This is a genomic window from Asticcacaulis currens (genome assembly GCF_028550395.1).
Taxonomy (GTDB): domain Bacteria; phylum Pseudomonadota; class Alphaproteobacteria; order Caulobacterales; family Caulobacteraceae; genus Asticcacaulis; species Asticcacaulis currens.
Window position 1 is genome coordinate 1 of the sequence record NZ_JAQQKW010000015.1, and the last position, 56789, is coordinate 56789.

The 56789-nt window shown below is 60.3% G+C and carries 52 protein-coding genes (1 of these 52 running past the window's edge); 30 read left to right on the forward strand and 22 right to left on the reverse strand.

The window, feature by feature from the left end; translation table 11 throughout:
- Positions 1–301: 301 nt before the first annotated feature.
- On the reverse strand, positions 302–475 hold the full coding sequence (locus PQU94_RS17295; protein ID WP_272742673.1) for a hypothetical protein: 174 nt from the start codon (positions 473–475) through the stop codon (positions 302–304).
- A gap of 391 nt (positions 476–866) precedes the next feature.
- Between PQU94_RS17295 and PQU94_RS17300 the strand changes: the two genes are divergently transcribed.
- The 8 genes from PQU94_RS17300 to PQU94_RS17335 all read left to right on the forward strand — a co-directional run bounded on the left by PQU94_RS17300 (position 867) and on the right by PQU94_RS17335 (position 7541).
- Complete coding sequence (locus tag PQU94_RS17300) at positions 867–1169, forward strand: hypothetical protein (RefSeq protein ID WP_272742674.1); 303 nt, start codon at positions 867–869, stop codon at positions 1167–1169.
- Between the two features lie 84 nt (positions 1170–1253).
- On the forward strand, positions 1254–1706 hold the full coding sequence (locus PQU94_RS17305) for a hypothetical protein (protein ID WP_272742675.1): 453 nt from the start codon (positions 1254–1256) through the stop codon (positions 1704–1706).
- A gap of 154 nt (positions 1707–1860) precedes the next feature.
- Positions 1861–2016 carry an entericidin A/B family lipoprotein gene (locus tag PQU94_RS17310; protein WP_272742676.1) on the forward strand — a complete coding sequence of 52 codons (156 nt, stop codon included), beginning with the start codon at positions 1861–1863 and terminating at the stop codon, positions 2014–2016.
- Between the two features lie 117 nt (positions 2017–2133).
- Entirely contained in the window at positions 2134–3999 is a 1866-nt protein-coding gene (locus PQU94_RS17315) for a sensor histidine kinase (protein WP_272742677.1), read from the forward strand.
- 3 nt (positions 4000–4002) lie between these two features.
- On the forward strand, positions 4003–4467 hold the full coding sequence (locus tag PQU94_RS17320) for a response regulator (protein ID WP_272742678.1): 465 nt from the start codon (positions 4003–4005) through the stop codon (positions 4465–4467).
- Positions 4468–4477: 10 nt separating this feature from the next.
- Positions 4478–6055, forward strand: coding sequence for a hybrid sensor histidine kinase/response regulator (locus tag PQU94_RS17325; RefSeq protein WP_272742679.1), 1578 nt, complete (start codon positions 4478–4480; stop codon positions 6053–6055).
- Positions 6056–6148: 93 nt separating this feature from the next.
- The gene (locus tag PQU94_RS17330; RefSeq protein ID WP_272742680.1) at positions 6149–6661 is read left to right on the forward strand and encodes a hypothetical protein; all 513 of its coding nucleotides are present in this window, start codon (positions 6149–6151) and stop codon (positions 6659–6661) included.
- Between the two features lie 73 nt (positions 6662–6734).
- Positions 6735–7541 (forward strand): sensor histidine kinase, encoded by an 807-nt coding sequence (locus tag PQU94_RS17335; RefSeq protein ID WP_272742681.1) that lies wholly within the window; start codon positions 6735–6737, stop codon positions 7539–7541.
- Here the strand turns inward: PQU94_RS17335 and PQU94_RS17340 are convergent.
- Positions 7538–8014: a MarR family winged helix-turn-helix transcriptional regulator gene (locus PQU94_RS17340; RefSeq protein ID WP_272742682.1), complete on the reverse strand. Its 477-nt coding sequence runs from the start codon at positions 8012–8014 to the stop codon at positions 7538–7540. The genes PQU94_RS17335 and PQU94_RS17340 overlap by 4 nt on opposite strands.
- 70 nt (positions 8015–8084) lie before the next feature.
- Between PQU94_RS17340 and PQU94_RS17345 the strand changes: the two genes are divergently transcribed.
- Positions 8085–8924: an alpha/beta hydrolase gene (locus PQU94_RS17345; protein WP_272742683.1), complete on the forward strand. Its 840-nt coding sequence runs from the start codon at positions 8085–8087 to the stop codon at positions 8922–8924.
- Between the two features lie 49 nt (positions 8925–8973).
- On the opposite strand, the gene PQU94_RS17350 is transcribed toward PQU94_RS17345, so the two are convergent.
- The 7 genes from PQU94_RS17350 to PQU94_RS17380 form a co-directional block, all read right to left on the reverse strand.
- Entirely contained in the window at positions 8974–11940 is a 2967-nt protein-coding gene (locus tag PQU94_RS17350) for a TonB-dependent receptor domain-containing protein (RefSeq protein ID WP_272742684.1), read from the reverse strand.
- A gap of 179 nt (positions 11941–12119) precedes the next feature.
- Positions 12120–12302 (reverse strand): DUF1328 domain-containing protein, encoded by a 183-nt coding sequence (locus tag PQU94_RS17355; RefSeq protein ID WP_013479482.1) that lies wholly within the window; start codon positions 12300–12302, stop codon positions 12120–12122.
- 225 nt (positions 12303–12527) lie between these two features.
- Positions 12528–13235, reverse strand: coding sequence for a response regulator (locus PQU94_RS17360; protein ID WP_013479481.1), 708 nt, complete (start codon positions 13233–13235; stop codon positions 12528–12530).
- Positions 13236–13358: 123 nt separating this feature from the next.
- Entirely contained in the window at positions 13359–14858 is a 1500-nt protein-coding gene (locus tag PQU94_RS17365; protein ID WP_272742685.1) for a tryptophan halogenase family protein, read from the reverse strand.
- 127 nt (positions 14859–14985) lie between these two features.
- The gene (locus tag PQU94_RS17370) at positions 14986–17841 is read right to left on the reverse strand and encodes a TonB-dependent receptor (protein WP_272742686.1); all 2856 of its coding nucleotides are present in this window, start codon (positions 17839–17841) and stop codon (positions 14986–14988) included.
- Between the two features lie 557 nt (positions 17842–18398).
- Complete coding sequence (locus PQU94_RS17375; protein ID WP_272742687.1) at positions 18399–19412, reverse strand: LacI family DNA-binding transcriptional regulator; 1014 nt, start codon at positions 19410–19412, stop codon at positions 18399–18401.
- 185 nt (positions 19413–19597) lie between these two features.
- Positions 19598–21685, reverse strand: a complete 2088-nt coding sequence (locus PQU94_RS17380; RefSeq protein ID WP_272742688.1) for a glycoside hydrolase family 2 protein — start codon at positions 21683–21685, stop codon at positions 19598–19600.
- Positions 21686–21940: 255 nt separating this feature from the next.
- Between PQU94_RS17380 and PQU94_RS17385 the strand changes: the two genes are divergently transcribed.
- The 5 genes from PQU94_RS17385 (at position 21941) to PQU94_RS17405 (ending at position 25078) form a co-directional block, all read left to right on the forward strand.
- The gene (locus PQU94_RS17385; RefSeq protein ID WP_272742689.1) at positions 21941–22669 is read left to right on the forward strand and encodes a polysaccharide deacetylase family protein; all 729 of its coding nucleotides are present in this window, start codon (positions 21941–21943) and stop codon (positions 22667–22669) included.
- Positions 22670–22809: 140 nt separating this feature from the next.
- Positions 22810–23202: a MerC domain-containing protein gene (locus tag PQU94_RS17390; RefSeq protein ID WP_272742691.1), complete on the forward strand. Its 393-nt coding sequence runs from the start codon at positions 22810–22812 to the stop codon at positions 23200–23202.
- A 96-nt stretch (positions 23203–23298) separates the two neighbouring features.
- Positions 23299–23607 carry a Dabb family protein gene (locus PQU94_RS17395; protein ID WP_272742693.1) on the forward strand — a complete coding sequence of 103 codons (309 nt, stop codon included), beginning with the start codon at positions 23299–23301 and terminating at the stop codon, positions 23605–23607.
- Positions 23608–23672: 65 nt separating this feature from the next.
- Entirely contained in the window at positions 23673–24548 is an 876-nt protein-coding gene (locus PQU94_RS17400) for an alpha/beta hydrolase (protein WP_272742694.1), read from the forward strand.
- A 50-nt stretch (positions 24549–24598) separates the two neighbouring features.
- Positions 24599–25078 carry a hypothetical protein gene (locus tag PQU94_RS17405; protein WP_272742696.1) on the forward strand — a complete coding sequence of 160 codons (480 nt, stop codon included), beginning with the start codon at positions 24599–24601 and terminating at the stop codon, positions 25076–25078.
- On the opposite strand, the gene PQU94_RS17410 is transcribed toward PQU94_RS17405, so the two are convergent.
- Positions 25059–26453 carry an L-serine ammonia-lyase gene (locus PQU94_RS17410; RefSeq protein ID WP_272742697.1) on the reverse strand — a complete coding sequence of 465 codons (1395 nt, stop codon included), beginning with the start codon at positions 26451–26453 and terminating at the stop codon, positions 25059–25061. The two genes, PQU94_RS17405 and PQU94_RS17410, sit on opposite strands and share 20 nt — an antisense overlap.
- Before the next feature lie 164 nt (positions 26454–26617).
- On the opposite strand from PQU94_RS17410, the gene PQU94_RS17415 reads away from it, so the two are divergent.
- The 7 genes from PQU94_RS17415 to PQU94_RS17445 all read left to right on the forward strand — a co-directional run bounded on the left by PQU94_RS17415 (position 26618) and on the right by PQU94_RS17445 (position 34484).
- Entirely contained in the window at positions 26618–28594 is a 1977-nt protein-coding gene (locus PQU94_RS17415; RefSeq protein WP_272742698.1) for an ArnT family glycosyltransferase, read from the forward strand.
- Positions 28595–28642: 48 nt separating this feature from the next.
- On the forward strand, positions 28643–29662 hold the full coding sequence (locus PQU94_RS17420) for a LacI family DNA-binding transcriptional regulator (protein WP_272742699.1): 1020 nt from the start codon (positions 28643–28645) through the stop codon (positions 29660–29662).
- A gap of 373 nt (positions 29663–30035) precedes the next feature.
- Positions 30036–32096, forward strand: coding sequence for a glycoside hydrolase family 97 protein (locus PQU94_RS17425; RefSeq protein ID WP_272742701.1), 2061 nt, complete (start codon positions 30036–30038; stop codon positions 32094–32096).
- Between the two features lie 2 nt (positions 32097–32098).
- Positions 32099–33043, forward strand: a complete 945-nt coding sequence (locus PQU94_RS17430) for an alpha/beta hydrolase (RefSeq protein WP_272742702.1) — start codon at positions 32099–32101, stop codon at positions 33041–33043.
- A gap of 101 nt (positions 33044–33144) precedes the next feature.
- Positions 33145–33459 carry a type II toxin-antitoxin system RelE/ParE family toxin gene (locus PQU94_RS17435; protein ID WP_272742703.1) on the forward strand — a complete coding sequence of 105 codons (315 nt, stop codon included), beginning with the start codon at positions 33145–33147 and terminating at the stop codon, positions 33457–33459.
- On the forward strand, positions 33437–33715 hold the full coding sequence (locus tag PQU94_RS17440; RefSeq protein WP_272742704.1) for an addiction module antidote protein: 279 nt from the start codon (positions 33437–33439) through the stop codon (positions 33713–33715). The genes PQU94_RS17435 and PQU94_RS17440 overlap by 23 nt, the downstream gene beginning before the upstream one ends.
- Before the next feature lie 73 nt (positions 33716–33788).
- A complete protein-coding gene (locus PQU94_RS17445; RefSeq protein ID WP_272742705.1) occupies positions 33789–34484 on the forward strand; it encodes a DsbA family oxidoreductase in 696 nt (231 codons plus the stop codon).
- A 303-nt stretch (positions 34485–34787) separates the two neighbouring features.
- Here the strand turns inward: PQU94_RS17445 and PQU94_RS17450 are convergent, their stop codons facing one another.
- On the reverse strand, positions 34788–35585 hold the full coding sequence (locus PQU94_RS17450; RefSeq protein ID WP_272742706.1) for an SGNH/GDSL hydrolase family protein: 798 nt from the start codon (positions 35583–35585) through the stop codon (positions 34788–34790).
- 174 nt (positions 35586–35759) lie between these two features.
- Here PQU94_RS17450 and PQU94_RS17455 point away from each other — a divergent pair, with 174 nt between their 5' ends.
- Entirely contained in the window at positions 35760–37625 is a 1866-nt protein-coding gene (locus tag PQU94_RS17455) for an ABCB family ABC transporter ATP-binding protein/permease (RefSeq protein WP_272742707.1), read from the forward strand.
- Positions 37626–37645: 20 nt separating this feature from the next.
- Here PQU94_RS17455 and pseI read toward each other — a convergent pair whose 3' ends face one another.
- From pseI to PQU94_RS17485, 6 genes are all read right to left on the reverse strand, one after another.
- The gene (pseI, locus tag PQU94_RS17460; protein ID WP_272742709.1) at positions 37646–38707 is read right to left on the reverse strand and encodes a pseudaminic acid synthase; all 1062 of its coding nucleotides are present in this window, start codon (positions 38705–38707) and stop codon (positions 37646–37648) included.
- Positions 38708–38939: 232 nt separating this feature from the next.
- Positions 38940–40139, reverse strand: a complete 1200-nt coding sequence (gene pseC / locus PQU94_RS17465) for a UDP-4-amino-4,6-dideoxy-N-acetyl-beta-L-altrosamine transaminase (protein WP_272742710.1) — start codon at positions 40137–40139, stop codon at positions 38940–38942.
- Positions 40136–41182, reverse strand: coding sequence for a UDP-N-acetylglucosamine 4,6-dehydratase (inverting) (gene pseB, locus PQU94_RS17470; protein WP_272742711.1), 1047 nt, complete (start codon positions 41180–41182; stop codon positions 40136–40138). Before pseB ends, pseC begins: the two co-directional genes overlap by 4 nt.
- Positions 41183–41211: 29 nt before the next feature.
- Positions 41212–42024 carry a WecB/TagA/CpsF family glycosyltransferase gene (locus tag PQU94_RS17475; protein ID WP_497006779.1) on the reverse strand — a complete coding sequence of 271 codons (813 nt, stop codon included), beginning with the start codon at positions 42022–42024 and terminating at the stop codon, positions 41212–41214.
- Between the two features lie 58 nt (positions 42025–42082).
- The gene (locus PQU94_RS17480) at positions 42083–42751 is read right to left on the reverse strand and encodes a YiaD family glycine zipper/OmpA-like lipoprotein (RefSeq protein WP_272742713.1); all 669 of its coding nucleotides are present in this window, start codon (positions 42749–42751) and stop codon (positions 42083–42085) included.
- Positions 42752–42920: 169 nt separating this feature from the next.
- Complete coding sequence (locus PQU94_RS17485; RefSeq protein WP_272742715.1) at positions 42921–44690, reverse strand: S1C family serine protease; 1770 nt, start codon at positions 44688–44690, stop codon at positions 42921–42923.
- A gap of 420 nt (positions 44691–45110) precedes the next feature.
- Here PQU94_RS17485 and PQU94_RS17490 point away from each other — a divergent pair, with 420 nt between their 5' ends.
- The gene (locus tag PQU94_RS17490; RefSeq protein WP_272742716.1) at positions 45111–46112 is read left to right on the forward strand and encodes an isopenicillin N synthase family dioxygenase; all 1002 of its coding nucleotides are present in this window, start codon (positions 45111–45113) and stop codon (positions 46110–46112) included.
- A 118-nt stretch (positions 46113–46230) separates the two neighbouring features.
- On the opposite strand, the gene PQU94_RS17495 is transcribed toward PQU94_RS17490, so the two are convergent.
- The 5 genes from PQU94_RS17495 to PQU94_RS17515 all read right to left on the reverse strand — a co-directional run bounded on the left by PQU94_RS17495 (position 46231) and on the right by PQU94_RS17515 (position 52034).
- Complete coding sequence (locus PQU94_RS17495) at positions 46231–48126, reverse strand: M2 family metallopeptidase (RefSeq protein WP_272742727.1); 1896 nt, start codon at positions 48124–48126, stop codon at positions 46231–46233.
- A 102-nt stretch (positions 48127–48228) separates the two neighbouring features.
- Complete coding sequence (locus PQU94_RS17500) at positions 48229–48687, reverse strand: YaiI/YqxD family protein (protein WP_272742717.1); 459 nt, start codon at positions 48685–48687, stop codon at positions 48229–48231.
- A 184-nt stretch (positions 48688–48871) separates the two neighbouring features.
- Positions 48872–49567, reverse strand: a complete 696-nt coding sequence (gene mtgA, locus PQU94_RS17505) for a monofunctional biosynthetic peptidoglycan transglycosylase (protein WP_438263750.1) — start codon at positions 49565–49567, stop codon at positions 48872–48874.
- A gap of 124 nt (positions 49568–49691) precedes the next feature.
- Positions 49692–50678 (reverse strand): WD40 repeat domain-containing protein, encoded by a 987-nt coding sequence (locus PQU94_RS17510; protein ID WP_272742718.1) that lies wholly within the window; start codon positions 50676–50678, stop codon positions 49692–49694.
- Positions 50679–50867: 189 nt separating this feature from the next.
- Positions 50868–52034, reverse strand: coding sequence for a CobW family GTP-binding protein (locus tag PQU94_RS17515; RefSeq protein ID WP_272742719.1), 1167 nt, complete (start codon positions 52032–52034; stop codon positions 50868–50870).
- 345 nt (positions 52035–52379) lie between these two features.
- On the opposite strand from PQU94_RS17515, the gene rplU reads away from it, so the two are divergent.
- The 7 genes from rplU to rlmH all read left to right on the forward strand — a co-directional run.
- On the forward strand, positions 52380–52889 hold the full coding sequence (rplU, locus tag PQU94_RS17520) for a 50S ribosomal protein L21 (protein ID WP_272742720.1): 510 nt from the start codon (positions 52380–52382) through the stop codon (positions 52887–52889).
- A gap of 26 nt (positions 52890–52915) precedes the next feature.
- On the forward strand, positions 52916–53185 hold the full coding sequence (rpmA, locus tag PQU94_RS17525) for a 50S ribosomal protein L27 (RefSeq protein ID WP_126421658.1): 270 nt from the start codon (positions 52916–52918) through the stop codon (positions 53183–53185).
- A gap of 342 nt (positions 53186–53527) precedes the next feature.
- Positions 53528–54160 (forward strand): GNAT family N-acetyltransferase, encoded by a 633-nt coding sequence (locus tag PQU94_RS17530; protein ID WP_272742721.1) that lies wholly within the window; start codon positions 53528–53530, stop codon positions 54158–54160.
- Positions 54161–54301: 141 nt separating this feature from the next.
- Positions 54302–55354 (forward strand): GTPase ObgE, encoded by a 1053-nt coding sequence (obgE, locus tag PQU94_RS17535; protein WP_272742722.1) that lies wholly within the window; start codon positions 54302–54304, stop codon positions 55352–55354.
- 116 nt (positions 55355–55470) lie between these two features.
- The gene (locus PQU94_RS17540) at positions 55471–56145 is read left to right on the forward strand and encodes a nicotinate-nucleotide adenylyltransferase (protein WP_272742723.1); all 675 of its coding nucleotides are present in this window, start codon (positions 55471–55473) and stop codon (positions 56143–56145) included.
- 66 nt (positions 56146–56211) lie between these two features.
- Positions 56212–56658, forward strand: coding sequence for a ribosome silencing factor (gene rsfS / locus PQU94_RS17545; RefSeq protein WP_438263751.1), 447 nt, complete (start codon positions 56212–56214; stop codon positions 56656–56658).
- Between the two features lie 89 nt (positions 56659–56747).
- Positions 56748–56789, forward strand: the 5' portion of a protein-coding gene (gene rlmH, locus PQU94_RS17550; RefSeq protein WP_272742724.1) for a 23S rRNA (pseudouridine(1915)-N(3))-methyltransferase RlmH. The gene runs 450 nt beyond the window's last position; only the first 42 of its 492 coding nucleotides appear in the window; it begins with the start codon at positions 56748–56750; the stop codon falls past the right edge of the window.

Here is a 56789-nt window from a genome sequence, read left to right on the forward strand (position 1 = left end):
GATGTGCATGTGCACTGCTTCGGGACGGCGACGGCGAGCTTTGCTGATGGCGTGAAGACGCAAGCCGGCGACGTGTTCGAAATCGACGCCCGCCCCTTCGTCCACCCGCTCAGAAACCCACTCAAAACCACCGAACCTCTCTCCCACACCGCAAAGGTCGTGCGCCTGTAACGGTTGTCTCCTCCTTACGCCGTAGGCATGGAGAGGAAAAACAGGCGATATAGAGCATAAAAAGCCGCCCTGATCTTTTCCGATCAGGGCGGCTTTTTGTTGCTAGTGGTCTGACGTCAGAACCCGAAGATTAAGGCTTTTCGGAGCCGACCGGATTTAATTTGGGCATCTTGCCCTGTTCGATACGGCCTTCATTACGCAGCTTGCGACCGTCTTCGGCCATCTTGTCGTTGTGGAGGGCTTCACCCAGTTCCTCTTCGACGCCGCCGGCAGTTTCCTTGATCGAGCCTTTTACATCGCCCATGTCTGATCTCCTCTTTAACGCGGGGTGGGAAGGTCGCGACGCCGATTTCGGCGCAACAACCTTATCCGCACACTGCGCCCGCGCCGCGTCAGTTTTCGCCGGGTTTGAAAGGCGTTGTGCGTAAGTAAAAAATCAGGAAATGGCCCTTTATCCGCCCCTTATTTTTGTTTTTGGCCATAGGCATCGCATCCTTAAAGCGGCGCCGGTAGGTTTCAATCATCACATCCACACGGACCAATGACACGGATTAAAAAACGAGATACCCCCCCCATCCTCGTTTGTGCCCGTTCCGACGGTCTTCCGTGTCAGACATCCCCCCCTCCCCGCCCCGCGGTTCGTGTGGATGTGACCCCCATTCCCCCCATGCCGCACGCCATCAAAGGAGAGATTGATGCTGTCCCCCGCCACCAAAGCCGCCGCTGGAGTCACCAAGATTCTGGCCGAGAACGACGTCCGTTCGGAAGCCGATCGCACCGTTGATAACGTGGAAAAGTCGGCGCGCCATATGGCTGACGACCTCACTTCGCGCGCCAACGAAGCCGGCGCGAAGCTCCGTCACATCTTCGACGACGCTCACGGTCATCTGAACAAGGCCAGTGGCCGCCTCAACAAGGAAGTTCACGATAATCCCGTGCGTACCGGCCTTCTGGCCCTTGGGGCCGGCGTTCTGATCGGCATGCTGATCAAGCGCTGAAATATCTGACACGCATCGGTTTTGGAGGGCGGAGTCCAGCAGGGCTTCGCCCTTTTTTCATCGGGTTTTTAAGAGGAATTGGATATGTCCGTACTGGTTCGCCTGGCTCAGCTCGTTCTTGTGCGTCAGCGGTTTCATCACGTGCAGCCACAGGCCATCGCCTTTCTGAGTGCGCTGGGCGTTCTGGTCGCCCTTATGGTGTTCACGTTGGTAGCACTGGCGCTGGGACTTTCGGTGGTGTTGCTTCTGGCCTTTCACGCCTTGCAGGCGCTCACGCTCACACCCGGGGTGGCCGGTGCCATTGTCGCGGCTATGGTCATCCTCCTGGGACTTACGCTCCTGGTGGCCATCGGGCGTGCGCGACGGGCGGTTCAGGCCGCGCTTGAGCGCCTGATCAGGGAAACCGCCGCCCTGCCCGGCGAGCGTGAGGTCGAAGGTGTCGTCACGCGCACCAGCGCAAGCGCCTTGTCAGTGTGGCGAGCCTTTCGCAACGGACTGAAGGGCGAAAAATCAGGTCACCGTAAAACAGCTCGCTGATTTTTCTTATGATGTCTTTATGAAGCCCTCCGCCGTTGGCATGGACCCATTACCGCAGGCAGCGCAATCATGCGACGAAGATGGGGGACTTTTGTTTCAACGCGGCGTTCGGAAGCCCTGTCGTTTCCGCCAATCGCCCAGATAGGATGAAGACATGACCACGAAGATCGCCAGGATAATCATGATTGCCGGCGTTGCGCTCGCCGCCGTTCCGGCCCTGTCGGCCTGCAACACTATTGAAGGTGCGGGCAAGGACGTGCAAGCGGGCGGCGAAGCCGTTTCGGATGCCGCCAAGGACGCCAAGAACTAAGCCCCACAGGTTTAGCGGGAGACTGGACATTTCCGGTTTTCGCAGGCTCTGATGCCGTCAGGCTTCGGGGCCTGCATTTTTGTTTTCAGGCGATTTCGGCGGGATGGGGCAAGAGGCATGATGTGGCAAAAGCTGCTGCGGCAGCGCCATTACTATCTGGTGATGTTTGTGCTGTTGTCCGTGGCGACCGTGGCCTTTTCATTCATCGTCTATGCCCATTACGACCGTATTCAGGATCAGAACCGGCGATCGCTGTTCGAGTACGAAGCCATCCGTCAGAGCCGGGTGGTGCTTGTCGATCTCCTGGATATGCAAACGGGCGTCCACGCCTACCTGATTTCCGGCGAAGAGAAGACCCTGACGGCCTACCGTACGGCCCGGACTATGCTGGACCGCGATCTGTCGGCCTATCGTACCCTGGTTTTGCGTTACGATCCTGAGGCGGCACGCGACATCTATCTGTGGCTCGACAATATCCGCTCCCTTCGCAAAACCTTTGACGATCAGGTCGAGAATCGCAGACTTGGGCGCGGGGCGGCGCTAACGCGCGAGGCCTTTTTGCGTCAGGTTCAGGACATGGCCCATGTGCGGCGGGCGCTGGAAACCACCAATATCAAACGCATCGTTGATGTCCGGCTTCAGGCCGCCGAGGTGGCGCGGGCGCGCTCCGATTTCTTTTATACCCTGATCATCGGCAGCGTGCTTCTGATCGGCGTTATGTTGCTGGGCACGGTGACCATCCTCAATCTCGAGGCCGATTTCCGCAGTCGTCTTGCCGAGCAGGAAGGCGTGATGCAGCGATATCGCGAAGTCACCGAAGGGATCAACGACGGCCTGTTCGAAGTGAATTTTGTCAGCGGCGACTTTTATTGTTCGGCGGCCTATAAGGCGATGCTGGGCTATGGCCCGGACGAGGTGGAGAACCGCTGGGACGTGTTTCGCAACATGATCCACCCCGATGACCGCGAGGTGGCTGACGCTGATCTGCGGCGCTATATGGAGGGGACGGATGGCGCCTATCGCAGCACTTTTCGCATGCGACATAAGGACGGTGGCTATCGCTGGATATTGTCGCGCGGCGTTGGCACGGGGGCCGATTTCAGCGGCATTAAGAGCATGATCGGTACCCACGCTGATATTACCGAACAGAAGCAGCGCGAAGAAGAACTGCGGCAGCTTTATGCAGATCTGGAAACCTTTACCTACATCACCTCACATGACCTGCGCGCGCCTCTGGTCAATCTGAAAGGTTTCTCTAAAGAACTGGAAATATCCATGAAGGACGTCTCTGCCGCGATTGCCCCCTATCAGGCGGGCTTTGCGGCGGCGGATCAGAAAACGCTCGATCTCGCTCTGAATGAGGACGTGCCAGAAGCTCTGGGCTTCATTGCCAAGGGTGTCGAGCGCATGGATAGCCTCACGCGCGCTATCCTCGATTTGTCGCGCATCGGCAAGCGGGTCTATACGGTTGAACCCGTTAACACGCAGACGATATTCGATAAATGCGTCGGTGCCCTGGGATATGATATCACTCAGAAGGGGATTGAGATCGCGTGTGCCCCCTTACCGGTGGTAATGAGCGATGCCATTGCGCTGGAACAGATTTTCGGCAATCTGCTCGATAATGCGGTCAAATATCTGCGGACAGATGTTACCGGTAAAATAGAAATGTCCGTGCGTGAAACGTCGCACGACTATATCTTCACCCTGTCCGACAACGGGCGCGGCATTGCCGACATCGACAAACCCAAGGTGTTTGAAATCTTCCGCCGCGCGCGCAACACCACTGAGGTCGGAGGGCTGGGACTTGGCATGGCCTATGTCAAGGCGACCCTTCGAAGACTGTCGGGAGAAATCTGGTTCGACTCGAAAATTGATGAAGGGACGCGCTTTCATGTGCGCCTTCCAAAACGCCCTAATCTGAGCGACGGCTTCGGGCCAGTTTCGCGCACCTCCACTCAACCCCCTCTGACGGAAACCTGACCTATGATGGTGCCTGCTTTTGACGATCAGTTCACCCTCGTCATGATCGAAGACGATGCCGGTCACGCGCGCCTGATCCGCAAGAACCTGGAGCGCGCCGGTATCGGTAACCCGGTACGGCATTTTGAAGACGGGGCCTCGGCCATCGACTACTTCTTTGGCGATCACCTGAGCGCCGAACAGGTTGCCGAACGCCACGAGCGCACACTGGTGCTGCTCGACCTCAACATTCCGCATATCGACGGCTATGAGATTCTGCGCCGCCTGAAGGGGGATCCGTCCACGCGCGCTATACCGGTGATTGTTCTGACGACGACAGATAACCCTCGCGAAATAGATCGCTGCTACGAACTGGGGTGCAATGTCTACATCACCAAGCCGGTCGAGTATGACAATTTCTCCGACGCCATCCGCAAGCTGGGACTGATGCTTGCGGTGGTGAAGGTTCCCAACACCGTGGTGAAATAACAATATGCCCATGTCCGCCCCCGCCCTGACCCGAATTTTGTACATCGAAGATGATGAGGCGTTAGGCCGCCTGTTGCAGAAGCGTTTTCGCCGGCACAGTCTGGAGGTCGATCTGGCCATCACCGCCGAGGCGGGGCTTGAGGCTCTGTCGCAGCAGAGGTTCGATCTTGTCCTGCTCGACTATAATCTTCCCGGCATGAACGGGCTTGAAATGCTCAAAGTTCTAAAGGCGCGTGAGGATGCGACGCCGGTCATTATCCTGACCGCCGGCGGCGACGAAGCCATTGCGCTTGAGGCGATGGAACTGGGTGCGGCCGACTATGCGGTAAAGGACATAAATCAGGCCTATCTCGATCTGTTGCCGGCCGTCATGCAGGCGGCCTTCACCAAGGAGCGTCTCCTGCGTGAGAATGAGCGTCAGCGGCAGGAGCTACAGGCCGCCAAGGAGCGCGCTGAGGCCGCCTCCCAGGCAAAGACCGATTTTCTGGCGACCATGAGCCACGAGATTCGCACACCGCTCAATGTGGTCACCGGTCTGTCGGATATTTTAATCAAGTCGCCGCTAAATGACGATCAGTACCGTATTGTCGAAACCCTGCGCACCAATGCCCAGCTTCTTTTGCGCCTGATCAACGATCTTCTCGATATTTCCAGAATTGAAGATAATAAAATCGAGCTCGAGTCCACAGCCTTTCGCCCCGCCGATTTGCTCGAAGACCTGAAGATGATGTTTGCGCAGGATATTGAGCGCAAGGGGCTGGACTTTGCCCTGAGCGATCATACGCAGGGCGTGACGGTGCGCGGCGACCGCACGCGCTTGCAGCAGATTGTCATGAACCTGATTTCCAACGCGCTGAAGTTCACATCGCGCGGCGAAATCGAACTGATCGGTGAGGCGAAGACGCAGGGCGACAGGGTCGATCTGACGCTTTGTGTGCGCGATACCGGCATAGGTATTCCGGCCGCCAAGCGCGATCAGATTTTTGACAAGTTCACCCAGGCCGATGCTTCGATCACGCGGCGCTTCGGCGGGTCGGGACTGGGCCTGTCGATCGCCCGGGCTCTGGTCGATGTGATGGGCGGTGAGATCTCGGTCGAAAGCGAGGAGGGGCGAGGATCTTTGTTCAGCGTCCGCCTGAGCCTGCCGGTGGCGGTGCTGGTGCCGGTAGATGATGAACGTCCGCCCGTGCCGCCACCCGCACCAGGTGAGCGCCCGCGCGTGCTGATCGTTGAGGATTATGCGCCCAACGTGCTGGTGGCGACGCTTATGCTGGAAGAGATGGGCTATGAGGCCGAGGCCGCTGAGTCCGGTATCGAGGCACTTGAACGGCTGACGCACAGCGACACCCACTACCACGCCATCCTGATGGATGTGCAGATGCACGAAATGGACGGCTTTGAAACCACGCGGCGCATCCGAGACCTGGAGCCCGTCAAAGGGTTCCGCTACCGCATTATTGGCGTGACAGCCCATGCGCTGGCCGGGGACCGGGAGCGCTGCATCGAGGCGGGGATGGACGACTATTTATCCAAGCCCATTCAGCCGGGACTTCTGGCCCAAAAGCTACGCGATCTGGCCAGGGTCTAGGTGGCGCTTACCGCCCCTTTATGCGGGCGTCTGCGCTCCGCACTGCACCCTTGCGAGCGGGGCATTAGTCTTTGACGGACAAGGAGATATCCCATGTCCGAGACTGTCGAACGCGATACGACCCTAAGCGGTAGCCAGGCAGGTGACCCCTCGTCTGAAGCCGCGGCCTATGAGGCCCCAAATCCGTCCCCGGATGAAAGCGTTGGCGCTGTTTCAAAGACAGAGGCTGTTCCGGTGGATTTCTCGCTCGATATCGAAGACGCGCGCCATTTAAGAAGTGACCTTGAGGATCTTCTGACCGGCGTGGAGACAGTGCACCTCAAAAGCGATGTGAAGGCGCAGATTTCGCGGCTTAATGCCTGGGCGACGCGCTATGCCGAAGGACTTGAGGCTGCGCGGCAACTGGGCGAAACCGGCCTTTCCATGCTGGAAGACGCGCGGGTGCATCTGGCGGCGCAGCTCGATGATTATCTGCGCCTGGAAGGCGAGGGCGGTCAGGTGGCGACACCCGATCAGTCACGCCTGATCGACGAACTGAACCGCGCCCTGCGCCGCGTCACCCGTCTGCAAGGGGCGCTGCGCGGGCAGTTCATGCAAACCCCCTGAGCGGCCGCCGCTGGACGGTTGTTTTTAATAACCGTCCGGGGCTTTTGCTTGGCCTTGTTCACCGGAATGATATATGTCTCTGCCAGTGTTTGCCCATTTGGGGTTAATTATGGGTTCAGAGGTCAGGGTGGCGAAGGTGGAATCGGATCTGGGGAGTGATCCGTCTGAAGAGACCCAACTCAAGGAAGCGCTGTACCGTCAGATGTTGTCCGCTGTATCCCACGATCTGAAAACACCGCTGGCGACCATTATCGGGTCGCTGGAGGTCTATACGCTGCTCGAAGCGAAGCTCTCGGAAGAGAAGCGGCGTTCACTGATCAACTCCGCCCTGTCCGAAGCCTATCGCCTTGACAAGTTCATCACCAATATTCTCGACATGGCCAAGCTGGAAAGCCGCGCGGTGCAACCGCGTGAGGAACCGGCCAATCTGACGCCCCTGATCCGCGATTCGATTACGCGCTTAGGTCCCCTTAAAGACAAGGGCGAAATCCGCCTGCACGATCTGGGGGGCGCAGAAGCCTTCCGAACCGATACGGTGCTGTTGTCGCGCGTCGTCGGTCTGATTATCGAAAACGCGCTGAAGCATACGGGCAAAGCCCCGGTGGTCGATATAGACTATGGGGCGTCGGGCGAAGAGGCCTTTGTCCATGTGCGCGACCACGGGCCTGGCATTCCGCCGGATAAGATGCGCGCGATTTTCAGCAAATATACGCGCTTGCAAAAGCAGGATCAGCAGAATGCCGGCACCGGGCTGGGCCTGTCGATTGCCGAGCTGATCATGACTATACTCGGCGGACGTATCGAGGTGCGCAACCACCCGGAAACCGGGGCGGTGTTCAGCGTCTATGTCCCCGTGCAGATGGCTGAGGCCCGGGCTTAAGACTGATCGGTATCCCACTGCGCCAAACCGGCGCTGATGCGGCGCATATAGTCGCCCAGCGCCTGACATTCCTCATCGCTGAGAATGGTCATCATGTCGGTGACGACGCCTGCCTGAACCGCCAGTGTGCGCTCAGTCAGTTCGCCTCCGGCCTTAGTCAGCCACAGGCGCCGTACCCGCTTATCCGCCGCGTCGCTTCGCCGCTCAATTAGCCCGCGTTTTTCCAGTTCAGGCAGTAACATCGAGAGATTGGAGCGACCGACCAGCAGCCGTTGCGCCAGCTCATTCTGCGTCAGGCCTGCAAAGCGGTAGATATTGGCCAGAATATCGTGATGGGCCAGCCGCACGCCGAAGGGGGCCAGGCGTGTCGTCAGGGCCTTTTCGACCATTTGGTGCGCGCGGGCGACCGCGATCCAGTTGCGAAAGCGCGGCAAGTCCCAGGGGAGAGAGCCGGTGGGGGCAGGGTCCGTCATTTCCGTCCTTGTTATTTGTTCAACTTTGAACTAATTATCGTTCAATCTTGAACAGAATAGGCGCGGACCCATGACGGTGCAACCGGACTCCCTGACCGAAACGCCCAAGGCACAGGCCGACCGCCTGTTCGAGGTCTTCTGCACGCCGGAACCCTTGACGGAAGCGGCACAAAAAGGAATGGCGCGGGTCGCCTCGCGACTGAGCGCTGCTCTGGCGTTGCGCATTCCGTTTCAGGATGGTGAGCTTCAGGCCTATCGCTTTGTCGGGAACGGACGCGGAAGCGTCGTTCTGCTGCACGGCTGGACCGGTCAGGCGGCGGTAATGACCGCCTTTGTGGAGCCCTTGCTGGCCGCAGGCTTCGATGTCCTGGCGCTCGATTTTCCGGCGCATGGGCGCTCCGATGGTGAGCGCCTGCATGTGGCGTTGGGGGTAGCGGCCCTGCACGCGCTTCACGCCGTTACCGGTCCCTGGCATGGCGTGATTGCCCACTCGTTTGGCGGGGCAGTGGCCTTTGCGGCCCTGTCGGGTCTGGTCGGTGACCTGCCACCGCTGAGCTATGGGCGGCTGGTTTTGATCGCTGCCCCCTGTTCCATGCCGCGCGTCTTCGAGACCTTCGCCCGACGCCACGACCTGTCACCGGAGGCCACGCAGTCTCTCAAAGACCACGTCAAGCGCCTGACCGGCAATCCGGTCGAAGCCTTTATGGGCGACGCCATTCTGCGCCAACACCCGGTGCCGACACTGGTCCTGCACGCGCCGGAGGATCAGGAGGTGCTGTTCCTCAGCGCGGAAAGCTTCGTCTCAGCCGGGCCGCATGTGAGCTTACATCCCTTGCCTGGACTGGGCCATCGCCGCATCCTCTATGCGAAGGAAACCGTGCAGGCCGCGACGGCCTTTATGGAGACCTAAAAAAACCCCGCGGTTAAGGGCGGGGTTTTTCTGTTCATCCGTAGGCGGACTACCTCTTAAATTTGATGCTGACGAAGCCCGTGCGACCGATGACGTCAAAGACGCCCGATTGCCAGCCTTCGTCGCCGAAATAGGCCCCACCCGCTTCAGCCCCGGGATAACGTGGCGGTGCGGTGTCGAAGACATTGCTCAGGCCCACGCCCACGGCCACATTCTTCTTCAGATCATACCAGGCGTTGAAGTCGTGATACATGATCGACTTGGTACGGTAGGGGAAGTAGTTTTCGGGATTGATGGTGGTGTTCATCCGCATCGGCGAGAAGTAGCGGGCGCTCCAGCTCATCCACAGCGGCCCTCTCTGATAGGAGAGGCGCGTCACGCCCTTCCATTTCGGGAAACCGAAAATGCCAAGCGTGCTGGTGACGCTTTGCGGGTTGTCCGGGTCCGGCGTGATCTTGTTTTCCTTAAGGCGCGTAAAGACCATGTTGAGCGACACACGCCCGCTGTCGCTGCCCCAGCCCCACGAAGACAGGTCTGTGAAATAGTCTACCTCGACATCGACGCCCCGGTTGGTGCGCTTGGCCAGGTTGATATTCTGCTTGACGACGCGCAACAGGTTGTTGGTGCCGGCTTCGCGCACGACGAGGTTGCAGTAGGGATTGTTCTGCATCGGGGCATCGACGCATTTGTTGATGATGGTCTGCGGCTCGACCGCGGCAATCACATTGCTGAGGTCAATATCGTAATAGTCCACCGACATCGTGAAGTTCTTCATGAAGCGCGGTTGGGCGACCAGTCCGACGGTCAGGGTCTTGGCCGTTTCGACCTCAAGATCCGGATTGCCCTTCTTTTCGACCTCGGTCCAAAGCCAGTACGAATTCTTGTTGGCCGGGTGCAAAGCCGCGCAGTTGGCGAGCGTGTCCTTGGTCGTTTCCGTGCGATAGGTCATGTAGTAGTTACACGGATCATAAAGCCACTGTCCGCTGATCGACGAGGCGGTGAAGACCTCGCTGATGTTCGGGGCGCGCACCGCCTTGCCGTAGGTGGCCCGCAGTCGCAGGTCACGCACCGGAGCGTATTGCAGGCCGTATTTCCAGGACGTCGTCTTGCCCGCCGTCGAATAGTCCGAGGCGCGAACGGCGGCATCTACCGAAAGCTTATAGGCAAAGGGCAGATCCGCCAGGATCGGCACACTCAGTTCGCCGAAGATTTCCTTCACATCATACTCACCGCGCAGCGGGTTCTGTACGACGCCATAGTCGGGCACATAGGCCGGGTCTTCGGGATTATACTCGGCAACAGCCCCGATGAAGTTCTTTTCCTTACGGTATTCACCGCCGATCACCGCCTGCACCTCACCAGCGGGCAGGGTGAAAAGCCCGCCCGTGGCGTAGGCAGAGACCACCTGCTGTTCCAGCGTGGAAACCGACTCTGAAGGGTTAAAAGTCAGGTATCTGATAACGTCCTGCGTCAGCGGTTTGAACGGATTTAGCGGCACGCAATTGGGGTCATTATTGGTGGGGTCGGCGTCGGCATTGACGCCGCACACCGGCTTGCCCCCCGGACCTGAGACGGCATCCAGCGCGCGCATATAGCGTTCGTTGGAGACGGCATTGCGGTCTTGGGTGCGTTCTTCGGTCTTGCCGTAGGAGTAGTAGGCCGACCAGTTCCAGTCGTGGCCTGCGAACAATGCGGGCAGGTTGCCGTCAAAGCCCGTGACGATTTGCGACAGATCCCGCTGATAATAGGAGCTCGACTTACCGATTTCGGGGAAGTTCCGCGCGAAGGCGACATAGGGCAGACTGCCCCCATTCGCCGCAATCATCTCCTGGGTGATGAAGGGGTTGCCTTCATAGAGCCAGTTGGACGCCCCTTCCCACCACATGCCATATTCGCCGTGCGATTTGTTCGTGGCGTAGTCCATTTCGAGGAAGTAGCGCAGGTTTGAGGTCAGCTCATAGTTGAGAGTGCCGTGCGCGATGAAGCGGTCATTCGGTACAGACAATAGCCAGTTATCATAGCGACCACCGTATTCGCCGCCATCCGTTTCCAGATTGGCCACGCTTTCGGGGCGGCTGAGGTCGTAGGTGTTCTTAAGAATGCCGCTTGGCCCCAGAATGGGGGCGCGCATGGTGCCGTCGTCATTGAAGGTATAGACCTTGCGTCCCAGTAGCACCTGAGCGCGCGGCGAATAGCCAAGATTGCGGCGGCCGTCGATGATATAGTTGACCGCCGTAGGCCCCGAACCGAGGCGGCCCCACCACGGATTGCCCGTCGCCGTCCAGGGACGGTCCTGCCCGCCGACCGTGCCGTCGGATTTGCCGTAATAGCCGAACAGGGTGAAGTTGCCTTTGCCTTCGGCGAAATTCTTCCCCCACAAAAGATCCACATCGTAGCTCGGCATATCGTTACGTGCCGAATTGCCGTAGCGGATATTGCTGTCGATCCCCTCAAAATTCTTGCGCAGGATAAAGTTGGCGACGCCAGCCACCGCGTCGGCCCCATATAGCGCTGAGGCCCCGCCGGTGATCACTTCGACGCGCTCCACGAGGCTTGACGGGATGGTGGAAATATCGACCGCCGATGACCCCGGCGCGCCGGGCACATGGCGGCGGCCATTGACGAGGACAAGGGTCCGCTTGGTGCCAAGACCCCGCAGGTCGAGCGCGTTCAGACCCGGATGGCTCTGGTCCATCGAATCCTTGTCACGGTTGGTATTGCTCGTCTGATCGCTCTGGCTGATGACGAGCGCAGGCAACTGATTGACGAGGTCGGCGATCTGGCGCGGGGAATTTTTCTGGATGGTGTCAGAGGTGATGACCGAGGTCGGCGTGGCGCTCTGTGCGCCGCGTAAGCGAATGCGGGTGCCTGTAACGACGACCTCTTCGACGGCCTCTTCGGCCTTGTCCGTCTTGGTCTTCTTGTCGCTCTGGGCGTGGGCTGCGGGCGTGACCGTGAGGATCAGCCCGATCGCTGAGCCATGCAGCAGATATCTGAGAAATGAGGATGTATTCATGATTGCGCTCCACCGGAAGTGGGGGAACGCTAACGACGTATTTGTATATTGGCTACTGTATACGATGTAATGTTTTTCATTTGTAATATTTGTGTGTCTGGCTTGCAACACGCGTGCGACAGGGCCTGTAAAAAACCCCGCCGGTAAAGACGGGGTTTTTCATCAGCGTATCAATAGCTTCACATCGGTGGGCTTGAGCGACGCCCTGTCAGCGCACTGTAGACCAGACCCGCGATAAACAGCACCACAAAAACGACGGCGATGAACTTGGCGATATCGGCAAACGTGCCCGCGAGGCCCGTAAAGCCGAACAGGGCGGCCACGACCGCCAGAATGAAGAAGGTGATGACCCATCTCAGCATTGGAAGATCTCCATAAGAACATTAGTGGCTGAGTTCATCATCGCGCCCTGCCTGTAAGGATACAAAACGGGGTAAAGTCTGCGTCCGTAAGCGCCGGGTAAGGCGCAGGCAAAGGCTCAAAAAAACAAACGGCGGCCCCTGGGGAAGGGGGCCGCCGTTTCTTCGCAGGGAGGCAGCCAAAGGGCGATGGGGGCGCCGCCCTTATGGGACCTGATCCGGGGATGATCAGGCCGCGGTTTCGGCAACGATCTCCATGCGGTAACCGATACCGGATTCCGAGACGATGGACTTCGACAACCCCGGCTTGGTCTCCAGCTTTTCGCGCACCTGACCGATATAGACGCGCAGATACTGGGTATCGTCCACGTGGGCCGGGCCCCAGACTTCCTTGAGGATCTGTTTGTGCGTGAGCATACGGCCACGATTGACGAGGAAGAAGCGCAACAGGTCATATTCCTTCGGCGTGAAGGGCACCTTCTTTTCGTCGATGAACACTTCGTGGCGCACCAGATCCATTCGGATCGGGCCGTTGACCACATCAGGTTCACCCACTTCGCGTACGACCGATTTGCGCAGATTGGCGTTAATGCGCGCCAGCAGGACTTCGGCCGAAAACGGTTTGGTCACATAGTCGTCCGCACCCAGGTTGAGGGCCGGCGCCGCGTCCATGTCTTCTGAGCGCGCGGTGAGTACGATGATCGGCACATTCGACCACTGACGGATGGTCTGAATGACCTCCTTGCCGTCGATATCCGGCAGGCCCAGATCGAGCAGGATCAGGTCAGGTTTGACCGAAGCTGACAAGCGAATGGCCTGCTTTCCGTTCTCGCTCTCGACGACCTTGAAATCGGCGACATCGAGAAAGATGTTCAGCATCTTGCGGATTTCGTCTTCGTCATCGACCACAAGTATGGTGTTCTTCTTTTCGATCATAAGGCGTCTCTTCGCAGGCAAAGGGGTGTTAAAACCCGTATTTACTATGAGCTTATGGGTAGCGTCCCAAAAATAAAAATTAAATGTGTGCGTCCGGACAGGGTTTTAAAGACCAGATAGAGTTCATAGAGCACGGCAATGCTTGGCGATATAATCGGCATGATCAGGCAGGCCTTCCGCCGCCCGCCCTATGATGGTACGCAGATTAGCGAGATAGTCCTTGCGCGCCGCTTCGGGCACAGCGCCCACAAACGGGTGCGCGGCGGTGGGTCGAATATTCTGGCCCACCATGACCTGAAGCCACGCGGGAAGCTGGAACAGGTCGTTGGGATTGGGCTGAATCACTCCGGAGGCGCGAAACAAGGCTATCTTCTGCGCCAGACTCTCCGGAATGGACATGTGACGCATCTGATCCCAGAAGGGTTCGCCATGCCGCTCATTGGCATGGTAGTGCAAGACGATAAAATCGCGGATCAGCTCGAATTCCAGCGCGCTCTGACGGTTATACTCGGCCACCACAGACGGGTCGAAACCGGCGTTTGGGAAGAGCGTAATCAGGCGCGCAATACCCGACTGGATAAGGTGGATGGAGGTCGATTCCAATGGCTCGATAAAGCCCGAAGACAGACCGAGCGCGATAACATTGCCATTCCACTGCAGGCGCCGCCGCCCGGTTTCAAAACGAATGAGACGCGGATCGGCCAGCGCCTTGCCATCCAGCCGCGACAACAGACGGGTCGCGGCCTCGTCCTCTGAAACATGGTCGCTGCAAAAAACGTAACCATTGCCGGTACGGTGCTGTAGCGGGATGCGCCACTGCCAGCCGGCCTCGCGGGCAATAGACCGTGTGTAGGGGGTGAGCGGGGAAACGCTTTCGCAAGGCACGGCAAAGGCGCGGTCGCACGGCAGAAGGTCCTTATAGCTTTCGAAGCCGGTCTTAAGCGCGCCTTCGATCAAAAGGCCGCGAAAGCCGGAACAGTCGATAAACAGATCCCCCTCAAGCGTTTGCCCATCCTCAAGACTAAGGCGCGTCACATGGCCGGTCTCGGGGTTGAGCGCGATATCGCGAATGCGTCCTTCGATTCGTCTGGCCCCTTTGCCTTCGGCCAGCCGGCGCAGATAAAGGGCATAGAGCGAGGCATCGAAATGATAGGCGTAGGGTATGCCAGGCAACGGCGTGTTGGGAATCTGGTTGAGGGGGGCGAAGCGGTTGGCGAAGGCGGCGCGTTCATTCAGCGAATAAGCCCAAAGGTCTTCGTCTTGACCGTCAAGATGCGCCTGAAGCCAGTAGTGATGAAACGGTACAGAGCCCAGATCACGGCCCAGCGTGCCAAAGGCGTGCATGTAGCTGTGGCCCTCGTGCCGCCAGCCGTCAAAGGCGATGCCGAGCTTTATGGTACCCTTTGTTTCACGCAGGAACTCGTTTTCGTCGAGGCGCAAAAGGGCATTGAAATGCGCAATCATCGGAATCGTTGCCTCGCCGACGCCGACCGAGCCAATCTCTTCCGATTCAATAAGCGTAATGCAGAGCCTTTCCCCCATAATCTGCGACAGGGCGGCGGCGGTCATCCATCCGGCTGTGCCGCCGCCGGCAATAACGATGCGTTTGATTATATCGACCATGCCTGTCCTCAGGGAAATCCATGCCATGCGAGGGGTGCGGAAATGAAAACACCCGCCGAAGCGGGTGTCCAGTCTCCGGTCAGTGACGCGTTTAGCGCCTGACTGACCGGAGGGATGTTCTGAACGATCAGAACTTATAGTTGATGCCGATGATGTAGCTCGAACCGTAGTCTTCGTACTTACGCACTTCGGCAGGGGTCGAGTAGTAGGTCATGAACGGCTCGTTGGTCAGGTTGTTGCCTTGCAGCAGGATGCTGAGATCCTTCAACGGCCCGCTCTGGAAGGTGTAGGAGAGCTGGGCGTCAACGATCGATTCGCCCTTCACCATGACCAGTTCGGCATTGTTCTGATAGTCGGGTACTTCGCCCAGGAAGTCATCGCGCTTGCGCTGCGAGACGCGGGCTGAGAAGCCGTACTTTTCGTAATAGACGGTGGTGTTTTCCACCTTCTCCGACAGGCCAGGGATGGGGATGGCCGTCGTGCCGTTCGGCTTGATCTCCGATTCGTTCTTGGTGAAGCTGTAGATCACCCCGAAGCCGTCCAGCCACGGCGTGATCAGCTCACCCGGAATGGAGGCCGAGAATTCGAGGCCGCGGATATAGCCACCATCGCCGTTCAGCTTGGTCGAATAGATACCCACGCGGTTGGTCTGGGCCGGGTGCGCCGGCAGGCCGGCCCCCAGCTGGTTCGGATTGACCGCAAACTTCGTCGTGTCGCTGAAGTCATAGGTGGTGCGCGCATCAAAGACGTAGGAGGTCAGGTCCTTCTTGAACAGGGCCAGAGCCACGTACCCCTTGCGACCGAAGTACTTTTCGATCGACAGGTCGTAGGAGGTCGCCCGCCACGGCTCAAGACCCGGATTGCCGCCGTTGGCCGTCCAGTAGTAGTTGGTCGTGCCGCCCGAGCCCGTAACGGTGGCGCAGGGGTTGCGGCAGGTGTCGTAGCTGAAGCCGGCCGACATATCTTCCATCTTCGGACGCGACAGCGTCTTGGCTGCAGCAAAGCGCAGTTGCGTGTTGTCGAAGATTTCCCAGCTCAGGTTCAGGCTCGGCAGGACGTCATTATAGTCCGTGCCACCGCTGATGACCTGGCCGTTGTCAGGCGAAACCGTGCCGCCGGTATAGATAGAGGTCGCTGTCTGTTCGGCGTGCTGCTGCTGGACACCGATGTTGCCCAGAAGGGGCTTACCCAGGAGTTCGGTGCTGATGTCGGCCATCAGGTACAAGGTCGTGACGGTTTCGTCCACGGCCCAGGTGTTCTTGATGGCATTGGCAGCGACGTTGCGGCGGAAGGTATAGACGCCGCCATTATACATGCCGAGCGCATCGTAGGAGATCATCCCCTTGATGCCGATGAAATCGAGCGCCGTCGTGCCGCGACGATACTGATCCGGCACCGCCATGGACATAGGCACAGGCGTCGCCGCCTTCGACAGGGTGAGCGTGCCCTCATTGCCAACCTTCGACTTCGAGCGCTCCGTGCGGTTGATGCCGAACGAGAGTTTAGAGAAGATCGGATTGTTGTCGAAGGTACGCGTAGCCGCCAGACGGATGATGTCCAGTTCGTCGACGATCGTCGGGTTCTTCAGGTAACCGGCCTGCGTGCCGCCGCCCCAGCCGCGCGGGTCGGTCAGGAAGATCGTGCCGTAGTTGGTGTAGTCGAGCGCAGACGTGATTGTGGCGCCCTGCTGACCCGACTGCGTAATGGTCACCGTGTCGAGCGCGCCCGAACCGTCAAGGCCGGTACCGGCGGTCGTTTCCAAAATCAGGTCCGTGCGATCGACCTTGGCGTGCGACAGGTCGGCTTCAAGCAGCCAGTTGTCGCTCAGGCGATAGCGGGTGTTCCACCCAATATTGTCGAGCGTCGCTTCACGTTGGGTGACGTAGTTGCCGAGGACCGTCTTGATGCCCGAGAAGGTGGCACTGTTCACCTGACCATTGGAGGCCGTGTAGGACACAAGGCGCGTCTGGCCATCCCAGCCCGGCGGCACAGCGGCCCCGGCGCAGCCCGTCGGGCAGGCGCTCGAGCCCGAATTATTGGCCGGGTTGAACAGCGGGAACTCGATGCGCGAACGCAGTTGCGTTTCGTTGAACTTCGAATGGTAGGCATCGACGGTCATGTGCAGACGGTCGTTGGGCTTCCATTCCAGAACCGCCATCAGGCCGTCGCGATCGAGGTTGGACGACGCGACTTCGGGCTTGGCGCCGTCGATGATGGTGTTGTTCGTGCCGTAGAAGTTACGGGTATAGCCCCAGGCTTCCCACTTTTGCAGTTGCGACGGCGAGGAGGTCGAGGCGTAGCCGATCGCCACACCCAGGGTCTTGTTGAAGAACTGGTCGATATAGGTGACGGCGTAGCGGTCACCGGTATTGGTCGAGCCGCCGATGAAGGCGTCGTTTGAATTCTGTTCACGACGATAGTTCAGCGCAACGACCTGCTTGCCGAACGAGAGCGGACGTACCGTGCGCAAATCAGCCGTGCCGGCAATGCCTTGCGTCGGCATAGAGGCGTTTGGTGTCTTATAGACCAGAACCTGCGAGATCAGCTCCGACGGATACTGGTCGAATTCCACCCCACGCCCATCATTGGTCGAAACCTGTTCGCGGCCATTGAGGGTGGTGACCGTAAAGTCGGGCCCCAGGCCGCGCACGCTGAGCGACTGGGCACGGCCGTTCGTCCGCTGCGCCGCGATGCCGGGCAGGCGGGCGATAGATTCGGCGATCGACTGATCCGGCAGCTTGCCAATGTCTTCGGCCGAAACGGCTTCAACGATGGAGGTGGAGTTACGCTTAGCGGAAATAGCGTCCTGGATACCGCGGCGGATACCTGTGACGACCACCTCGGTGACGCCGTCGTCTGCCTTATTCGCGGCGGTGTCCTGCGCCATGACGGGCGCCGACAGGGCCAGCGAGGTAACGAGCGCGATGCCCGCTCCGCTGCAGAGCAAGGTGGCGCGGCGGAAAGTGCCGTGTCCGGTTTTCATGATGTAGAGCCTTCCTGACTGTCTCTTATTGATCGCAAACTCTTCTGGTTCGCGTGGCAACACTCTGGTCCCTGTAGCTTCTCAAACCGGCCTCTGTCGGGCCGTGCGGGCTTCTATGACATGGAGTTAAGGTTTTTGCAACCGAATGAAAAATGCCCCCTATCAAAGCCACTCACTTTCAGGCTGTTTGTGGCTATGATGTTACGTTTTGCGCGCATTTGTGCGACAATAAAACAGATTCATCCCGGTTTTTCGCATTTGCGAGCGATTTGAAGGTGTGTTGCCTGAAAGATTTCAGTGATATATTTTTTGCAATTTAATGCAAAAAATTACAAAATAATGCAAATTTTACGATAGCGCTAACATCTTCCCCAGGGTAAAGATGGCGCAGTTCCGGCGCGTCTGCGACCAAGGCGGCAGACGAGACAGCGCGGGTCTGCAGTTTAATAGCGAAGAGAGCGAACCGCGCTTCACGAAGCCGGGGGCGCAAACACAGCCCCCGGCGAAGGGCTAAACCAAAGCCGGATCAGTATGCGTCTATCAGACCTCGCAATGATCTACCCGCCGCAGGATTCGCGCACCACCAGCTCGGTCGAAAGTCGCTCAGACAGCATTTCGCCTTCGTTGAGCGCCCCCAGAAGCTTTGACACCATCAGACGACCGGCGCGGGCCAGCTCCTGCGATATGGTGGTCAGCATGGGGTGGGCATAGGCGGCCAGCTGGATATTGTCATAACCGACGACCGAAACGTCCTGCGGCACCTTGAGCCCGGCACGCGTCAGCCCCTTGATCGCCCCAAGCGCAATGATGTCTGAGGCCGCAAAGATGCCGTCACAACGAACGCCCTTATGAAGAAGGTGTGTAACGGCCGCTTGCGCTGACTCCATCTCGAAGTGGCAAGGCACGACCAGCTGCGGATCGAAGTCAAGCCCGGCCTGGCTGAGGGCATTAAGATAGCCCTGGTAACGCTGCTTCATTTCCGGAGCTTCGCCGACATCGCCCAGGTAGGCGATCTGACGCCGCCCCAGCCGCGCCAGATGCGCCGTCGCCCGCGCGCCGCCGTGCAGATTGTCCGAACCGACACTGCAATAGGTCTGCCCGGCGATTTCAGCCCCCCAGACGATGAAATTGCGGTGCGACTTCATCAGGTGATTGAAGCGTTCGTGCAGATAGGATTGGCCGAGGAAGATAACACCGTCGGCACGGATATTATGCATCAAGGCCGACAGATCGTGCTGATTCTTGGGCGTCAGGTGCGACAAGAGCAGGTCGCAGCCCATATCGCGCGCCGCTTCGCCGACGTCGGAGATCATTTCAAGGTAGAAAGGGTCGGAAAAGCGCCCTTCACGGCCATGCGGCGGCGGGATGACAATGGCGATGGTGGCATTGGCTCCCGACATCGGCACCGGCGCGTCGGCATCGGCAAAGTAATTGTGCTCACGCGCGATCGACCAGATGCGGCGCTTGGTGACCCGATTAACCGATGGCGAATCGGACAGGGCGCGCGAGACGGTGGCCACCGACATGCCGGCGATGCGGGCAATATCCTGAAGACGGGGGCGGGGCGGCACGGCGGCGGAATCCTCTTTGCAATCTATCGAAAAAGCAGGTGCCCCTTTTGGCCGTGCCGAAGGGTCTTTCGGCAAAGCATGAGGCTTTACAAACAACTCAGGCCCTTAATGCGGCTCAGACCGTTCGGCCAGGGCTCTGATTATGCCGTCTACTTAGTCCCCGTTTTTGCAAATGGAAAGCGTATTCAACGTTCGGATGCAGAGATTAGCGATTCGACGGGCAGATTAAACGCCCAGCGCACGCGGTCGTAATAGGCGCCGTTTTCGGCCTGAATCGTATTAACGCCGGGATTGAGCGGCACAGACTTAAAGATTACCACGCCATTGATAGCGGTCTGCGTCGTAAGCTTCGCGCCATTAACTGTCAGGGTGATCTGTGGCTGATTGGTATAGATTTTAACGTCTGCGCGCGGTTCGTGGCGTTGGTTGAAGCGACGCGACGTGATGTAAACGACCGGCGCCTTCGACCACTGCGCCTTGTAGAACCAGAAAGCGTCCTTACGCGTCTGACGGTCGTAGGTGACGAGACCCTTGTCGTTGAGGCCTGACTTTTCGCCTTCGTTGCGCCCGTCGGAGGCGGCATCAAACATCTGCCAGACGAACCGGCCCCAGATGTAGGGACGCGCTTTCAGCATGGCCCAGTTGGTTTCGTGGTAGAGGGCCTGATATTGTTCCGGGTGCCAGCCGGAGGCCGGGACGACCAGGCCTGGCGTATCATCCTGATGCGAAATGCTTGCGCCCGCGCCGTATTCAGTAACGGCGAAGGGCTTTGTGGGGAAGCGTTTGTGGTAAGTATCGGCCCATTCGCCCAGCGTCCCCTTCTGTTCCGGATACCAGCCGAAATAGCGGTTAAAGCCAAGCTGATCGGTGACAAGAGCGCGGGCATCGTCGTCGGCCACGCAGCAATGGGCATAAATCGTCGCCCGCGACGCATCCTCGCTTTTCGCCACCGCATTCAGTTCGCGCAACAGTCCGGCTATGGCGGCGGTTTCGCCATGCACCTCATTGCCCAGACCCCAGGCGATGACCGAGGGATGGTTGAGGTTCTGACGAATAAGTTCACGCAATTGCTCTGCCGCATTGTCGCGCAGGGTTTGCGTCACCACAGGCACATGCCCGACCAGCGGAATTTCAGTAAGGACCAGAAGGCCGCGCCGGTCTGCCTCATCATAGGCCATCTGGGCGTGGGGGTAATGGACAAGACGCACGGCTGTCGCCCCCATCTCGTCGATAAGGTCGAAGTCTTCGGCAATATCGGCACGTGTGATGGCCCCGCCCTTGCCCGCGCGGCTGGCGTGCAGATTGACGCCATTGACCTCATAGGGCTGCCCGTTGAGCAGCAGACCCTTTTGCGCATCAAAACGCACGGTGCGGATGCCGAAGGCTATTGAACTGCGGTCAAGTGTAGCGCGATCATCACTGACCTCGGTCACGGCCGAATAAAGGTAAGGATCTTTGCGCCCGTTCCACAGACGCGGGGTCTTTACCTCGCCCTTCAGGTCGGCCTGCGCCGTGGCGCCTGCAGCCACATTGATGGCCTTCGACAGGCTTAAGACCGGTTTGCCGGCGGCATCGAAGATACGCGTCTGTACGATCAGGCGAGCCGCCTGAGTGCGGGTGTTGCGCAAAGGCACGCGGATATTCAGTTCCGCGCCCTGCGCTGACACCTTCGGCGTGGTGACGGCCACGGCGGGCGAACCCTTATCGAGCCAGTCGAAACCGGCTTCGCGGGCTTCGATCAGCGAGACGTTGCGATAAAGCCCACCATAGACGGTAAAATCGCCCCCTGGTGGCGCGATGTGCGGCCAGAGCGCATTAGAGACGCGCACGGCAATTACATTGCGCCCGGCCGTGACAAAGCGGGAAATATCGAAGCGGAAGATGGCGTAGCCGCCTTCGTGACGCCCGACGAAGCTGCCATTGACGAAAACGTCCGTGACGAGAGCCGCGCCGTCAAATTGCAGATAAAGGCGCTTGCTGGCGGGCAGGGCTTTCAACTCAAGCGCCTTTCGGTACCACATCGTGCCGCGATAATAGTCGCTATTGCCTGCGGTGGGGCCATCCTCGCCGTCCCCGGCATTGGCCGTATGGGGTAAGGTGGCGACGCGCCACTGGCTGTCATCAAAGGCGGGCGCTTCGGCCCCCTTCGCATCGGCCTTCAGAAAACGCCAGCCCGTATCGAGCGGGGATGTGGCATGGGTCTGCGCCAAAGCGGGCAGGGCAAGGCCAAGACAGGCCACCAGGGTGAAGATCAGGACGCGGGGGAGGCTCATCCGTGGTGTATCCTCTTTTTAGATCTGATACCGGGCGTCATTGGAAATGACGACGGGTATGCGTTTCTCGAATGTCGCGTGCCCATACTGCACAAGGGACATTCGGGAGATGTCAACGAACGGATGCGTTCAGCATCTTCGGTCGTTGCTTTCATCACCGTAACGGCTTTCCAGCAGGCAATTATGCAGGCAATATGGCTGCAAATAAGACCGTGCGGGTTTATCCGTCCGGATCATCTTTGGGGAGTGTGTCGCATGATTCGTTCTGTTGTGGTCGCAGCCTGTCTGGGCCTGTCCGTTGTGCCCATGACGGCTCTGGCCTGTGCGCCGGATGCGCTCGGAACCTCGCGGACGCTGGTTTTAAAGCGCGAAGGCGCCGCCTACGGCACCGCGCAGCACGCGGCCTTACCCTTGCAGCCGGGCGAGGTGGTGCTGACCTTTGACGACGGCCCGCGCGCCGAATCGACGCCCCCGGTGCTCAAGGCGCTTGCCGATCAGTGCGTGAAGGCAACCTTTTTCATGGTCGGCGACAATATCGCCAAACATCCCGATCTCGCCCGTCAGGTGGAAGCGGCCGGCCATTCGACGGCCATGCACAGCCTGACGCATCTCAACATGACGCAACTCAGCCCCGAGGCGCAACTGGGCGATCTGAAAACGACACAGGATATCTACACAGCGACCTTTGGCCACGCCGCCCCGGCCTATCGTTTCCCCTTTCTGGCCGAAAGCCCGACCCTGATGGAGGCGCTAAAGGCAAAGACGATCACGGTGATGTCGGTCGATCTGGGCATTGACGACTGGCTGGCGGATCAGACCCCAGACATACTCACAGGGCGTCTTCTGGAGCGCCTTAAGGCCAAAGGGGGTGGCATCATTCTGATGCATGACGGCCAGGACGTCACTGCGGCGGCCCTGCCGCAGATGCTAAAAGCGCTGAAAGCCAATGGCTATAAGGTGGTGCATATCGAGTGGGAAAAATAGTCGGTGAGACGGCTTGTTAATGGTGTTATAAGGTAACACATATATCGGGCTATCTTTTATCCAGCCCCTTGCAAAGAGTTACGGTATAACATATGTCTGAGGCCCGACCTTGCTCTGACACTGCAAAGCCACCGCTCCCGATGACCACCTTGCCAGACCCCAAGCCGAATTCGTGGATGGACGCCACCGCCATTGGCCTGTCGGGTCTGTGTCTGGCGCACTGTCTGCTGCTGCCGTTTGCCGTGGCGGCCCTGCCGGTACTTGGTCAGGTGGCGGGCGACCATCTGGTGCATCAGGTGCTGATCCTGATGGCGGCACCGCTGAGTGTGTGGGCACTGCATCGCACGGGCGGCTGGAAAAAGCCGCGGGTGGCGGCATTGGCGGTGGCGGGTCTTGGACTTCTGGCGTCGGCGGCTTTTGTACCGGTGGCGGCCGCGCATGAAACCCTGATCAGCATAATCGGCGCGGTATGTGTCGCCGGGGCGCATTATCTCAATTCGCGCCTGCATCAACGGGTCCATAAGCACGCCTGAGCCGCTTTAAGCCCGGCATTTTCCCTCATGACGGTTGACTGAGCCGCCTGACGCTTTAAGAGGGGCGGCGGTTACATTTTGTACGGATTGCCCCTGATGCTGCGTCACATCGTCATGTTCAGTTGCAAGGATAGCGCCGATCGCGACCGCATCCGTCAGGGCCTGTCGCTGCTGACGCAGATCCCGCACGCCCAGAAGCTGGAAGTCGCGTTCAACGAGAAGGTCGATCAGCTCGGCAACGATATCGAAGTCGTGGTTTACGGCGAATTTGCTGATGTGGAGGCCTTGCGCGCCTATAAGGACCATCCGCTCTATCAGCAGTCGATTGATATTGTGCGCCCCTTACGTGATCTGCGCGTAGCGGCGGATTACACGGTCGAAGCGGCCGCGACGACGGCGCTTTAAAAAAACGCGTTTCCCCTTTTCGCCGAGCTGCTTTACTCTCCTGCCAAAACAAAAGGGAGATAAACATGCGCGCCTTTATTGTCGCCTGTGTGTGTGCGGTGCTGAGCCTGTCACCCGCGCTGGCGCAGACCGTCACCCCGAGCACAGGCGTCGTTATCCCCCTGTGGGACAAGGGCGCACCGGGCTTTGAGGACCTTCGCGATGTGCCTGAAAAAACCGGCGACTGGTGGGTGCGGGGCGTAAATAACCCCTCTTTGAGCGTGTTTCGCCCCGACCCCGCCCACAACAGCGGCACCGCCATCATCGTCCTGCCCGGTGGCGGGCATGAAAACCTCGTCTTCAATTCTGAAGGCCTGAAGCCCTCGCGCTTTCTTCAGGCGCAGGGTGTTACGGCCTTCGCGCTGAAATACCGGCTGGGCCGTGAAACCGATAATCCAAAAGCCGACTACGACATAAAGGTTCATGGTGCCGCGGACTTAAGACGCGCCGTGCGCTTCGTGCGGGCTCACGCCGCCGAATACGGCATCAAACGCATCGGCGTGATGGCCTTTTCCGCCGGGGGCGAGCTCGTTCATATGACGGCCTTTGCGGACTTTGAGGGGGATGCGGTGGCGGCCGATCCGGTGGACCGCGTGAGTGCGCGTCCGGACTTTATTATCGAGGTCTATCCGGGGCCGCTCGGCGTGCCGCAACGGCTTGAGGTGGCGCCGCCGCCGGCCTTTTTTCTAACGGCACATGACGATCACGGGCCGGTGGCGGTGCTGGAGCGTCTGTCCCGGCTCTATGCCGAGTGGCCGGATGTGCCGGTTGAGACGCACATACTAGCGTCGGGTGGCCATGCCTTCAATATGGGAGAGCGCTCGACCCTGCGATCGGTTAAGGATTGGCCGTCACGCCTGTCGGACTGGTTGATCGACAGAGGCTATGTGAGCGTGCCATAATTGGGCCGCGTAAAACCCTTAAATCCGCAACCATGTCTTTAAGGAGTCTCATGAGCCTTGTGCGTCGCGTGACCGGGATAGGACTTGGCCTCAGCGGGTTACTGGTGGGGATGTCTTTTGCGCAAACCGCGTCCGTACCCCCGCTGGCCGACACCAGGGCCGCTGACGCGAGGGTGGCTGAAGCCAGGCCGCTGAGCGGCGCTGAGGCCAGCGAATGCCGGGCCATTGCTGAGGTGCTGCGCGATCGTCAATACGACATTATGGACAGCCTGATCGTACGCATCGAACGCTCGCCTAACCTCTCTACCGAGGGGCTCGAAGCCGCCAAAAAGTCGCTTAGCGAAACGGATGCGGCCATAAAAGCCGCCGAAGGCCACACCGAACGCTTTGTTTTTGCAGCCGTTGCCACACCTGCCATCAAATCCGCGATTGGCAAGATGGACAGCGAAACCCTGACGCCGCGCCTTTTGGACTGCCTCAAACGAATGCCCGTTGCAGGGCCTCAGAAACCTAGCACTCCACCACGTTGACCGCGAGGCCGCCTTGAGAGGTTTCCTTGTACTTCGACGACATGTCGAGGCCGGTCTGGCGCATGGTTTCTATTACCTGATCCAGCGTCACCTTGTGCGGACCTTCGTCACGCAAGGATAGGCGCGCGGCATTAGCGGCCTTCACCGCGCCGATGGCGTTGCGCTCTATGCAGGGAATCTGCACCAGCCCGCCGACCGGATCGCAGGTCAGACCCAGATTATGCTCCATGCCGATCTCTGCAGCGTGCTCGATCTGAGGTGCGCTTGCACCCCAGACAGCGCTCAGGCCTGCCGCCCCCATCGAACAAGCGACACCGACCTCGCCCTGGCAGCCCATCTCCGCCCCGGATAGCGAGGCGCGCTGCTTATAAATCATGCCAATGCCGGCGGCGGTAATCAGAAAGCGCCCGATCCTGCCGTCGGAACGCGTATCGGCTTCGCTCCATCCGTCGAACGCGCAGTAATAGCGGATCAGGGCCGGGATAATGCCTGCCGCCCCATTGGTGGGCGCCGTCACCACGCGCCCGCCCGCGGCATTTTCCTCATTGATGGCCATGGCAAAGACGTTCAGCCAGTCGAACAGGCGCTCGGATTCCTGATTGTGGGCTTCGGTTTTTAACGTCTCAAACAGGCGCGGGGCCCGGCGTTGCACGCTGAGGCCACCCGGCAGGACGCCACTCGTTTTCAGACCCCGATTGATGCCTGAATCCATCACCTCCCAGATGCGCTTCAGCCCGGCGTCGGTCTCGGCACGCGGGCGGCGGGCGTCTTCATTGGCCAGCACAACGTCATAGATGTTGAGATTATGCTGCGCACAAATATGCAGCAATTGGGTGCCCGAGGTGAAGGGCAGGGCGGCCCTCTGGCCCACGCTGATGCGGTCGTTTTGCGCCGGCGCCGACAACTGCGCCGCCGAGGCGATAAAGCCGCCGCCGGTCGAATAGAGGGTGCGCTCAAACACTTCCACACCCGCGGCATCGTAAAGACGCACGCTCATGCCATTGGGATGCAGGCGCGGCGTGATATCGCCCCGAAAGTCGATGTCGCGGCGATAATCAAATCCAATGGTGGGGCCGTCGAACAGGGAAATCTCTGTGGCTGTTTTCAACCTCTCATAGGTGGCGTCCGCCCAGTCGGGATCGACCTGATCGGGCTCTGCCCCCAAAAGTCCCAGCACCGCCGCCTTGTCCGAGCCGTGGCCTATGCCGGTCAGGGCCAAAGACCCCTGAAGTTCCACCCGTACCCGCGCAGCCTGATTAAGGATACCCGCTGCCCTGGCCTCGATAAGGGCACGCCGCGTAATGCGCATCGGCCCCACCGTATGCGAGGAGGAGGGGCCAATGCCGATCTTGAACATATCGAGGACGGAAAGCATGACAATCTCGATGCAGCTGTAACTTTGCTGCGGACTTAACACGCTTTGGTGCAGGCGGGTACTGCAAAGCCGCTCTGCGTCTTCACCTTTCAAGGCCGGACGGGCCGGCTTTACCCGATTGCCTCCGTGGCAAACCCCGCTATAGAGAAGGGGGAGGTCGCCCGATGATGGAATTATACGAAATTGGTCAGACGCCACAGGCGCTCGGACCGCAAAAGCCTCTGTTTGGAGACAACCGGACGCTGATCCGCGTCGGGCTTATCATCGGCGCCGTCATCTGCCTGTGGAAGCTCTACATCGCTGTGACGGCCAATATCATCTGGGAAGAGGGGCATTTTGCGGTGTCGGGCCTCTACCCGGCGCTCGGCTATCCCGACATTCCCGCCGGTTTCCCCCTTCTGTCGCGTCTGGTGACGCTGATCTTCGGCATGCAGGCCCTGCCTCTGCGCATTGTGTCGCTCATGATTGCCAGTGCCATCCCGATAGCCATCTGGTTTATGGCGAGGCCCGTGGTGTCGGAGCGCGAAGCCATCTGGGCGGCCATCCTGTCGCTCCTGATCCCGCCGCTGTCGATGTCAGGAACCATCTTCTATCCGGAGGGGCTACTGCAACTGCTGCTGGCATTGATGCTCGGCTGCCTTTTGCGCGCCTTTAAGACCGATGAGTGGAGGTGGTGGCTTCTGACCGGCCTTTGTGGTGCCCTGGGCCTTTTTGTGCACTTCCGCTTTCTCTTTCCTGGCGCGGGCATCGTCCTCTTTGCCCTTTTGACCCCGGCCGGTCGCAAGCTGTGGACGCGGCCGAAATTCTGGGCGACGGGGGGCGTGGCCGCACTGGGGCTTTTGCCGTCCTTGCTCTATAACGCCTTCAACGACTGGCCCGCCATTGCCTTCCACGTGACCAACCGCCCGGTCTGGCGGCCCGAACTTAAGCTCATGACGGCCTTCCTTAATCAGCAGATCGGGCTGGTCACGCCGGTCTTCTTCTTTGGTCTCGCCTATGTCGCCTATAAGATGGCGTGGACAAAAAGGCGCAGCCCGCTGGCCCTTCTGGGCATAGTGGGCGTGTTTATCTTCGGCTTCTATTTCGTCCAGTCGCCCGCCAACGCACAGATCATGCCGCACTGGCCGTTTCTGGCCTACGTGCCGCTGGTGGTGGGGCTGCCCGGCGTTTTGATCGCCTATGCCGATGCGGCCAGGAGCCGCTTCAATCGCACGCTGAGGCAAGGCGTGCTGGCGTTGGGGCCTCTTCTGGCGCTCGTCGTCGGCATCGGTATCACGGTCTATGAATACGCCTGGGCGCATACCGAAAAGCTCCCGTGGCAGTGGAAGCAGATCAACTTCATGCGCAACGAAAACTGGACCGTGCTGCACCCCACCTTAACCGCCGCCGAGGCGGTCGCACGTCAGCGCTTCGGGCCCGAGGTGTTCGTAGCCGTATCGGGCCATGTTCCGGCTGTGCGGCTCGAATTCCCCAACCGACCCATCCGCGCCTTCTACACGCTCGGTGAACCCTACGACCGCTTTTCACGCTTTGGCACGGCGCGTCAGGCCTGGGGGCTGGGTTACGACGCGCTGATAAAGGCGCAGGCCGGCAAAGGCGTGGTGCTGGTCCTGCCCGACCCCAGCTATCTCTACCATCAGCCGGAGGAGCTGAGCTTCCGGCGTGAGCTGTGTCAGCGCTTTGACGACATCATCCTTTATAGGCGCGTCGAGCTGCCGCCGGGGCGCAATGTGGTGGCGTTTTATACCGCGCGCCTGCGCAAGGACGCCGCGAAGCCTGGGCTTGCGCCCTGTGCCCTGTTGCCGGAGTTGTATATCGCGCAACCGCCGCGCGGGCAGTTCCTTGAGGCCCATGCGCAGACCAACTATTTCGGTATCGCCGCCGATAGTCAGGGCGTCACGCGCGTCGATATACTAATCAATGGCAAGCCGGTGACGCAGGCCAGGTATGGCCTTGATCCCGAAGGCTTCAAGACGCCCGACGCCCTGCGCTACGACCCTAACTGGCCGAAGCTGCAATTCGATTTCCGGCTGGATAAGGCCGGGCTGACACCGGGGCCGCACACCCTGTCGCTGCGCGCCACGCGCACCGACGGCAGCACGGTCGAAGGCGCGGAGAAAACCCTCTACATCAAAGAGTAGTCGCCGCTCCCGAAGCGGGCTATGCTGCGCAAAAAAGGGAGGCTCCGCGTGGGGGTTAAACGGCCAACATCCTTCGACATAGCGGCGCTGGCCGGCGTTTCGCAGGCCACTGTGTCGCGCGCGCTCAGCCAGTCACCGGCGGTCTCAGAAGAGGTGCGCAAGCGCGTCTTTGAGGCGGCGCAGCAGCTAAACTACACGGTCGATGTCAATGCGCGTAAGCTGCGCTCAAAGAAGATCAACACCATCGCGGTGCTGATTTCCGAAGACCTCGATCAGGACAATCCGATCAACCCCTTCTTCGTGCCGCTGCTGGGGGCCATCCTCAAATATGCCGGTCAGAAGGGGTATGACGTTTTGACCTCGCTGCAACAACAGAGCGAAAGCTGGAGCAGTGATTATGGCTTTGCGCGCCGTGCCGACGGCCTGATCCTGCTGGGCTACAAGGACTATGACGACTATGTGCGCAAGGCTGAGGGCTTAAGCGACATTGGCGAACCCTGGGTCGTCTGGGGGCTGGTGCAGCCGGGCGCCGGGCACAGTGTGGGCTCAGATAATGCGCAAGGAGCCTATGAGGCCGTGTCGCATCTGATCCGGCTCGGACGGCGGCGCATCGCCTTCCTAGGCGAGGCCTCGTCCAGCCATCCGGAATTTCGTGACCGTTATGACGGCTACGTGCGGGCGCTGCGTGAAAATGGCCTGAGCATCGACGCTGGCCTCTTGGCCGACTGCTTTATCTCGCGCGAAGACGGAGCAGCGGCGGTGGAGCGGCTTCTGGGCTGCGGCGCGGTGTTTGACGCGGTTTTTGCCACCGCTGATCTGCCGGCCATCGGAGCCATGCAAGCCTTGCAGAAACAGGGACGTCGCGTGCCGCAGGACGTATCGGTGATCGGCTTTGACGACCTGTGGGCCGCAGCCTGCACCACACCGGCGCTTTCGACCGTGCGTCAGGACACGACCGCAGCGGCACGCGCGCTGGTCGATGCGCTGGATCGCATGATCGCCAATGAGCCGGTGGAGCCGGTGCGCGTCCCGACCCGCCTGATCATTCGCGAAAGCTGTGGCGGCTAGCCAAAAAATAACCCCGTGCGACGGGAGGTGCGCAACGGGGTCATAAAGTCAGGTTGAGAAGAAAACCATTCCAGGGCTGAAATGGCGGTTCCGCCGCGTTGCCACGGGCAGAAGGGGTGTCAGGGGGGATCGTTCTGCTTGTTTTCCCTGCAAATTCGTTAGTCTGGAAACTAGGTTGCGCCGGATAAGGCGGCAATCTGAATACGTATTCAACGACGGCGGGTCGGTTCTGAATACGTATGCACGCACCCTTAGCGGGGTGGTGTGCTAACCACATGACCTATCATAACAGCGACAAAACACAGGGAGACAGACGATGACAGTTCGCGCAAAGCGATTTAGCCTCAGCACGCCAGTTTTGATGGGGCTTGCCATGACGCTCACCGCTACGACCGCAACAATCGGCTGGGCCCCGCCCGCCATGGCCGCCGCTGAAACGCTTGATCCAGCCTACAGTCAGGCTACAGGCCTGGCGGTCATCGCCACCGCTCAGTCACCCAATAAGGTCATATCGGTCAAAGTCTTGCTCGATAATGACGGACGCCTGTCCTATGCCGTGTCGCGCAAGGGTCATGAGATCTTCGCCCCGTCGCGGCTGGGCTTCATCCTCGCCGATCAGCCCAAGCTCGACCGCAATTTCACGGTCGAAAAGACCGCCACCTCGGCCTTTGACGAGACGTGGGATCAGCCGTGGGGTGAATGGAAGACCATCCGCGACACGCACACTGAGCTGCGCGTTGACGTGGTGCAACAGAAGTACGACGCTCGCCGAATGACGGTGGTGTTCCGCCTGTTCGATGACGGCTTTGGCTTCCGCTACGAATTCCCCGATCAGCCGCAACTGAAGACACTGAAGATCACCGACGAACTGACCGAATTTGCCGTCAGCGACAAGGCGACCGCCTACTGGAACGTCGCCGGCGAATGGAATCGCGAAGAATATATCATCCAGAAGACGCCGCTGGCCGAAGTGTCCGAGGCTCAGACGCCGATGACGCTGAAGACCGACACAGGCCTCTACATGACCTTCCATGAGGCGGCCCTGATCGACTATGCGGCCATCTGGATGCGTCGCGTCGATGGGCAGCGTCTGAAGACGCGGCTGGCTCCGTCGTCCATCGGCCCCAGTGTGGTGCGCGAGGCGCCGTTCCCGACGCCCTGGCGGATGGTCATCGTTACCGATAACGCGCCGGACCTTTATCAGTCGCACATCCTGCTCAACCTCAATGAGCCAAACAAGCTTGGCGATGTGAGCTGGGTGAAGCCATTCAAATATGTCGGTATCTGGTGGGACATGCACCTCGGCACCAAAACCTGGGAAGCTGGACCAAAGCACGGGGCGACGACCGAATACACCAAAAAATACATCGACTTTGCGGCCAAGCATGGTTTCCGTGGCGTACTGGTTGAAGGGTGGAACAAGGGCTGGGAAGACTGGTTCGCCACCGGCGACCTGTTCAGCTTTACCGAGGCCTATCCGGATTTCGACCTGCCCGCCCTGTCGGCCTATGCCAAGAAGAAGGGCGTGCATATTGTGGGCCACCACGAAACGGGCGGCAATGCGGCCCATTACGAACCGCAGATGGACGCGGGCTTTGCCCTCTATCAGCAGAACGGCGTCGATGCAGTGAAGACCGGCTATGTCGCCGACGCGGGCGGCGCCAAGGTGATGGGGGCGGACGGCAAGCCCTACTACACCTGGAACGACTCGCAGGACATGGTGCGCCACTTCCAGAAGGTGACCGAGACGGCGGCGAAGTACCACATCGCCATCAATACGCATGAGCCGATCAAGGATACGGGCCTGCGCCGTACCTACCCCAACTGGGTGTCGCGCGAAGGTCAGCGCGGCATGGAATATAACGCCTGGGGCAATCCGCCCAACCCGCCGGAGCACGAGGCCAATCTGGTCTTCACGCGCATGTTGTCCGGCCCCATGGACTTCACGCCCGGTGTCCTCAGCCTTCAGGGCAATGGCAAGCCGATCTATTCGACCAAGGCCAAGCAACTGGCGCTTTATGTGGTGCTCTATTCGCCGATCCACATGGCCGCTGACCTGATCGAAAACTATGAAAAGGAGATGCCGGCGTTTCAGTTCATCAAGGACGTGCCGACCGACTGGGCCGATACAAAGATGCTGAACGGCGAGCCGGGCGACTATGCCACGCTGGTGCGTCTCGATAAGAACAGCCGCGACTGGTATCTGGGGGCGGTAACCGACGAACAGGCGCGCAGCCTTGACATCGCGCTCGATTTCCTGACGCCGGGCAAGACCTATGAGGCGCAAATCTACCGCGATGGCGACGATGCCGACTATCGCACAGACACCCGCCATTCGATGCAGATCGAAAAGCGCAAGGTGACATCCAAGGACCGCCTGACGCTGAAACTGGCGCCCGGCGGCGGTCAGGCCATCCGTTTCAAGGCGCTGTGACCATGCGCGCTTTTGCTGCGATCCTTGCCACCCTGCTCCTCGCTGTACCGGTGGGGGCAGGGGCCGCCGATCCTGTGCCGACGCACAGCGTCAGCGCCACCGCCGATGTGCCGCACGGCCGGCTCGACAAGTACGAGGCTTTCCCGTCGCGTTTTGTCAGCGCGCGCCATGTCTCGGTGTGGGTGCCGGAAGGCTATGACCCCAAGGGGCCGCGCCTGCCGGTCATCTATATGCACGACGGGCAGAACCTGTTTGAGACCGCCACCGCCTATGGCGGCAAGGAGTGGGGCATAGACGAGGCCCTCAGTGGCATGGGCCAGAAGGCCATCGTCGTGGGGGTGTGGAATTCGCCCACGCGCTATGCCGACTATTTCCCGCAAAAGCTGGCGGCCTATCTGCCCGCCGATATGCAGGCGCAGGTGATGTCTATGGCCAAAGGGCAGTTAAAGGCCGACGACTATCTGCGTTTTCTGGTCGAAGAGGTGAAGCCCTTTATCGACCGCACCTATCGCACGCGCTCCGATGCCGCCCACACCGGCATTATGGGCTCCAGCATGGGCGGGCTGATCTCGCTCTATGCGCTGGGCGAATACCCGCAGGTGTTCGGGCGCGCGGCCTGCGTCTCGATCCACTGGCCGCTGATGGCCCCGCCCGCCACGCCGGAAGCGCGTGAAGCCGCCGCAGACGCCACGGCGCAAGCGTGGGAGGCGTGGTTCCGCGCGGCGCACTTCGACCCGAAGCGTCAGCGGCTCTATATGGACCACGGCACGCGCGACCTCGATGCCAACTACCGGCCCTATAGCCTGAAGATGGAGGCGGTTCTGCCGCGCTATGGCTGGGTCGAAGGGCGCAACTGGCGCAGTTCGGTGTTCGAAGGCACCACGCACAACGAAGCCGACTGGCGCGCGCGGGTGGATATTCCGTTGGGTTTCCTGCTGGCGCAGTGAAGTGATAACTATAGTTGACAAATTGGAAGATTGGTTATAGTTATTGTAACCGACCGAGGGGCGTAATCCGCCCCTCCCATTCGGTGAATGGGGTCGTTAACATGTTCACGCTCCATCGAACTGAACGCTTCAAAAAATGGCTGAAGGGTCTGAAGGACCACGCGGCCAAAGCGCGCATTGTCTTGCGGCTGGAACGTGTGGAAGGCGGCAATTTAGGCGATACCAAGTCGGTCGGTGGCGGTGTTTATGAATTACGCATCCATACCGGCCCCGGCTATCGCGTCTATTATGCCCGCAGTGGAGAGGAGATAATCCTTCTCTTTTGTGGCGGCGACAAAAGCAGTCAGGATGCCGATATTCTGGCGGCCAGGGCTTTGTGGGAGGATATTCAGAATGGAAAAAATCACCCCTTTTGATCCGGCTGAATTTCTGGATGATCCGGAAACCGCGCTGGCCTATCTGGCGGCGGTATTCGAAGACGGTGATGCCGAAGAAATCCGCAAAGGTCTGAACAATGTGGCCCGCGCGCATGGCATAACCGACCTGTCGCGCGAAACCGGCCTGTCGCGTGAGGCGCTGTACAAGGCGCTGGGCCCATCGGGGAATCCGACGCTGACGACCCTGCTGGCAGTGACCAAGGCGCTCGGTATCCGACTGTCGGTCGCGGCCTGAGGCGGTTACCTTTTCCTCCCTGCTTGCGCGGGGGCGCGGAAAGACCGATATGCGGGGAGGAAAGCGAGGTCCTATGTCCGTGTCCCCAAGCCCGATTACCGTCGATATCTGGTCCGATCTGATCTGCCCCTTCTGCTGGATCGGCAAGCGTCATTTTGAACAGGCGCTGGAAGGCTTTGCTGGCAAGGATCAGGTGACGGTGCGCCATCACGCCTTTCGTCTGGGGCCGGACGCGCCGGTCGCGCCCGTGGGGCAGATGCTGCAACAGAAATACGGCCTGACGGCGGCTCAGGCCGAGCAGAATCAGGCGCGGGTCGAGCAGATGGCGGCGGCGGCCGGGCTCCCTATGACGCTCGCAGGCACGTTTTACGGCGATACGCTGAAGGCACACCGGCTGGTGAAATTCGCGCAGGACAAGGGGCTGGGCGCACAGGCGGTTGAGCGACTGTACCGCGCCTATTTCGCCGAAACGCAGTCCCTTTTTGATGAGGCGACACTTGTGGCGCTGGCCGTTGAGATCGGTCTGGATGCGGCGGAAGCCGAGGCCTTCCTGAAAACCGATCGCTATGCCGACACGGTGCAGGAGGAGCAGGAATTTATCACAATGCGCGGCGTGCAGGGGGTGCCGTTTTTTGTCATCAACGACCGCTATGCCGTGTCCGGCGCGCAGCCGGTAGCTGGCTTCACGCAGGTGCTGAACCGCGCCTGGGACGACCTGCCGCCCGAGGTCAGGAGCGGTCCGACGTGCGACGATGGGGTGTGTCGCTGAGCCAGCCCCGTCGCACGCGAAGAGAAGGATTGGCCACGAAAAGCTTATAGCTGGTTTGTCTGCCCCCCTGCCTTGTGCGGAAGGTCTTAAGGTTTCCACAGATGGCCACAGATGCGGCCCGAAGGGCGAGCCTCACACAGATTGTAGAGGCTCACGGCTTCAGCTCTTGCACGGACCATCTGTGTGACCGCCTTTGGCGGTCATCTGTGTCATCTGTGGTAAAATAAAACCATACAAAGGCGCGGATGGCGGGGCCGTAAAGACGTCGCACTCTTGCCCTCAACCGCAGCCGGTGAAAGGGATTTACTTCACCAGTGCCTTCACCTTGGGGTCGGCCTTAACCCACAGATCAACCACCATCTGGCCGAAATAGTCAGAGCCCTTGGGGCCGAGGTGCGTATAGTCGAAAGCCTGGGCTGAGCCCTGCCCCTGAGAGGCGTCGGTGAATTTGGCAGGCACCGTGGTGCCGGTCGGGGCGGCCTCCAACACATTCTGCGGCACCGGCTGCCCGGCAAGGCTAAGCGATTCGACCGCCCCCATAGCCTGCACCTTCGCCTGCCCCTCGGCATAAAGGTCGATCAGGGTCGTGTTAGTGGTGCGCGCGATCAGGCGCGTCACCTGCGCCCACGGCAGCAGATCGCTTTGCAACTTGCCATTCCTGAAATGGCGCTGCGTCAGGGGCGTGACCAGCACCGGCACCGCACCCGCCTTTTTCACGTCCAGCACATAGCCGCGCATGTTCGGGCCGAACTCGGTTTCAATATTGGTGTGGCGTTCCGGCTTGGATGAGCCGTCATTATGCCCGAACTGGATCAGCACATAGGTTTTCGACGCCGTGCCGTCGTTCAGTTGCGCGAGGTTCTTGTCCCACAGGCCTTCGACGCGATAGCTCTTGGACGAACGCCCGCCGCGCGCCGCGTTGACGCAGACCACTTCGGGTTTGAACTGCGCGCAGAAGCCTTTGCCGTAGCCCGACTTGTCCGTCATGGTCGAGTCGCCGACCAGAATGACCCGAACCGGGCGGGTATCGGCGGGTTTTTCTGCCGCCAGAACCGGCGTTGACAACAGTAAGGCAGCAGCGATCAGTGTGCGACGTAGCATCGGGCGTCCTCTTATCTTCTCCCCCCACGAAAAAGGGGACGTGTTGATTGTCTGTGAGCATATACGATCAGTTTTGATTGTAAAATAAATCTGGTCATTAGTTGGATTTTGTACCGGTCCGGACCTATATATGCGCAATCCTTTGCCGCACCGAAAATCGAGTCCCTTAGCCTGATGAACGCGCCCGCCCCCATGCCCAAGCCGAAAGGCAAGGCCTCCGATACGCTCGCCTTCCTCAAACCCTATCTGTGGCCGGAGGGCCGGGCGGACCTTAAGGTGCAGGTGCTGTGGGCGCTGGCGGCCATGCTTGTGGGCAAGCTTCTGACCATCGCCACGCCCTTTGCCTATAAGTGGGCCACCAACGCCTTCACGCCGGGCGAGACGGGCGGCAAGACCGATCTTTTGACCCTGGTGCTGATCTCACCGGTGATCATGGTGCTGGCTTACGGCGTGGCGCGGATGATGTCACAGGTGTTCAACAATATCCGTGACGCCATGTTTGCCGGTGTGGGGCAGCACGCGGTGCGCGGCCTGTCCAATCGCGCCTTTAATCACCTGCACAATCTGTCGCTGCGCTTCCACCTGCAACGCCGCACGGGCGGCCTGTCGCGGGTGATCGAGCGCGGCAAGATGGGCATTGAAACCATCATCCGCTTGACCATGATGGTCGGCATCCCGACGGTGGTGGAGTTTGTCCTGACCGCAGGCGCGCTGGGGTGGCAGTTTGACCTCATCTACGTGGCGGTCGTCGCCGTGACCGTCGTGGTCTATGTGTGGTTCTCCATCGTCGCCTCGAACATGCGTATCGCCATCCGCAAGGAGATGAACGAGGCGGACTCCGACTCGATGTCGAAGGCGGTGGATTCGCTGCTCAACTTTGAAACCGTCAAATATTTCGGCAACGAACAGCTTGAGCGCAGCCGCTATGACCGCGCCACCGCAGCCTATGAGAAGGCGGCGATCAAGACCTATACCTCTCTGGCCTGGCTCAATATCGGGCAGGCGGTGATCTTCTCGATCGGCATGACGATTGTGATGCTGATGTCGGCCTATGAGGTGATGAACGGCACCAAGTCGCTGGGCCACTTCGTGCTGGTCAACGCCTTCATGATGCAACTGGCCATTCCGCTGAACTTCATCGGCACGCTGTACCGCGAAATCTCCACCGGCCTGATCGACATGGAAGCCATGTTCAAGCTGCTCGATGAACCGCAGGAGGTTGTCGATACGCCGGGCGCGCCGGACCTCAAGGTGGGGCAGGGGGCTGTGGCTTTCAAAGACGTGGTATTTTCCTATGACGCCGACCGCCCCATCCTCAAGGGCGTGTCGTTTGAGGTGCCGGCGGGTAAGACCGTAGCTATTGTCGGCCCGTCCGGTGCAGGTAAATCGACGATTTCGCGCCTGCTGTTCCGCTTCTATGACGTGAAGGGCGGTTCCATCGAAATCGACGGACAGGACATCCGCCACGTCAATCAGGCCTCGCTACGTCGCGCCATCGGAATGGTGCCGCAGGACACGGTGCTTTTTAACGACACCATCGCCTATAATATCGGCTATGGCCGCAACGGGGCCTCACGCGAAGAGGTCGAGGCCGCCGCCGAACAGGCCCAGATATCGGCCTTCATCGCCTCCCTGCCGCAGGGCTATGATACCGAGGTGGGTGAACGCGGCCTCAAGTTGTCGGGCGGCGAAAAGCAGCGCGTGGCCATTGCGCGCACGCTGCTGAAATCGCCACCGATCCTGATCCTCGATGAAGCGACCTCGGCGCTCGATACCCATACGGAGCGCGAAATTCAGGCAGCGCTCGATGAGGTGTCACAGAACCGCACCACCCTCGTCATCGCGCACCGCCTTTCGACGGTTGTGGGGGCGGATGAGATTCTCGTCCTTAAGGATGGGCTGGTCGCCGAACGCGGCAACCACGCCGAACTGATGAAGCTCAAAGGTCTTTATTTTGGCATGTGGGAGCGCCAGAAGGCCGCCGACGCCGCCCGCGACCAGCTCGCCAAGGTGCTGGAAGCCGAGCTCCCGGCGGAGTAGTCAGGCTCAAGACTAGGCGTTCACCCCACCATGTCGTCGCTCAGCGGTTCGCCGCTGACGATGTCGCGGGTCGCCGTCTTGCCCAGCACATCCCACAGGCGCACCGGCGGCAGTCCCCGCCCCGGACGCACGGAACGCACATTGGCCCTCGTGAAAGTCTCGCCCGCCTTCACGTCCGCTACCACATAGAGCGACCGGCGGAAGGGGCGCGAGGTGCGCTCTGAGCCCACCAGATCGTAATGGACGTGCCCCAGAGCCGCCCAGGCGTCCTTGCAGTCCTTCACAAGTGCCGTAAATTCAGCCGGTTCCAGGGAAAAGCCAGAGTCCGGGCCCCCATCGGCGCGCGCCAGCGTGAAGTGTTTTTCGATGACGCAGCCCCCCAGCGCGATGGACGCCACCGAGGCGGCTGTCCCGAACGTATGATCGCTGAGACCCGACGGGCAGCCGAACTTCGCCCCCAGATCGGGCACGACGCGCACATTGGCGTCGGCGATACGGGCCGGGTATTCGCTGACGCAATGCAGCAACACGATCTCGCCCGTGCCGTATTGGCGCGCGGTGGCCACGGCGGCTTCGATTTCGCTCAGATTGGCCATGCCCGTGGACATCACCAGCGGCTTACCCTTCGCGGCGGCATAGGCGACCAGCGGCAGGTCAATCAGCTCGAACGAGGCGATCTTGAACGCAGGGGCGCCCAGGGCGTCGAGAAAGTCCACCGCGGTCTCGTCAAAGGGGGACGAAAACATCGTCACCCCGCGTTTGGCGGCCCGCTCGAACAGCGCGGCGTGCCAGTCCCACGGTGTATGCGCCTCATCATAGAGGTCGTGCAGGGTGCGCCCGTCCCACAGCCCGCCCGTAATGCGAAACTCCGGGCGGTCGGATTTCAGGGTAATGGTGTCGGCCGTATAGGTCTGGAGCTTGATGGCGTCGCAGCCCGTATCGGCTGCGGCATCGACCAGAGCCAGCGCCCGGTCGAGCGAACCGTTATGGTTCCCCGACAGTTCGCAGATGATGTAGGGACTATGGGCCGCGCCGATTTTCCGTCCGGCGATGCTGATTTCGGGAGCGATTTTTGGGGTCATGACTCTCCCTTCATACCTCCCCAGCTTGCTGGGGAGGGGGACCGCACGACGCGCGTATCGCCAGATGCGGTGGTGGGGGGGCTTTCAACTGGATGCCGGGCAGCCAATTTCAGGTATGGCGAGCCCACCTCCGTCTGCGAAACCCCAAGTTTCGGATCCCATCGCTTGCGAAAGCTATACTCTCGCTGCGCTATACCCGCCAGCAAACTGGGGGAGTATGAAAAGAGGGTGCTCATCCCAGCACCTCTTTCAACGCCTCTATGACGCGCGCCGGATCGGCGTCGTCCATGTCGGGATAGAGCGGCAGCGACAGAGTCGAACGGTAGAACGCATCCGCGCCGGGTAGTTCGCGCGGGCTCAGTTGCCGTGTCTGCCAGTACGGCTGACGGTGCACAGGGATATAATGCACCTGAGTACCGATGCCGCGTTTGCGCAAGGCCGCCATCACCTCGGCGCGGGTCTGGCCCGCTGCGGCAAAGTCAATGCGCGGTGCAAACAGGTGAAACACCGGATCATCGCCCGCCGCCGGGGGCATCCACGACACGGGCAAAGGGCTCTGAGCCAGCGCCGCCTGATAGGCCGCGACCAGCGCCTTGCGCCGTTCGATAAACCACGGCAGGCGCGTCAATTGCGCCACGCCCAGCGCACAGTTGATGTCGGGCAGGCGATAATTGTAGCCCAGACTCTGCATCTCATAGACCCAGGGGCCGGTATCGTCGCCATCGCCATAGCCCAGCCCTTCAAAACGGGCCGGATCGCGCTCGATCCCGTGGCTGCGCAACTGACGCAGACGCCGCGCCAGTTCAGGGTCGTTGGTGGTGATGGCCCCGCCTTCGCCAGTGGTCAGGGTCTTGACCGGATGGAAGGAGAAGTTGGCCATGTCTGACGCCGTACAGGCCCCGATGGTGCCTTGCGGCCCCTTACTGCCCAGCGCGTGGCAGGCGTCTTCGATCACAAAGGCTCCGCGGTCGCGCGCCACAGCTGATATATGGCGGATATCGACGGGACGCCCGGCATAATGCACGGGGATAACCCCGGCAAAGCGCTGCGACGGGGCAATCAGGGACAGGGCCGCGTCGAACGTTTCATCGGTGATCAGGCCGGTTAAGGGGTCAACATCGGCAAAGATTACCTGCGCCCCGCAATAGGCGACACAATTCGCGGATGCCGCAAAGGTGATAGACGGCACGATGACCACATCATCGGGCTTAAGGTCTTGCGTCAGAACACACAGATGCAGCGCCGCCGTGCCGTTCGAGACCACCACGGCCTCTTTGGCCCCGACCGTGGCCGCCAGTTCGCGCTCGAAGCGCTCAACCATCGGGCCGGTGGTCAGATAGTCGGCGCGCAGGGCCTCAACGACGGCCTCAATATCGCTGTCGGCTATCGACTGCCGCCCATAGGCCAGAAACGCGGCGGCCCCGGCTGTCACGCGAGATAGGCCTTCATCAGGCCGCGAATACCGTCGATATCGAGGCGTTCGGGGTTGATGTCACTGGAATAGGCAAAGCCTTCATCGACCTTGGTCGCGCCGGTGGTGGCTGCAGGTGTGCGGGCGTATTCGACAAATTCCGGCTCGATAAAGTAACGGTCTGGCAGTTCCCACGTCGAACGCGAATCGTCGGCTGAGATCATGATCTCGTGCAGCTTTTCGCCCGGACGGATGCCGATAACCTTATGTGTGGCCTGCGGCGCCATGGCGGTGGCCAGATCGCACACCGTCGTGGCCGGGATCTTGGGCACGAAGATTTCGCCGCCGCGTGTGGTTTCCAGACACGACAGGACGAAATCGACGCCCTGATGCAGCGAGATCCAGAAGCGCGTCATGCGCATATCGGTAATGGGTAGCTCCGTTGCGCCCTGTTCGATCAGGCGATTGAAATAGGGCACGACTGATCCGCGAGAGCCGACCACATTGCCGTACCGCACCACGCAGAAGCGCGTGCCGATGTCACCGGACAGGTTGTTGGCGGCCACAAAAATCTTGTCCGAGGCCAGCTTGGTCGCGCCATAGAGGTTGATCGGCGAACAGGCCTTATCGGTCGAAAGCGCCACGACGCGCTGCACGCGCTGTTGCAGGCAGGCCCACACGACGTTTTCCGCGCCGTTGACATTGGTGGCGATACATTCGGAGGGATTATACTCGGCCGCCGGCACCTGTTTCAGCGCGGCGGCGTGGACCACCACATCGACCCCGCGAAAGGCCAGCTCCAGACGCGGGCGATCACGCACATCGCCGAGGAAAAAGCGCAGCTTCGACAGCTTGTCCGCGTCATAGCGCTCTTCCAGCGCCTGACGCATCTCGTACTGCTTAAGCTCGTCGCGGGAGAAGATGATGACCTTGCGCGGGTCGTAACGGCTGAGCAGGGTATCCACCAGCTTACGCCCGAAGCTGCCCGTTCCGCCGGTGATCAGCACCACCTTACCCTTGACCGGGTCACTGCCGGGGGCAAAATCTCGCAAAAGCTCACTCATGACACACCCTCACGCTGACTCAGCGTCTCTTACGGATTGTGGCGCGGGCGGCTTTCATATTGGTTAACAGGGATGCGACGGCGACCGAACACATCGTCCAGCGCACAGGGGATCAGCGTCCACGGCTCGATGAAGTAGCGGCTGAACAGGCGGCGCGGTTCATGGACGAAGCGCACCAGCCATTCGATGCCGAACTGACCGGCCCAGCGCGGCGGTGCATACATGACCCCCGCCTCATAGTCGAAGGCGGCCCCCACCGGCAGGATTGCGCAGCCGGGCAGGCGGTCCATATTATTGAGGATCCACAACTCCTGACGCGGCATCCCCATGCCGACCAGCAATACGTCGGGCCGATAGTCCGCAATATCCTTCAGCAAGGCCTCGTTTTCCGGTCCCCGGACGTCGAAATAACCACTGCGGACTTCGAGCTTCACCTTAGGATGGCGTCCGAGGATGGCTTGTTTGGACACCTCGTTATACTCCGGCGCACCACCGACGTGGAAAACGCGCCACCCTTCGTCTGCGGCGCGTGACCAGAAGTCTTCGCGGAAATCAAGATAGGTGCAGCGATTGGCCCGCGTCATGTCGTGACCGACAAGCTTGCCCCACATAATCAGCGGTACGGAATCAATCTCGATCAGATCGGCTTGCGCGTAAAAACGGCGCATTTCCGCGTGCTTGTGGAACAGATAAACACTGTGAAGATTGTGATTTGCGACAATGGTTTGTCGCCCGCGCGTGCCAGCGATAAAATCCATCACCATCTCAGGGGTGACAACATCAAACTGCGTTCCCATTAAAGAGACGCGATTGACAGTTAGAAGGCGGCACGAGGTTTTCATGCCGCCAGCTTATTTCAGAGCGGTTTCCATCCCGCTACTAAAAAAAGTTAATAAATGGTTATTCTTGTACGGGGCGTAGCGTAATCTCCACACGTCTATTCTTCGCGCGACCCTCGGGCGTGGCGTTTGACGCGATCGGCTGACGCGATCCCATGCCGGCAACGAACAACCGCTGGCTGACGACACCGCGGCTTGTGAGATAGGCGGCCGTAGAATTTGCACGGTTTTCCGACAGCGGCTCGTTGATGGCGTCTGAGCCGGTCGAGTCAGCATGGCCGACGATATCGACATAGGTGGAGGAATACTTGTTCAAAATGGACGCCACATCATTCAGAACCGGGTAAAAGGCCGAATCAATTGATGCACTTCCCGAGCCAAACGTCACGTCAGACGGCATGTTCAGCACAATGTTGTCGCCGTTACGCGACACGGTTACGTTAGTGCCTGCCAACTCACGGCGCAGTTCGGCCTGCTGCTTGTCCATGTATTTACCCACGGCCGCACCGGCCAAAGCGCCAATCCCGGCCCCCAGAACCGCATTTTTGCGGCCCTGCTCACCCTTGTTGGTATTGGTGGCATAGCCAAGGCCCGCGCCGACGGCGGCCCCGATAATGGCATTGGTCTTGGTGTTGTCGCGCACCACTTCGCCGGTAACCGGATCGGTGGTGGTGCAGGCGGCGGTCATCAGCGCGACACCCGCCAGGGCGATCAGGGCCTTATTACGCATAGTCGTCTCTCCATATAGTCCTGTGCGTTGCGGCGACAGGCGCCGTTATGGGCAGTTAAGCCCTTTCACATGAACCTAGGATGAAGCCTGTAAACAGCCAATATTCGGGAAATAAGGATTGGCGGTGAATCCGGTAAATTAAAGGGCCGCAGATATAAGAAAACGGTAATCAGAGCGCGTTTGGCGATTTGGGCGCGGCGGGTTCCGGGGCCTTGCGGCAGCGCCACACCGTTTCGGTTTCCGGTGCGAAATTGAGGAAGGATTGCGCCAGTTGCCGTACCTTGCGCATATTGTCCTTCAGGGCTTCGGCCTGTCCCGTATCCTTGCCCGACGCGCAGCGCAAAGACCCCAGGGCGGCACGTTGCGCCACGTAGTCGCGGTGCTGTTCCGGGGTGAGGCGATAATCGCTGCGCTTGAAGGTCAGTCCGTCGCGCGACAATTCCAGACGCGCCGCCGTGGGTTCGGACTCCGATACGGTAAAGCGCAACAGGGTGCCATTGGTCTGAGCTTCGTAAGGCGTGCGGCCGTTGACGCAGGCATGACCGGCATCGAATTCGAAATCGGTAGGGCCGACACCGGGCAGGGGCTTGGGCGAGGCCTTGAGGTCCACATCGCAGGTCAGGCGCACGGGCCCGGCCTTTGTCGCATCGGCCTCGGAGATTTGCGACATCTTCTGTACCGCCGGGCTTTCACGCAGGACAAAGGCCAGCGCGATCAGGACGACAAACACAGCCAGCGCGATCCAGCCCCAGGGGAACGGATGCTTGTGATGGACTTTCTCTGTCCTGGCCTTGGCCAGATGCGGTTCGGTATGGGGTGTTTCGGCGTGCGCCGCTTCGGGCAGGGCGTGCGTCTCCTTGCCCTTCGGCGGATGGCGACGGCGGATGATCAGCGCGATCAGGACCACGACCAGCACCGACAACAGGACCAGCGCGCCCAGTTGCAACTGATCCATCAGGGCGTTCATCTGTTCGGCCTTGCGCTGTTCCTCCAGACGCTTGGCCTGCGCATCCCGATAGGCGGCCAGCGCCCGCGACAGACCGTCATCCTTGATGATCTCGTCTTCCGACTTGGCGTAGCAGGGCTCTGAGGTGGTCTGAACCGTCACACCGGTGGATTGCAGGAAGGTATAAAGCGCCGAAACGTGGGTGGCGACATACTGTCCCGCCGGCACGTCCATATCGCCGCTTTCCGACAGGGTGGACACCGCCGACCAGGTGTTGACACCGACCACCTGACCGCACTCGTCCATCAGCGGGCCGCCGGAATTACCGGGATTGATCGGCGCGGTGTGGAACAGCGTATCGACGCGTGAGCCGTCCGGATTGGTCGAAGCGAACAGGGCGATGGAGCCTTGCGTCACATAGGCGTCGGCGGGCTCCAGAAGTTCCGTGCCGCCGCGCTTCAGCAGGCGGTCGGTGATGCCGGGATAGCCCATGGCCACGATGCGCTGGTTCTTTTGCGGCACCAGCGACAGCTTGAGCGGCGCAATCTTGAGACCGTCGGCACGCAGAAGGGCCAGATCGCCCTCCACCCACGGCTTGACCAGAGTCACCTGCTGATAGGCGGCCCCCGTCCCCTTGTGCGGAACGATATAGATTTCCGCCGAAGTGGCCTCCGGAGGCGTTTCGATGACGTGGTAGTTGGTGACAATATAACCTGGCGCGACGACGAAGCCTGAACCCATGCCGACCGAATCGAGCGGCACCCCGCCATAGCCGCGATAGACGACCAGAACGCGGACAACCGACTGTTCCGATGCGCTCAGCGCCTTGGTGGAGTTGACTGGTTGCAGGGCCGGATCAATACCGGCCAGCGGCTCGGCATCGGCGGGAGGGGGCGGCAGGATCTGGGCGGACACAGGCGCGCAGAAGAGCGCCGACAGGGCGATAATGCCCGCCGCCGCCAAACGACCTATACTCTGAATGGACCTGCCCACCTTACCGCCGGACCCGATATTACAAACCTTGAGACGATGAATCGCCTGTACGGCATCAAAACGACACCTGCGTGATCGACGCAATCGAAAAATCGCCAAAAGTCGCCAGATAGCGTTTATCACCCCCCGACTGTGATAAACTTATACCAAGGGTCATTGAAAATGACTCTTGGTATGCCTGTCGAGAATTTTTCATGTCTTTGACACATATGAGAAATTATCGAGTTTTCAACGGCCGGATGCGGCAGCATCTTCGGCCGTTGGTATTATTCATGTAAAAGGCGCGTGAAGCGGTGCCGGATAAGGTTTCCGGTGTTGCCTGTGCGGCGTTTGGTCGCTTGCGTCCTTGACATACAAACGTCATAAGCCCCTCTATCAACTATTAAACGTTTCATCTGCAAAGACCAAAGGCACCCCCGCATGATGTCGTCCCCGACCGCGCTCTACGATTCCGCCCCCCTGTCCACCGCACCGTCCATCGAGCCGGTGCCGCTGTCGCTGTACGACACGGACCTGACGGCTTTTTCGCAGAAGCTGGGCGCGTCGTTTGAACGCTATGGGTTTGCGGTGCTGTCAGGCCTGTTTGAGCCGAACGGCGCGGGTCTCGACAAAGGGCTGGTCGATAAGGCCTATGCCTTGACCAAAGCGTTTTTCGATCTGCCGGTTGAGACCAAGCTGCAATATGACGGGCGCGCCGGCGGCGGTCAGCGCGGCTACACCGCATTTGGCATTGAGACGGCCAAGGGCTATAAGGCGCACGATCTCAAGGAGTTCTGGCACGTCGGACGCGATCTTCCGGCGGGTCATCCGTACCGCGACCATATGGGTGATAATGTGTGGCCTGCCGAAGTGCCGGAGTTCAAACCGACCTTTCAGACGCTCTATGCCGAGATGGACGGGCTGGGCAAAAAGGTGCTGAAGGCCATTGCCATCCACCTCAAACTCGCGCCGGACTTCTTCGATGACAAGGTGAAGGACGGCAATTCGATCCTGCGTATGCTGCACTATCCGCCGGTGACCGAGGCGGGCGCATCGGTACGCGCCGGGGCGCACGGCGACATCAACGCCATCACGCTTCTGATGGGGGCCGAGGAGCCGGGTCTGCAACTGCTGGATCGTGACGGCTCGTGGCTGCCCATCACGCCGCCGCCGGGGGCTATCGTCATCAATATCGGCGACATGCTGTCGCGCCTGACCAACCACGTCCTGCCTTCGACCATCCACCGCGTGGTCAATCCGGCTGAAGCGCGCAAGGGCTTCTCACGCTATTCGATGCCCTTCTTCCTGCACTTTGAGAGCCCCTACCTGATCGAGACCCTGCCGGGCTGCATCTCCGAAGACCGCCCGGATCAGTATGCCGATCAGTCGATCACCGCAGACGACTTCCTGCGCCAGCGCCTGAGAGAGATCAAGCTGGCGTGACAGAGGGACGACGCCCAGCCTCACAGCGCGTCAGTGGCATCGGAACTATCTCCCTCCGCCTCGACGCGCTTCGATGGCTCGGCACCTCCCCATTGCTACGCAATAGGGAGGAGGGGGGTTACCACCCGCAGTTTTGCCCGGCGTTCTGTTTGATCAGCCATTCATTGAGCGGCTTGAAATAGGCCGCTACGGCTGAGGCGTCGCCTTCGCGTTGCCCGGTGAAGGTCGCCATGGCCTCGGGCCACGGCTTCGACTGACCCATTTCCAGCATGGCGTTCAGCTTCTGGCCGACCTCCTTATGACCATAGATCGAGCAGCGGTGCAGCGGACCCTTCCAGCCGATCTGGTCGCAGGCAGCCTGCTGAAACTGGAACTGATAGATGTGGGCCAGGAAGTAGCGCGTATAGGGCACATTGCCCGCGACGTGATATTTAGCCCCGGCATCGAAGGCATCGTTCGGACGCACGCCCGGCGGCACAAGGCCCTGATACTGCTGCACCAGCTCCCACCAGCGGCTGTTGTACTGCGCCGGGGTGATCTTGCCGGAATAGACTTCCCAGCGCCAGCGATCGACCATCAGGCCGAACGGCAGGAAGGCAACCTTTTGCAGGGCCATTTTCAGCAGGTAGGGGATGTCCTCTTCCTCGCCCGGCACCTTGTCCAGAAGGCCGATCTGGTTGAGATAGACCGGCGTCACCGACGACAGGCCGATAAAGTCACCAATGGCCTCGTGGAAGCCATCGTTCGCGCCGTTCTTGAACAGGAAGGGCTGATCCTTATAGGCGCGCTGATAGTAGTTGTGACCCAGCTCGTGGTGGACCGTATAGAAGTCCTCGCCATTGACCTGCGTACACATCTTGATGCGGATATCGTCGCGGTTATCGAGGTCCCAGGCCGAGGCGTGACACAGCACTTCGCGGTCGCGCGGACGGGTGATCTGTGAGCGCTCCCAGAAGGTCTGGGGCAGGGGGGCAAGGCCCAGAGAGGTGTAGAAGCCTTCGCCGGTCTTGACCATCTTTTCCGGCGTGTACTTCTTTTGCAGCAAAAGCTTGTCCAGAGAATAGGACGAGCCCTTCATGCCCTTCGGGGCCACGATGTCATAGATATTGGCCCAGTCCTGCGCCCACATATTGCCCAGCAGGTCGGCACGGATGGGGCCGGACTTCGGCTGCACGGCATCGCCATATTTTTCATTGAGGCGGCTGCGCACATAGCAATGCAGATTCTTATAGAAGGGCTCGACCTGACCCCACAGGCGGTCGGTATCGGCTGCGAAGGCATCCGCCGGCATGTCATAGCCGGAGCGCCAGAGGGCCCCCGTATCGGCAAAGCCCAGCCCCTTGGCCCCTTCATTGGCCAGTTCAGCGAGGCGCGTATAGTCGCCCTTCATCGGCACCGATACGGTGCGCCAGCCTTCGAACATGGCCCGCAGGGTGGCGGGGTCGCGCGACGTAGCCATCACGTTCGAGGCGTCGTCCAGCGTATAGACCTTGCCCTTATAGCTGAACTTGCCCATGGCATAGGTGGAATCGAGCGAGGTCGAAAGCTTGGCCATCTCATCGGCGGCCCCCGGACGATCCGCGGCGGGCAGAACCAGAGACAGGCGCAGCAGGTTCAGCTTGCGCCGCGTCACCTCATCGACGGCCACGTCGTTGAAGCGCGCCGCGCCCATGGCGTATTTCACGCTTTCCTCGGTCAGTTGCGCATTGGCCTTCGATTCCAGCCACATGGTGTCGTGGGTGATGTAGGTGGCGCGCACCCACTGCACGCGGGCGGCATATTCGCCGAGGTCGCCCAGCTTCTGTTCTGCGGCTTCGACATAGGCCTTGGCCTCGGCGGCGGTCGGACCGGCGGGCGGGGTAGGGGCCGGGGTCTCGGTCAGGGCCGGGGCCTTCGGGGCTTCGGTTTTGGGGGTATCGGCAATGGGGGCGGCGGCGGGCACCGTCGCGCAGCCTGACAACAACACACCGGCCACCAGCGCCGGACCTGCTACGGAAACCAGAAGACGCCGCATCATCCATACCCTCCTGAAGGAAAAACCGGACGGAGGGTGACGCCTGTTTTAACCATTCGTCAAGAGCGGTTGAGGATGAAACCGGTGGTCTTTGCGCGAGGCTCAGGGTTTCAGCCGACGCGCCTTCACCACCACCTGATCGAGGGTTTGCAGAAACTGCGAGCGGTTGGCGGCGGAAAAGGGCGGCGGGCCGCCGGTGATTTCGCCGGTCGAGCGGATATGTTCCATCAGGGCCCGCTGCGACAGGGCCGCGCCGATGGAATCGGGCGTAAAGGCGCGACCATTGGGAGCAATGGCATAGGCCTGTTTGGCCAGCACCCGCCCGGCCAGCGGAATGTCATTGGTGATGACCACATCGTGCGCGGTCGCCTGATCCGCGATCCAGTCATCGGCAATGTCCGGCCCCGCATCGACGATCATGCGCTCGATGAGGGGCGATTTGGGGATATGGATAAAGCTGTTCGACACCACGACGGTGCGCAGGCCGTAGCGCCCGGCGACCTTATAGGTCTCGTCCTTAACCGGACAGGCATCGGCGTCGATATAGAGGGTGATGGGCAAGAAAGGGTTTTCCGAAAACGGGCGGGGACGGTTACTCCACTTATACTCCCCCAACTTGCTGGGGGAGGTGAATTTTTGAGCGTCAGCTTAAAAAGACGGTGGGGGCGTGGGAAGACGAAACACGTTCCGTGCGGAATTTGAGAAAGCCCCCACCACCATCGTGTTGGGAGGCATTAAGAACGCCCTACTCCAGCACACAGGTCCCGATGCCGTTGCGGCGCACCACCCCGGCATTGGCGCGGATTTTGCCGGAGCGCCCCTTGACGTACTTGCCCGATTGCGCCGCTTTCCACTTGAGCGGGCTGGGCAGGATGGCCGCCAGGCGCGAGGCCTCGGCCTGGGTGAGATCGTCCGCCGACTTGCCGAACCAGTATTGCGACGCCGCCTCCGCCCCATAGATGCCCGGGCCCCATTCGGCGCTGTTGAGATAGACTTCCATGATGCGCGACTTCGGCCACATCGTCTCAATCAGCAGCGTATAATAGGCCTCAATCCCTTTGCGCACATAGGAGCGCTGCGGCCACAGGAAGGCGTTCTTGGCGGTCTGCTGTGAGATGGTCGAACCGCCGCGCACCTTGCGCCCGCGCGCATTGTTGCGCTGCGCCTTCTCGATAGCGTTCATGTCAAAGCCATAGTGCGAGCAGAACTTGGCGTCTTCGGCGGCAATCACCGCCACCTTTAGATTGTCCGATATGCGCGAAGCGGGCACCCATTCGTGATGATAGCCCTTGCCCTCGAAAATCCGCTGCACCATCAGAAAGGTGATCGGCACGGGCAGGAACCGGTGCACGGCGACCGACGCCACGCTGAAGGCAAAGCCACCCACAATCACAAAGACGAGCAGTTGCCCGATGCCTATTTTCGCCTTGGCCCCCGCCACTGTTCGTCACTCCACGGTCCTCGCAAGGCGAGGGCTCAAAAATGCCAATCCGGACGAAGAGCCGCCTCAAGTCCGGATTGTCGATACCCACCCATAATCGGGTCCCACCGTCAGGCGGACCGGATTATGAGGCTTCAAATACCCACAGGTTGCCGTCTTCGTCGCCAAAGATCAAGCGATTGGCCTCATTGGAGATGGCGAGCGCCGTGATGGGAGCGCCTTTTTCGCGGCGAATCCAGTCAATTCCGGTCGAAGTCAATTCAGCCAGCCACACGCGCCCGTCTTCGAGCCCGGCCGCCAGCAACGTATCTTCGGGGGCGCCGGCGACGACCGAGACCATGGTCGATTCTTCGGCGTTGATCTCGGACGCTTCTTCGCCCATCGGCCCATTGGCCTTCAGGAAGGGCCATACCACCGCGCCATTGGCCCCGGAAGTGGCCAAAAGCTTGCCCTTGGCGAAAAAGCCCATCGACTTGATCTTGGCCGGATAGCCGCCCATGCGCATATCCTTGGCATCGCTGATGCGCCACCCGTGCAGGGCGTTTTCCTGCATGGCCGTCATGACAAACTTGTCGTCGGGCGAAATCGCGATCTTGGTGTGCGAACCGGCCCATTTGAGAAGGGTCGGCTTTTGCTGCGCGATGCGGGAGAACCACACGGCCACGCCATTATAGGTCGCGGCATAGAGCTTGCGCCCCTTGGCATCGAAGGTGATGTCCGACAGGCTGGACGTGTGCTCGAAGCTCACTGCCGTCTTCTTCTGCGCGTCATAGACGTGCACTTTTTTGCCCGCAGCGGCCGCGATCAGCAGCGCCGCGTCGCTGACGGCCAGGGCGTCGAACCACGCGCCCTTGGCGGCAAACAGCTCGACCGGACCGGACTCCTTGGTCGTCCACACCACGCGGCCGTCATCGCCGCCGGTGACGATACCGACGCCTGACGGGTGGATGGCGGCGCTTAAGATGCCACCATTGGGGTGGGCTTCGAAGGTGGCATCGACGTCCGGAAACACGACGCGCCCGTCACCGAGCGCTGCTACGGGCTCATCGGCAGAATCGAACAGGGCGGCGACGACGTATTCGTCGAAATGTTTTTCAAAAGCGAAGGGCATATCAGATCCTCATACTCCCCCGGCTGCCGGGGGAGGTGGGTTTTACCGAAGGCAAAAGACGGAGGGGGGCTTACACGGGAGGAGGGGCAAACGCCAGAGCTTGCCGTTAGATCGCAAGATACCCCACCACCACGCCCTACCGGGCGCGGTCCCCGGCTCCCCAGCAAGCTGGGGAGGTATAAATTTGGCTTACTGCGCGATACATGCCTCGAAACCGGCGCGCAGGGCGGCCTCATCGAGGTGGCGACCGATAAATACGGCGCGGCTCAGGCGATGTTCGCCCTCTTTCCACGGCTGTTGCAGTTCACCTTCGAGGATCATGTGCACGGCCTGAAACACCAGACGCTTCTCCTCGCCCTTGATGCTGAGGATGCCCTTGGCGCGCAGGATGTCCTGCCCCTTTTCGGCCAGCAGCTTGTCCAGCCAGCGTGTGAACTTCACCCCATCGACCGGTGCTTCCGACGACAGGGAGACCGAGCGGATTTCATTATCGTGGATGGGGTTCAGATGACCGTGCGTGTGATGAGAGTGGTCATGGTCATGATGATCATGGCCGCAGTGTTCATCATGCACGTGACCGGGTTCGCCATGCGCCGGGTTATGGCCGTGGTGGTGATGCCCGTGGTCGTGCCCATGGTCGTGATGGTGGTGATCATGCCCGTGGTCATGATCGCAATGGTCGCCGCAATCGGGGCCATGCTCATGGTGATTGGCGACCGATTCCATCTTGTCGAGATCGAAACGGTGCTGGTTCAGCAAGCTTTTGATCTCCACGCCTGAGCGTTCGGCGCGCTCAATGGTGGCCAGCGGGTTGAGGCCACGGATGCGCGCTTCGACTTCGTTCAGTTCTTCCGGCGTCGCCAGATCGGTCTTGTTGAGGATAACGTGGTCGGCAAAGGCAATCTGTTCCTTGACCACGCGGTCGGTCTCCAGCGCCGAACGGAAGTGTTTGGCATCGACCAGCGCCGTCACCGAGTCGAGATAGGTGCGGGCCTTAACCTCTTCATCGACAAAGAAGGTCTGGGCCACCGGGCCGGGATCAGCCAGGCCCGTGGTTTCGACGATAATAGCGTCAAAGCGGCCTTTGCGCTTCATCAGGCCCGACAGAATGCGGATCAGGTCGCCACGCACCGTGCAGCAGACGCAGCCATTGTTCATTTCGAACACTTCTTCGTCGGCACCGACGATCAGGTCGTTGTCGATGCCGATTTCACCGAACTCATTGACGATGACCGCGTATTTTTGCCCGTGGTTTTCGGACAGGATGCGGTTCAGGAGCGTCGTCTTGCCGGCCCCCAGATAGCCGGTGAGGACGGTAACGGGCGTTTTGGCAACGGAAGCGGCGGTATCGGCCATGGGGGAACCTTATATAAGTAGAGCCATCTGCACATATGGCGAGCGCAACCCGAAAAGTGCCAGAAGACTTTGAATGGCGGTTTTCGGGTAAAGTGGCGCGACCCGCCCGCAGGGCGAAAACACGCCTTAAGTAGGCTTTTGCCGGGGGAAATCAAGCCTCGCGCGGACCGGGTGTCAGATTCCTGCGGCAGGGGCGTAAACAGGCGTTGACTCACTGAGCAAAAACTATATAAAGCGCCCCTCTCTTCCGAGGGTCATGCCCTGCGGAAAACCTGATTTTTGCGCGAACCATTGGTTTTTATACCGGTCGGGTTTGCCAGTCACTAAAGCTTAGAGGCTAAACCGATGTATGCGGTAATCAAGACCGGCGGTAAGCAATACCGCGTTGCGGCGGGCGATCTGCTCGTCGTTGAAAAGCTGGAAGGCGACGCGGGCGCTGCCATCCGTTTCGAAGACGTGCTCCTCGTTGGCGACGAAGCCGGTGCCGTGGTTGGCGCGCCGCTCGTTGACGGCGCTGTGGTCGAAGGCACCCTGATCGAAACCCGCAAGGGTAAGAAGGTGAAGATCTTCAAGAAGATCCGCCGTCAGGGCTATCGCCGCACCACCGGCCACCGTCAGCCGGAATCGGTCATCCGCATCACCGCTCTGAGCGGTGCGGGCAAGTCGGCCGCCTGGGAAGGCACCGTTTCGCTGGTGACCAAGGCTGAGCTGGACGCCCGCGCCCGCGGTCTGGCCCCGAAGGCTCTGGCTGAAGCCGTTGAGGCTCCGGTCGTCGCCGAGGAAGCCGCTGCGGCTCCCAAGAAGAAAGCCGCTCCGAAGAAGAAGGCTGCCGAAGCCTCTTCCGAAGAAGCGTAATCGCAACCGTTTAGAGGAGTTCAACAATGGCTCACAAAAAGTCCGGCGGCTCGTCGCGTAACGGCCGCGATTCAGAATCGAAGCGCCTTGGCGTAAAGCGTTTTGGCGGTGAAAGCGTCCTCGCGGGCAACATCATCGTCCGTCAGCGCGGCACCAAGTTCTTCCCCGGTGACAATGTCGGCCTTGGCCGCGACCACACCCTGTTCGCCACCGCGAACGGCAATGTGAAGTTCACCACCAAGCGTGACAACCGCTGTTACGTGTCGATCGTGCCGCTCGCCGAAGCTGCCGAATAAGCGACCTGATACAGATGCTTCAGGTCGCGCTTAGTCACTAAGCCGATCTGGACATGGCCTTTGAACGGGGAGTCCGGATCAGTTTCCGGGCTCCCTTTTCTTTTGGCCCCTTCTCTTGTTCCCCGTTCGTCAGGCCCCAGCTATTTGCGAAAAGCTTATTTTCGCAGGGGCACGGGCGGCGGAAATTTTATGCGGTCTGTGTCACCTTAGGACCACATAAAAACCGAAACCTCCCGACATCCTGATCTGGGTCTGAAGACTATCGGACCCATCGCACGCCGGCGCCTTTCCCGAAGCGAAAGCCGTCCTTCGTCTTTATCTTTAAAGGAACGGGGTATCATCATGATCATCAGAACACCCGAAGCCCATGGATTCACTGGCTCTCATCCGGCTGTGGCTGGCCTCAAGCGCGAAGACCTGCGCGCCGGCCGCAGCGGCTATGCCGTGCAGACCAAGCGCCTTTATCTCAGCCCGCTGTGCCTGGATGATGTGGACGATGTAAAGGCGATCTTCGGCCATCAGTCGGTGGCCCGCATGACCCACGCCATCGCCCATCCGTTCAGCGACGCCGATGCGCGGGCCTATGTCGAAAAGGCGCGGCACAATTCCTCGCCGCGCCTGCCGGTGTTTGGCATCCGTGACGCCGACGAAACCCTGATCGGGGTGGTGGGTCTGGAGCGCACGACCTGCGGTCAGGCGTCGGGCCTGCATCAGTTCGGCCCGTCCGTCGGCATCTGCATTGCCCCCGAACATCAGGGGCAGGGCTTTGGCGTCGAAGCGCTGGAAGGCCTGATCGGCTATGCCGAACGCTTTGGCGGTCACCGGGTGCTGCATGCGGCGCACTTTGCCGACAACGCGGCCTCGGCGCGGATGCTGGCGCGGGCGGGGTTCCTGTACACCGGCCGCCGCACACCGGAAACCTCGCTGGCCCGTCAGGGCCCGCACGAGGCGCTGCATATGATCCGCCTCCTTTAAATTCAGACATGTGATCAAATTGAGCATAAGGCCTTTCGCAAAATTTGATCTTCCCTTCAACTTGGTTCACAAAGGCGGCTTCCGCTTCCCGGCGGTAGCCGCCTCGCTTTTTGATCACCTCTCGCCCCTGATACCCCACTCATGAAATTCCTGGACCAGTGTAAAATCTTCATCCGCTCCGGCAATGGCGGCGCGGGCTCCGTGTCGTTCCGCCGCGAAAAGTTCATTCCGAACGGCGGGCCGGACGGCGGTGACGGCGGCAAGGGCGGTTCGGTGTGGGTTGAGGCGGTCGAAGGGCTGAACACCCTGATCGACTATCGCTACCAGCAGCATTTTAAGGCCAATACCGGCACGCACGGTATGGGGCGGCAGATGCATGGTGCCAATGCCGAAGACCTCGTGCTGCGTGTGCCGGTCGGCACTCAGGTGTTCGAGGAAGACCACGAAACCCTGATCGTCGATCTCGACACGCCGGGGCAAAAGGTCATGCTGCTCAAGGGCGGCAATGGTGGCTGGGGCAATACGCGCTTCAAAGGCCCGGTCAATCAGGCCCCTGACTTCGCCCTGCCCGGTCAGGACGGCGAAGAAAAGTGGATCTGGCTGCGGCTGAAACTGATCGCCGATGCCGGTCTTCTCGGCCTGCCCAATGCCGGGAAATCGACCTTCCTTGCGGCCTCGTCTGCTGCGCGCCCCAAGATCGCCGACTATCCCTTCACCACCCTGACCCCCAATCTGGGCGTCATTGATCTGGGGGCCGAACAGCGTTTCGTGATTGCCGACATTCCCGGCCTGATCGAAGGCGCTTCGGAAGGGGCCGGGCTCGGCACGCGCTTTCTGGGCCATGTTGAGCGCACCAAGGTGCTGATCCATCTGGTCGATGGCACGCAGGAAGACCCGGTCAAGGCCTATAAGGTCATCCGTAACGAGCTGGTCGCCTATGCCGAAGACCTGGCCAAGCGCCCGGAAATCGTGGCCATCAACAAGGTGGATTCGCTCGATGCCGAGGCGCGCAAGGACCTCACCAAAAAGCTGAAAAAAGCATCGGGTCAGACGCCCTACCTCATTTCCGGCGTCACCGGCGAAGGCGTGCGCGACCTGTTGTTTGCTGCCCATGCCAAGATCGTCGAAGGCGAGAAGGCCGAAAAGGCCGGCGACTCGCCCGCCCCTTCCACCTATGATCCGTGGGATAGATAAGGCGTGGTGTGGGGCGTCGCAGCGATTGGCTTCCCTTCCTCCTCCCCCGCGTCAGCGGGGGAGGTGTCGCGGCGCGCGCGTCAGCGTGGCGTCCGTGACGGAGGGGGCGCACGCTGATGTGGTTCGCCGGTCCAGCCCCCCTCTTCCATACACTGAGCCACGGTGCCTTGCGACCGGGATTCCATCTCGAACGCGGCATGAAGATCGGCCTGTTCGGCGGGTCATTCAACCCGGCGCACGAAGGCCACGCCCATGTGGCCGAAACGGCGCGCATGCGTCTGGGGCTCGATCGCATCATCTGGCTCGTCTCGCCCCAGAACCCATTGAAATCGAAGCGCGATACGGCCCCTCTGAGCGAGCGCATCGCCGCCATCCGTCCGTTTGTCGGGCCCAAGGACATTATTTCGGATTTTGAGACCCGCATCAGCGCCACCTATACGCTCGATACGCTATGCGCCCTGAAAGCCCGCTATCCGGGGGTGCAGTTCGTGTGGATCATGGGCGGGGATTCGCTGGCGAGCTTCCACCGCTGGCGCGGCTGGGTGCAGATCGCGCGCATGATCCCCATTGCCATCGTCTCGCGCCCCGGCGTCCTGATGAAAAGCCGACTGTCGCCCGCCGCCCGGCGCTTTGCCCACTACCGGCGCAAGGAGCGCGAGGGCCGCATCCTCAGCGGACTTCCGGCCCCGGCCTGGGCCTATCTCAAAGGGCCGCTGCACAATATCTCTTCGACGGCCCTGCGCGCCCAGCGCAAGAAGGTCGCCGAGGGGGAAACCCCGCCCTCATTATAAAATTGGCGGCGGCTGCATTACTAACCGTGACCTTGGCCCCTGTCTGTGCTAGGGTGAGGTCAACTTATCCACATATGGAGTAAAACCCTGTCTCGTCAGCTTGCGCAAGACGCGCATTCGGAACCCGCCGCCCTCCCGGCGGACATCGACCAAAGTACCGCCGATTTCGAGGAAACCTCGCTCGAAACCCTCATCCTGAACAAGCTGGATGACGACAAGGCGCAGGACATCGTGTGCATCGACCTGCGCGGCAAAAGTTCGGTGGCCGACACCCTGATCATCGCTTCGGGCCGTTCGCACCGCCACGTCGGCGCTCTGGCCGATCACGTCATGCGCGCGCTGAAAGACGCGGGCTTTGGCAAGGCGCGCGTCGAAGGTCTGCCGGCCTGCGACTGGGTGCTGCTCGATGCCGGCGACGTGGTGGTCCACCTGTTCCGTCCGGAAGTGCGCAGCTTCTACAATATCGAAAAGATCTGGTCGGTGTCGTCGAACCACACGGTCGATAGCCACTAATGTCTTTATACCTCCCCGGTTCGCTGGGGAGGGGGCTGATCGTGTGCGATTTTGGGGGCCTCGCGGCTCCCTTTTTATTTTAGCCTCTCATGAAACTTATCCTCGCCGCCGTCGGCAAGCTCGGCAACACC

What these genes read in the sequence shown, in the direction of transcription:
- PQU94_RS17435 (WP_272742703.1), top strand. Translation starts at nt 33,145, where the DNA reads ATGTTCACGCTCCATCGAACTGAACGCTTCAAAAAATGGCTGAAGGGT.
- pseB (WP_272742711.1), bottom strand. Translation starts at nt 41,182, where the DNA reads ATGAGTGAGCTTTTGCGAGATTTTGCCCCCGGCAGTGACCCGGTCAAG.
- PQU94_RS17415 (WP_272742698.1), top strand. Translation starts at nt 26,618, where the DNA reads ATGATGGAATTATACGAAATTGGTCAGACGCCACAGGCGCTCGGACCG.
- PQU94_RS17515 (WP_272742719.1), bottom strand. Translation starts at nt 52,034, where the DNA reads ATGGCCGATACCGCCGCTTCCGTTGCCAAAACGCCCGTTACCGTCCTC.
- PQU94_RS17350 (WP_272742684.1), bottom strand. Translation starts at nt 11,940, where the DNA reads ATGAATACATCCTCATTTCTCAGATATCTGCTGCATGGCTCAGCGATC.
- PQU94_RS17510 (WP_272742718.1), bottom strand. Translation starts at nt 50,678, where the DNA reads ATGCCCTTCGCTTTTGAAAAACATTTCGACGAATACGTCGTCGCCGCC.
- PQU94_RS17395 (WP_272742693.1), top strand. Translation starts at nt 23,299, where the DNA reads ATGCTGCGTCACATCGTCATGTTCAGTTGCAAGGATAGCGCCGATCGC.
- PQU94_RS17390 (WP_272742691.1), top strand. Translation starts at nt 22,810, where the DNA reads ATGACCACCTTGCCAGACCCCAAGCCGAATTCGTGGATGGACGCCACC.
- PQU94_RS17430 (WP_272742702.1), top strand. Translation starts at nt 32,099, where the DNA reads ATGCGCGCTTTTGCTGCGATCCTTGCCACCCTGCTCCTCGCTGTACCG.
- PQU94_RS17530 (WP_272742721.1), top strand. Translation starts at nt 53,528, where the DNA reads ATGATCATCAGAACACCCGAAGCCCATGGATTCACTGGCTCTCATCCG.
- PQU94_RS17365 (WP_272742685.1), bottom strand. Translation starts at nt 14,858, where the DNA reads ATGGTCGATATAATCAAACGCATCGTTATTGCCGGCGGCGGCACAGCC.
- PQU94_RS17295 (WP_272742673.1), bottom strand. Translation starts at nt 475, where the DNA reads ATGGGCGATGTAAAAGGCTCGATCAAGGAAACTGCCGGCGGCGTCGAA.
- PQU94_RS17490 (WP_272742716.1), top strand. Translation starts at nt 45,111, where the DNA reads ATGATGTCGTCCCCGACCGCGCTCTACGATTCCGCCCCCCTGTCCACC.
- PQU94_RS17385 (WP_272742689.1), top strand. Translation starts at nt 21,941, where the DNA reads ATGATTCGTTCTGTTGTGGTCGCAGCCTGTCTGGGCCTGTCCGTTGTG.
- PQU94_RS17310 (WP_272742676.1), top strand. Translation starts at nt 1,861, where the DNA reads ATGACCACGAAGATCGCCAGGATAATCATGATTGCCGGCGTTGCGCTC.
- PQU94_RS17445 (WP_272742705.1), top strand. Translation starts at nt 33,789, where the DNA reads ATGTCCGTGTCCCCAAGCCCGATTACCGTCGATATCTGGTCCGATCTG.
- PQU94_RS17325 (WP_272742679.1), top strand. Translation starts at nt 4,478, where the DNA reads ATGTCCGCCCCCGCCCTGACCCGAATTTTGTACATCGAAGATGATGAG.
- PQU94_RS17345 (WP_272742683.1), top strand. Translation starts at nt 8,085, where the DNA reads ATGACGGTGCAACCGGACTCCCTGACCGAAACGCCCAAGGCACAGGCC.
- PQU94_RS17300 (WP_272742674.1), top strand. Translation starts at nt 867, where the DNA reads ATGCTGTCCCCCGCCACCAAAGCCGCCGCTGGAGTCACCAAGATTCTG.
- pseI (WP_272742709.1), bottom strand. Translation starts at nt 38,707, where the DNA reads ATGACCCCAAAAATCGCTCCCGAAATCAGCATCGCCGGACGGAAAATC.
- PQU94_RS17340 (WP_272742682.1), bottom strand. Translation starts at nt 8,014, where the DNA reads ATGACGGACCCTGCCCCCACCGGCTCTCTCCCCTGGGACTTGCCGCGC.
- PQU94_RS17360 (WP_013479481.1), bottom strand. Translation starts at nt 13,235, where the DNA reads ATGATCGAAAAGAAGAACACCATACTTGTGGTCGATGACGAAGACGAA.
- PQU94_RS17315 (WP_272742677.1), top strand. Translation starts at nt 2,134, where the DNA reads ATGATGTGGCAAAAGCTGCTGCGGCAGCGCCATTACTATCTGGTGATG.
- obgE (WP_272742722.1), top strand. Translation starts at nt 54,302, where the DNA reads ATGAAATTCCTGGACCAGTGTAAAATCTTCATCCGCTCCGGCAATGGC.
- rpmA (WP_126421658.1), top strand. Translation starts at nt 52,916, where the DNA reads ATGGCTCACAAAAAGTCCGGCGGCTCGTCGCGTAACGGCCGCGATTCA.
- PQU94_RS17440 (WP_272742704.1), top strand. Translation starts at nt 33,437, where the DNA reads ATGGAAAAAATCACCCCTTTTGATCCGGCTGAATTTCTGGATGATCCG.
- PQU94_RS17425 (WP_272742701.1), top strand. Translation starts at nt 30,036, where the DNA reads ATGACGCTCACCGCTACGACCGCAACAATCGGCTGGGCCCCGCCCGCC.
- PQU94_RS17495 (WP_272742727.1), bottom strand. Translation starts at nt 48,126, where the DNA reads ATGCGGCGTCTTCTGGTTTCCGTAGCAGGTCCGGCGCTGGTGGCCGGT.
- PQU94_RS17480 (WP_272742713.1), bottom strand. Translation starts at nt 42,751, where the DNA reads ATGCGTAATAAGGCCCTGATCGCCCTGGCGGGTGTCGCGCTGATGACC.
- PQU94_RS17380 (WP_272742688.1), bottom strand. Translation starts at nt 21,685, where the DNA reads ATGAGCCTCCCCCGCGTCCTGATCTTCACCCTGGTGGCCTGTCTTGGC.
- PQU94_RS17335 (WP_272742681.1), top strand. Translation starts at nt 6,735, where the DNA reads ATGTCTCTGCCAGTGTTTGCCCATTTGGGGTTAATTATGGGTTCAGAG.
- PQU94_RS17320 (WP_272742678.1), top strand. Translation starts at nt 4,003, where the DNA reads ATGATGGTGCCTGCTTTTGACGATCAGTTCACCCTCGTCATGATCGAA.
- PQU94_RS17540 (WP_272742723.1), top strand. Translation starts at nt 55,471, where the DNA reads ATGTGGTTCGCCGGTCCAGCCCCCCTCTTCCATACACTGAGCCACGGT.
- PQU94_RS17410 (WP_272742697.1), bottom strand. Translation starts at nt 26,453, where the DNA reads ATGCTTTCCGTCCTCGATATGTTCAAGATCGGCATTGGCCCCTCCTCC.
- PQU94_RS17405 (WP_272742696.1), top strand. Translation starts at nt 24,599, where the DNA reads ATGAGCCTTGTGCGTCGCGTGACCGGGATAGGACTTGGCCTCAGCGGG.
- PQU94_RS17450 (WP_272742706.1), bottom strand. Translation starts at nt 35,585, where the DNA reads ATGCTACGTCGCACACTGATCGCTGCTGCCTTACTGTTGTCAACGCCG.
- PQU94_RS17355 (WP_013479482.1), bottom strand. Translation starts at nt 12,302, where the DNA reads ATGCTGAGATGGGTCATCACCTTCTTCATTCTGGCGGTCGTGGCCGCC.
- PQU94_RS17475 (WP_497006779.1), bottom strand. Translation starts at nt 42,024, where the DNA reads ATGAAAACCTCGTGCCGCCTTCTAACTGTCAATCGCGTCTCTTTAATG.
- rplU (WP_272742720.1), top strand. Translation starts at nt 52,380, where the DNA reads ATGTATGCGGTAATCAAGACCGGCGGTAAGCAATACCGCGTTGCGGCG.
- PQU94_RS17330 (WP_272742680.1), top strand. Translation starts at nt 6,149, where the DNA reads ATGTCCGAGACTGTCGAACGCGATACGACCCTAAGCGGTAGCCAGGCA.
- PQU94_RS17305 (WP_272742675.1), top strand. Translation starts at nt 1,254, where the DNA reads ATGTCCGTACTGGTTCGCCTGGCTCAGCTCGTTCTTGTGCGTCAGCGG.
- PQU94_RS17370 (WP_272742686.1), bottom strand. Translation starts at nt 17,841, where the DNA reads ATGAAAACCGGACACGGCACTTTCCGCCGCGCCACCTTGCTCTGCAGC.
- PQU94_RS17455 (WP_272742707.1), top strand. Translation starts at nt 35,760, where the DNA reads ATGAACGCGCCCGCCCCCATGCCCAAGCCGAAAGGCAAGGCCTCCGAT.
- PQU94_RS17400 (WP_272742694.1), top strand. Translation starts at nt 23,673, where the DNA reads ATGCGCGCCTTTATTGTCGCCTGTGTGTGTGCGGTGCTGAGCCTGTCA.